Raw genomic sequence first — 55,561 nt, 5'->3', positions numbered from 1 at the left:
GTCGCGGTGCCGCAGGGCTCGGAGGGGGGCGTTGCTGCCTGTGGCTGTTGGGTGCGTCCTATTCGGGACGTAATCGCGCTACCTGGGGCTGTTCCGGGGCACTATGACGGGGTGGCAGCCGCGAGGATGCCCCAGAAGACCGCCGGGGCCGGTGGGTCGAAGGGGTTCAAGGGGAGCAGCCAGGGCAGTGGTTCGGGCCGGTTCGGCGGGTCCGTCCGCGCGGTCGGCCGTGCGCTGCGCCTGCCCCTCACCGCGGCGGTGCGCGGCATCCGGAAGGCGACGCACGCGCACGGCGCCGGTGAGTCCGGACTCGGCAAGCTGATCGAACTGCACGCGGTGAACGGCGCCGGCGACGTCATGATCACCGTCGCGCTCGCCTCCACCGTGTTCTTCTCGGTGCCCACGGACGAGGCCCGCGGCCGGGTCGCGCTCTACCTCGCGATCACCATGGCCCCCTTCACCCTCCTCGCGCCCGTGATCGGCCCCCTCCTCGACCGGCTGCCCCACGGGCGCCGTGCCGCGATGGCCGGCGCGATGCTCGCCCGGGCCCTGCTGGCGCTGGTGATCGCCGGAGCGGCGGCCGGCGGGGGCCTGGAGCTGTATCCGGCGGCGCTCGGCGTGCTGGTCGCCTCCAAGGCTTACGGGGTGGTCAGGAGCGCCGTCGTACCCCGGCTGCTGCCGCCCGCGTTCTCGCTGGTCAAGGCGAACTCTCGGGTGACGCTCGGCGGTCTGCTGGCCACCGGGATCGCCGCGCCGATCGGTGCGGGGCTCCAGGCGGTCGGCCCCCGCTGGCCGCTCCTCGGCGCTTTTGTGATCTTCGTGGCGGGAACGTTCCTGTCCTTCTCCCTGCCCCCGAAGGTCGACTCGGCCAAGGGCGAGGACCGCGCGCTGCTCGCCGCCGACGAACAGCATCTGCACGGCCCGCGCCGCAAGCCGCCCAAGCGGCCCGGCCTGCGCACGGTCGGCACGGCCGTCACCCATGCCCTGGCCGCCAACGCCGCCCTGCGCTGTCTGTCCGGCTTCCTGATCTTCTTCCTCGCCTTCCTGCTGCGCGAGCACCCGCTGACCGGCTCCAGCGCCGCGGTGTCCCTGGGGATAGTGGGCGTCGCGGCGGGCACGGGCAACGCGCTGGGCACGGCGGTCGGGGCGTGGCTCAGGTCCCGGGCGCCGGAGATCATCATCGTCACGGTGGTGGCGATCGTGCTGGGCACCGCCATCACGGCGGCGGTCTTCTTCGGGGCGTTCCTGGTGGCGTGTCTGGCCGCGGTGGCCGGTTTCGGGCAGGCGCTGGCCAAGCTGTCGCTGGACGCGCTGATCCAGCGCGACGTGCCCGAACAGGTGCGGACATCGGCGTTCGCCCGGTCGGAGACGCTGTTGCAGGTGGCCTGGGTGCTGGGCGGCGCGATCGGCATCGTGCTGCCGCTCAACGGCGTACTGGGGCTGTCGGTGGGCGCCGGCATCGTGGCCGCCGGCTGGGCGCCCACCGTCCGCGGCCTGGTCGCCTCGGCCCGGCAGGGGGGCGCCACCCGGCCGCGGGTGGCATGACCGGAGCGCCCGGGTGGCATGACCGGCGCGTCCGGGTGGCGTGATCCGCGAGGACGCGAGCGGGGCGGTGGAGAACCGGCCTGGCGGCACGTGGCCGGGCCGCCGGAGAACCGGCCGGACGGCACGCCGCACCCCCACGTGGGCGGACGGCCGGAGGTGCCCGATAGCCTTCGGCCATGACCTCGATGCATTCCGCCGTGCGACGCCGCCGCGCCGTCGCCGCTGCCGGCGCCGTTTCCGCAGGACTGCTCGTTCTCTCGGCCTGCTCCAAGCCCACCCCGCTGTCCACGGTCACCGTGGGCCGTGACTCGGTGAGCTCGGAAGCCACCTGCTACAACGACGGCAACGCGATCAAGACCGCCGACCTGGCGAAGTGCCTGAAGGACACGGACATCAAGTCGATCAAGGTCGACCCGGACGAGACCGTGCGCTTCGGCGTCGACCCGAAGATCGCGGACCAGGGCTGGACCATTCTGATGAACGGTCAGCCGCTCACCGACTCCAGCAAGAAGACGTACCGGACCATCCCGGGCAGCGTCTTCTTCAACGCCCAGTACGGCGCCAGCGGCAACTCCACGCTCGTCTCCGTCAAGGAGGGCGAGAAGGACGTGAAGGGCCTGTGGTCCTTCAAGCTCCAGAAGGAATCCTGACCACGTCCTCCCCGCGTGTGCTCGTCGCCACCGCGGTCCCGGTCGAACGGGACGCGGTGGCGCGGGCGTTCCCCGACCCGGCCACCGAGCCCCCCGCACGGGCCACCGAGCCTTCCGCAGGGGCCACCGAGCCCCCCGTGCCGGGCGGCCCGAACGCCGTACCGCCCGTCCACCGGATCGCCGGGCTTCACGTCCACCGGGTCGCCGGGCCGCCCCGGCTCGATCTGATCGCCGCCGGTGTCGGTCCCGCCCTGGCCGCCGCGTCCACCGCCACCGCCCTGACCGCGGCCGCGCTCGCCGGCACCCCGTACGACCTCGTCGTCTCGGCCGGTGTCGCGGGCGGTTTCGCGCCCGGCGCGCCCGTCGGCTCGCTCGTCGTCGCCGACGAGATCACCGCCGCCGACCTGGGCGCCGACACCGCCGAGGGCTTCGTGCCGGTGACGGAACTCGGCTTCGGCACCGTCACCCACCGTCCGCCCGAAACACTCGTACGGGCGATCGCCGCCGCCACCGGGGCGGTCGCCGGCACCGTGCTCACCGGCTCGACCGTGACCGGTACCGCCGCCCGCGCCGAGGTGCTGCGCGCCCGTCATCCGCGTGCGCTGGCCGAGGCCATGGAGGGGTTCGGGGTCGCCGAGGCGGCCGCCGCGCACGGCGTGCCGGTACTGGAGATCCGCGCGGTCTCCAATCCGGTGGGCCCGCGCGACCGCGCCGCCTGGCGCATCCACGACGCCCTCGCCGCCCTGACCGAGGGCTTCGGGAAGCTCGCGCCCGTCCTGAGGAGTTGGAACCCACATGAGCCCTGACAGCAGCAGCCGACTGCGGATCGCCTACTCCCCCTGCCCCAACGACACCTTCGTCTTCGACGCCCTCGCCCACGGCCGCGTGCCCGGCGCGCCCGCGTTCGACGTCACCTTCGCCGACATCGACATCACCAACGGCATGGCCGAGCGCGGCGAGTTCGACGTGCTCAAGGTGTCGTACGCCGTACTGCCGTACGTCCTCGGCGAGTACGCGCTGCTGCCGTGCGGCGGCGCGCTGGGGCGGGGCTGCGGGCCGCTGGTGCTCACCCGGGAGCCGGGCGTGGACCTGGAGGGCCGTACGGTCGCCGTGCCGAGCGAGAAGTCGACGGCGTACCTGCTGTTCCGGCTGTGGGCCGCGGACACGGTGCCCGGCGGGGTCGGCGAGATCGTGGTCATGCCGTTCAACGAGATCATGCCCGCCGTGCGGGACGGGAAGGTCGACGCGGGCCTGGTGATCCACGAGGCCCGCTTCACGTACCAGGACTACGGCCTGCACAAGCTCGCCGACATGGGCGAGCACTGGGAGGACACCACCGGGCTGCCCATCCCGCTGGGCGCGATCATCGCCAAGCGGTCGCTGGGCGCCGAGGCGCTGACCGGACTGGCCGAGGCGGTGCGCACCTCCGTGCGCATGGCCTGGGACGACCCCGAGGTCTCCCGGCCCTACGTCATGGAACACGCCCAGGAGATGGACCCGGCCGTCGCCGACCAGCACATCGGGCTGTACGTCAACGAGTTCACCGCGGACCTCGGCCCGGACGGCTACGCGGCCGTGCGCGGGTTGCTCACCCGCGCCGCGGCCGAGGGACTGCTGCCGCCCCTCGGCCCGGACGCGCTGGACTTTCCGTAGGCCGGCCAGGTTCTGGGCCGGTCAGGTTCTCCGGGCCGCTTGGCCGCGTGTTCGGTGCGTTCGGTGTGCCGGGCGTCCCGTATTCCGTGCCCGTATTCCGTGTTCCGTGCCGGTCGCCGGTCAGATGTCCAGCTGGTCGGCGACCGCGCGCAGCAGGCCGGCGATCTTCTTGCCGGCCGTCTTCTCGGGGTAACGGCCCCCCTCCAGCGCGGGCAGGATGTTCTCGAGCAGCGTGGTGAGGTCCTGGACGATCCCGGCCAGTTCGTCCGGCTTCTTACGCTGGGCCGCCGCGACCGACGGCGTCGGCTCCAGGAGCGTCACGGACAGCGCCTGGTCGCCGCGCTGGCCGGCGACCACTCCGAACTCCACTCGCTGTCCCGGCTTGAGCGTGTCCACTCCGGCGGGCAGGACCGAGGAATGGACGAAGACGTCACCGCCGTCGTCGCGGGAGAGAAAGCCGAAGCCCTTCTCACTGTTGAACCACTTGACCTTGCCGGTGGGCACGTCTGTCCTCGTCCTCGTACTCGTCGGAAAACTGCTTCGGAAACGGCTCTTGATAGCACTGGGGCGGGTCGCGCCGGACCCGCCGGTACCCAGGCTAATGGTCTTGGGGCGGGTGACAAGACGTCGCCCGGTTGTTCCCTCGCGCTGGGAACTACCCTGGTCCGGTGCGTGACAAAACCCAAACGAATTCCGCCGCGGCCGGTGACCGGCTGATCCGTGCCGGTGCCATCGTCTTCTTCATCGGCGCGGTGGCCACTCTGGTCACGGTGGCGCCGCTGTTCCTCGGCACCAAGCCTTTTCCGACCTACATGTTCGGACTGAGCATGCTGATGGCCGTCGGCTTCCTCATCGCGGGCGCGGGCCTGCTCCAGTCGATCGCGGCGGGGCGGCGTCAGGCGCGCGGCGACTAGCCGGCGTCAGCGGTGTAGTCCGAAAACCAATTCGGGAAATCGGTCAGATCGGCGAGTACGACGTCCGCGCCCGCCGCGCGCAGTTCCTCCGGGCCGCAGGGTCCGGTGGCCACCGCGACCGACAGCGCGCCGGCCGTGCGGGCGCCGCGCACGTCACCGACGTGGTCGCCGACGTACACGCTCGCGCCGTACTCGCGCAGCGCCTCGGCCTTCCGCTCGGCCCACAGGTCGCCCACGACCGCGTCCGGCTCGATGCCCAGGTGCTCCAGGTGCAGCTTGGCGTTCGGCTCGTACTTGGCGGTGACGACCAGGGCACGGCCGCCGTGCTCGCGTACGGCCGCGATCGCTTCGCGGGCGCCGGTCAGCGCGGTGGTGGCGGTGACGGCTGTCGCCGGGTACATCTCGCGGTACAGCTCACTCATCGCCTCGACCCGCTCGGCCGGGAACCAGTTGATCAGCTCCTCGGCGAGCGGCGGGCCGAGCCGGGTGACGGCCAGGTCGGCGTCGATGTACGTCCCGGTGCGTTCGGACAGCGCCAGGTAGCAGGCGCGGATGCCGGGGCGGGAGTCGATCAGCGTCATGTCGAGGTCGAAGCCGACGGTGAGCGGGGTGGCCCGCGGGGTCGTCGGCGGGGTGGTCGGCGGGCGCGAGGTCATATGGGCCATTGTGCCCAGGGGATCTGGCGGGCAGGCGCCCGGCCGGTGTGACGTACGACGGCCGTTGCCCGGGCCGGGCCCGCTACTACCGCTGCCGTTGCGAGCGCCAGACCAGGAACAGCGCGGAGAGCACGGCCGCCGCGCGCACCACCCAGGGCCAGGTCTGGGCGACCGCGTCGTTCATGTGGCCCTGGGCGATGGGGGTGCCCCAGCGGGCGTCCGTACGGCCCCAGAGCCAGACGACACCCGCGGCGAGCGCCAGGCCGGGCATGCCCATGACCGCCCACTTGGACTCGGTGGGGGTCAGCCGGCGGGAGGCGTACGCGATCACCCAGCCGAGCAGCAGCGCGAACCAGTTGCCGAGCACCGCGCCGACGACCAGCAGAGCGGCGGCGAGCAGCAGCAGGGGGTTGCTCCAGCGCCCGGGGCGCAGGGCCGCCGCCAGGCCCGGGCGGCGGCGCGGGGCGGCCACGTCGTCCACCGCCTCGGGCTCCGCCTCGGCGGCCGGGGCGAGCACGGTGTCGGGCTGCCGGGGCGGCTCCTTGGACGGGGGCTTGAGCAGGTCGGGGATCTCGACACCGCCGACGAAGCCGGGCACGTCGTCGCCGATGCCGAAGGGGCTGCCGTCGGTGCGCCACCAGTCGGCGCCCGGGCCGGCGGCGGCGCCGAGCTGGTCGGCGGTCGCCAGGTGCGGCGGTACGGAGGTGCCGGCGGCCGGCGGTGGCGCAGCGGGCCGGGCCGGGCGGGGGCGCGGCACGGCCCGGCGCAGGCCCTTGGGCCGCTCCTCGGCCTCCGGCTCGCGCTGCACGGGCACGACGGACGTCGGGGCCTCGCCCGGCTGGCGCGGACCGCCGTCACCGGCGGCGGCGACGACCTCGTCGGGGGTGCCGAGCCGGTCCAGGATGCGGCGGACGGCGGCGGGGCTGTCGACGGCGGACTTGGCCCGGCGCCGGTCGATCTCGTTGCGCAGCTCGGAGACCAGGCGCATGCGGGTGGCCGAGGACAGCTGCCGCTGGTGGGCCACGTCGCCGACGCGGCTCAAGTACTCGTAGACGACCTGGTCGCTCTCGATCCCCACGAAACCCCTCCGGGGCGCCCGTCCCTCACCACCACGCACACGAAGGTACCGCGCGCACCCACCCAACCCCACCGAACACCCACCCCGACCCCGACCCGAACCACCGCCCCCGTCCCACCGACAGGGCGGGAACGCAGGCAGGACGGGCACGCGCCCCCCGCCCGCCCCACCACGCCCCCGCGGCGACAGCCCCCGCCACCCCGCCCACGGCCCCGCCCTCCGCCACACGCCCCGCATGGCGCGCGCTTTCGCGACCGCCCGCTCGGGGGCGTGTCCCTGGCCCTTGCCGGGGTGCGGCTCGTCCCCGGGGCCGGTTCAGCACGTGGACGCGTGTTCCGGGGGCGGGGGCAGACGCTACCGTGGGGCGGATGAGCGATGAGAAGACGGTGGCCGCGCCCCGCTCGCTCGCGGAGGCGCTTCGTGGGCGTGACGACGCCTCCCTGGCCGCGCTGCTGCGCAGCCGGCCCGATCTCATCACCCCGGTGCCCACCGACCTCACCCAGCTCGCCACCCGGGCCGGGACCCGCGCCTCCGTGGTGCGGGCCCTGGAGCGGCTGGACCGGTTCGCCCTCCAGACGGCCGAGGCGCTCGCGGTGGCGGGCGACCCGGCGACGTACGGCGAACTGCTCGGGCTGACCGCCGGGGACGCGCGGGACCCCGTGGTCGCCGCCGCGCTGCCCCGCGCCCTGGCGACCCTGCGCGAGCAGGCCCTGGTCTGGGGCGGCGACGACCGGCTGCGTCTGGTCCGCACCGCCCGTGAGCTGCTCGCCCCCTCGCCGCAGCACCCGTCGCCCACCGGGCTCGGCCCGACCGTGCGGGAGGCGACCTCGGGCATGTCGCCGGGGCGCATCCAGGAGATCGTGACCACCGCCGGGCTGCCCTCGACCCACGACCCGGTCTCCGCCGTCGACGCGCTCACCGCCCTGTTCACCGACCGCGCGCGCATGGCCGAGCTGCTCGCGGGCGCCCCCGCGGACTCCCTCGACGTGCTCGGCCGGCTGGTGTGGGGTCCGCCGTACGGCCAGGTCGCCCCCGACCCGGCGCCCCGGCTGCGCTGGCTGCTCGACCGGGGCCTGCTGCTGCCGACCGCTCCCGGCACCGTCGTACTCCCGCGCGAGGTGGCCCTGCACCTGCGCGAGGGCCGCGCCCACCGCGCGCCCGAACCGGTGCCGCCGGCGGTCGAGCCGGCCGCCACGCACCGTCCACAGGTTGTGGACGCCACCGCCGCCGGCCAGGCGTACACCGCGCTGGCCACCGTCGAGGAACTGCTGAAGGACTGGGACGAGGGCGGCCCGAGCGTCCTGCGCGCCGGCGGTCTCAGCGTGCGCGACCTCAAGCGCACCGCGGTCGCCCTCGACGTGTCCGAACCGGTGGCCGCCTTCTGGGTGGAGCTCGCCTACGCCGCCGGTCTGCTCGCCTCCGACGGCGAGGCCGACGAGCGGTACGCGGCGACCCCGGCCTACGACGAGTGGCTGGAGCGGCCCCCCGCCGAACGCTGGGCACGCCTGGCCGAGGCCTGGCTGACGGCGACCCGTACGCCCGGCCTGGTCGGCGGCCGGGACGCCAAGGACCGCGCCCTGTCCGCGCTCGGCCCCGGCCTCGACCGCTCGGCCGCGCCCGAGGTACGGCACCGGGTGCTGACCCTGCTGGCCGGGCTGCCCGAGGGCGGCGCGCCGTCCGCCGGGTCGGTGCTCGCCCGGCTGCGCTGGGAGCGTCCGCTGCGCGGGCCCCAGCGGACGCCGGACGAGGAGGACCCGCGCGGCCGGCTGGCCCGGTGGACCCTCTCGGAGGCGGAACTGCTCGGCGTCACCGGCCGCGGCGCGCTCTCCGCGCACGGGCGCGCGCTGCTGGGGCCGCGGCCATCCGCGACGGCCGCCGCCGCACCGGGAGCCGGGGCCAAGGCCCGCTCCAGGACCTCCGCCGCCCTCACCGGGCCCGAGGGCGCGGGCGACAAGCTGCCCGTCCACAAGCACCACCGGCCGGCGGAGGCGCCCCTTCCCGAAACCGGGCCCCGGTCCCAGCCTCAGTCCCAGCTCCAGCCCGACGTCCAGCCGGCCCCCCTCTCCCCCTCCGAACAAGCCGTCGCCTCCGCCGCCGCGGCCCGGCTGCTGGCCCCGCTGCTGCCCGAGCCCCTGGACCACGTCCTGCTCCAGGCCGACCTGACGGCGGTGGCCCCCGGCCCGCTGCGGCGCCCGCTGGCGGACACCCTCGGCGTGCTCGCGGACGTGGAGTCCAAGGGCGGCGCGACCGTCTACCGGTTCACACCCGGCTCCGTGCGGCGCGCCCTCGACGCCGGCCACACCGCCTCCGACCTGCACGCCTTCCTGGCCGCGCACTCCCGTACGCCCGTCCCGCAGCCGCTCGCCTATCTGATCGACGACGTGGCCCGCCGGCACGGGCACCTCCGCGTCGGCGCCGCCTCGGCGTACGTCCGCTGCGACGACGACGCGCTGCTGAACGAGATCCTCGCCGACAAGCGCTCCGCCGGCCTGCGCCTGCGCCGCCTCGCGCCGACCGTGCTGGCCACCCAGGCCGACCCGGCCACGCTCCTGGAGGGCCTGCGCGCGATGGGCTACGCCCCGGCCGCCGAGTCGGCGGAGGGCGACGTCCTCATCGCGCGCGCCGACTCCCACCGCACCCCGCCGCGCACCGCGCCCGAGCCCGTCCCGGAGGGCCCGCCCGTCCCCGACGCCACCCTGCTGGCGGCGGCGATCCGCGCGATCCGCGCCGGCGACCTCGCCTCCACGGCCCCGCGCAAGCCGGCCGCCGCCCAGTCGGCGGCCGGCGAGCTGCCCCGCACCGGCCCGGCCGAGACGCTGGCCACCATGCAGGCCGCCGTGCTGACCGGCGAGGCCCTGTGGATCGGCTACGTCAACGCCGAGGGCGCCGCCAGCCAGCGCGTCATCGCGCCGATCCGGGTCGAGGGCGGCTTCGTGACGGCGTACGACCACACCGCCGACGAGGTGCGCACCTATCCGCTGCACCGAGTCACCGGGGTCGCCGAGCTCGCGGACGACCAGGGCTGAAGCCCGGGCGGCGGCCGTCCCGCGGCCGGAACCGGACGTGATCGCGCGCCGGTGAGGCACACTGGACGTTTGGTCACACCGGAAAGGGCGCTGCGCGTGAATGGTCCCCTGATCGTCCAGTCGGACAAGACCCTGCTCCTCGAAGTCGATCACGAGCAGGCCGACGACTGCCGTCGTGTCATCGCGCCGTTCGCCGAGCTGGAGCGGGCGCCCGAGCACATCCACACCTACCGCGTCACCCCGCTCGGCCTGTGGAACGCGCGCGCCGCCGGCCACGACGCCGAGCAGGTCGTGGACGCGCTCGTGCAGTACAGCCGCTACCCCGTGCCGCACGCGCTGCTCGTGGACATCGCCGAGACGATGGACCGCTACGGGCGGCTGACCCTGACCAAGCACCCCGCGCACGGACTGGTCCTGACCACCACCGACCGGCCGGTCCTGGAGGAGGTGCTGAAGTCCAAGCGGATCATCCCGCTGGTGGGCGCCCGCATCGACCCGGACACCGTGGCCGTGCACCCCTCGGAGCGGGGGCAGATCAAGCAGACGCTGCTGAAGCTGGGCTGGCCGGCCGAGGACCTGGCGGGCTACGTCGACGGCGAGGCGCACCCCATCGAGCTGGCCGAGGACGGCTGGGCGCTGCGCCCCTACCAGAAGCAGGCGGTGGAGAACTTCTGGCACGGCGGCAGCGGTGTCGTCGTCCTGCCCTGCGGGGCCGGCAAGACGCTGGTCGGCGCCGGGTCGATGGCGCAGGCGAAGTCCACGACCCTGATTCTGGTCACCAACACCGTCTCCGCCCGGCAGTGGAAGCACGAGCTGGTGAAGCGGACCTCGCTGACCGAGGACGAGATCGGCGAGTACAGCGGGACCCGCAAGGAGATCCGGCCCGTCACCATCGCCACCTACCAGGTGCTGACGACCAGACGGAAGGGCGTCTACCCGCACCTGGAGCTGTTCGACTCCCGGGACTGGGGCCTGATCGTCTACGACGAGGTGCACCTGCTGCCCGCGCCGGTCTTCAAGTTCACCGCCGACCTCCAGGCGCGGCGGCGGCTCGGGCTGACCGCGACGCTCGTACGGGAGGACGGCCGCGAGTCCGACGTGTTCTCCCTGATCGGGCCCAAGCGGTTCGACGCGCCGTGGAAGGAGATCGAGGCGCAGGGCTACATCGCGCCCGCCGACTGCGTCGAGGTCCGGGTCAACCTCACCGACTCCGAACGGCTCGCGTACGCGACCGCGGAGACGGAGGAGAAGTACCGCTTCTGCGCGACGACCGAGACCAAGCGGAAGGTCACGGAGGCGATCGTGCGCCGCTTCGCCGGTCAGCAGATCCTGGTGATCGGCCAGTACATCGACCAACTCGACGAGCTGGGCGAGCACTTGAACGCGCCAGTGATCAAGGGGGAGACCTCCAACGCCCAGCGCGAGAAGCTGTTCGACGCCTTCCGCGAGGGCGAGATCAACGTGCTGGTGGTGTCGAAGGTCGCGAACTTCTCCATCGACCTGCCGGAGGCGACCGTCGCCATCCAGGTCTCGGGCACCTTCGGCTCCCGCCAGGAGGAGGCGCAGCGCCTCGGCCGGGTGCTGCGCCCCAAGGCCGACGGGCACCAGGCGCACTTCTACTCGGTGGTCGCCCGCGACACCATCGACCAGGACTTCGCCGCCCACCGCCAGCGCTTCCTGGCCGAACAGGGCTACGCCTACCGGATCATGGACGCCGACGAGCTCCTGGCGGAGGACGCCTGACCGCCGCCGTGGCGGGCGCCGGGCGGCGCCGCGGCCGCGAGCAGGGCCAGGCCCAGCAGCGCGTAGGGCGAGGCGAGGGCCTGTTGCCACCAGGACAGGTGGAGGTCCATGTCGCCGTCGCGGGGGACCAGCCACATGGTGCGGGCGGTGAAGACGACCGCGACGGCCGCCGCCCACGCACGGCGGCCGTCCGCCAGCAGCACGGCGATCACCGGCACGCACCACACCCAGTGGTGGGACCAGCTGATCGGCGACACCAGCAGGGCGGTCAGGCCGGTCAGCAGGACGCCCCACCGCTCGTCGGGGACCCCGCGCGCCAGCCACAGGCCGAGCGCGGCCACCACCGCGGAGACCAGCACCCACGCGGGGAAGGGTGACGGGTCCCGCAGGGCGCGGGCGACCAGGCCCTGGAGGGACTGGTTGGCGATGATCCAGGGCTTGCCGACCCGGTTGGTCTCGAAGATGCGGCGGGTCCAGTAGTCGACGCTGGCGGCGGGCAGCAGGAGGGCGCCCAGGGCGACGGTCCCGGCGAACGCGGCCGCCGCCGTGACCGCCTCGCGCCGGTGCCCGCGTCCGCGCAGCAGCAGGTGGACGACGAACAGGGCCGGGGTGAGCTTGATGCCGGTCGCCACGCCGATCGCCACGCCCTTGCCGCGCGCGCCCGGCGGCCGGGTCAGGTCCCACAGGACCAGGCAGGCGATCGCGAGGTTGATCTGCCCGAACACGAAGGTCTGGAAGACCGGTTCGAGCCAGAGCGCGAGGGCCGTACCGGCGCACAGCAGGGGAAGCGGGGCCCGGCGGCCCGCGAGCCGCGCGGAGAGGTGGACGAGCCAGGCGAGCAGGAGCGCGTTGCCCGCGAGGAACGCCGCTTTCAGGGCCGGCACGGAGAGCCACGCCATGGGTGCGAACAGCACCGCCGCGAACGGCGGGTAGGTGGCCGGCAGCCGCCCCTCGGTGACCGTGAACCCGTACAGGTCCCGGCCGTGGACGACGGCCGCGCCCTCGGCCCGGTAGACCAGCGCGTCGGGCATCGGGACGCGCAGGAAGGCGAAGAGGACCGCGAGGGCCGCGAAGGAGACGGCGAGGAGGGCGAGGGAGGCCGGCAGGGAGGTGGCCAGGGCGGACGCCAGGGAGGTGGCCAGATGTGACCGGCGGGCCACCGTCCGCTTCGTCCGGGTCTTCTCCGTCCGTTTCGTCACGGACCGACCCTAGTTGGTCACTTGCGGCGTACGCCTGCCTCCTCGCCGTACTCCCCGAGGATGACGACGTCGAACGTGGCGCCCGCGAACACCTTGACGGCGTGCAGGGCGTCGCCCAGCCGGTGAGGGTGGTGCCGGCCTGCCTCGACGGCCGTGGCACCGGCCGGACGGGCGGTGGGTGCTGGGTGGATGGTCGCTGCGCTCATGACTCCATGGTGGCTCCGCGGACATAAGACCCGCATCGGTCTCCGGAGCCAATCTCCCGGCCCCGCGCGTACCCCTCCGGAGGGACGCGGCCCCCCGCTCCGCGCTCCACCGGGCGGACGCCTTCCCCTAGGGGAAGCGGCATTCGGCCCGCGACGGAAAAACCCGTTGGCCTCCGCACGCCCCGCCGTCCTAGAATCTCCGCTCTTGCCCGCCTCCCTCACGGAGCGCCGCCGACCGGACGGAAACCGGCCGGCACACCGCGGCCACCTGGCACCGCGCGCACCGCCCGCGCGGCCACTTGGCGCACCGCCCGTCCCGCAGGTCACTCCGGAGGCACTCCTTGTCACCCGCGCCCACGCCCGCCGGCTCCCCGGCGCGCTCCGCCGCCACCCCCCTCGCCCAGGGGCGCGACCCCCTCACCCGCGAGCGCGACCACCTCTCCGCCTCGCGCGCCGCCCTGCGCGCCATGCGCGAGGAGGTCGAGTCGCTGGACATCACCGACGTCGCCGCGAACTGGGTCAACGCCAGGGTCCTGGCCCGCCAGATCGACGAGCGCATCAAGGCGCTGGCCGACCTCAGCGACACCCCGCTGTTCTTCGGCCGCCTCGACTACCTGCACGCGCCCGGCGCGGACCGGGCCGAGGGCGCGGAAGGGGAGCGGTTCTACATCGGGCGCCGCCATGTGCACGACGCGGACGGCGACCCCATGGTCATCGACTGGCGCGCCCCGGTCTCGCAGCCCTTCTACCGGGCGTCCAGGAAGGACCCGATGGACGTCGGGCTGCGCCGCCGCTTCGGCTACACCGGCGGCGACCTCACGGCGTACGAGGACGAGCACCTGTCGGACCCGGCGGAGGCGGCCACCGCCAGCAAGCTGCTCCAGCGGGAGATCGAGCGCCCGCGCGTGGGCCCGATGCGCGACATCGTGGCGACCATCCAGCCCGAGCAGGACGAGATCGTGCGTTCGGGGCTGTCCGGCACGGTCTGCGTCCAGGGCGGCCCCGGCACCGGGAAGACCGCCGTCGGCCTGCACCGGGTGGCCTACCTCCTCTACGCCCACCGCGACCGCCTGGCCCGCACCGGCACCCTCGTCATCGGCCCGAACCGCTCGTTCCTGCACTACATCGAGCAAGTCCTGCCCGCGCTCGGCGAGCTGACGGTGCGCCAGGCGACGGTCGACGACCTCGTGGCGCACGTCGAGGTCCGGGGCGCGGACGACGCGGCCGCCGCGATCGTCAAGGGCGACGCGCGGATGGCCGAGGTGCTGCGCCGCGCGGTGTACTCCCACGTGACGATGCCCACCGAGCCGGTCGTCGTGGTGCGCGGCTCACGCCGCTGGCGCGTCCCGGCGTACGAACTGGAGGAGATCGTCCGCGAGTTGCTGGACCGGGGCATCCGCTACGGCGCGGCCCGCGAGGCCCTGCCGCAGCGCATCGCGCACGCCGTGCTGGTGCAGATGGAGCGGGCGGGCGAGGCCCCCGACGACAGGGTGCAGGACGCGGTCGCGCGCAACGCGGCGGTCAAGGCGGCCGTGAAGGCCGTCTGGCCGCCGGTCGACCCGGCGAAACTGGTGCTGCGGCTGCTGGGCGACGCCGGCTTCCTGGCCGAGCACGCCGACGGCGTCCTCACCGAGGAGGAGCAGAAGACGATCCTGTGGGACCGGCCCGTGCGGTCGGTGAAGTCCGCGAAGTGGTCGACGGCGGACGCGGTGCTGATCGACGAGGCGGCCGACCTCGTCGAGCGGACGCACTCCCTCGGGCACGTGGTCCTGGACGAAGCGCAGGACCTCTCCCCCATGCAGTACCGGGCGGTCGGCCGGCGCTGCACCACCGGTTCCGCCACCGTCCTCGGCGACCTCGCCCAGGGCACCACGCCGTGGGCCACCCGGACCTGGGAGGAGGCGCTGGCCCACCTCGGCAAGTCCGAGGGCGTGATCGAGGAGCTGACGGCGGGTTTCCGCGTGCCGAACGACGTGATCACGTACGCCTCCCGGCTGCTCCCGCACATCGCCCCCGGCCTGACACCGGTCGCCTCGGTCCGTGAGAACCCCGGCTTCTTCGAGATCCGCCGCACCTCAGGTGACGCGGAAGTGGTCGAAGCCTGCCGGGAGTTGCTGGCCAACGAGGGCTCGACGGGCCTGATCGCCGCCGACGCCCGCGTCCCGGCCCTCACCGAGGCGCTCGCGGCGGCCGGCCTGCCCTTCCTCTCCCCCGGCGAGGAGACGACCGCCGAGACCCGCCTCACCCTGGTCCCGGCCTCGCTCGCCAAGGGCCTGGAGTACGACTACGTGGTCCTGGACGAACCGCAGGCCGTGGTCGACGGCGAACCCGACGAGCGCACCGGCCTGCGCCGCCTCTACGTCTCCCTCACCCGTGCCGTCTCGGGCCTGATCGTCACCCACACGGGACCACTGCCGCCCCAGCTCTCCTGAGCCGGCCGTCCGGGCCGGGCCGGCACCGGGCCGGGCCAACGGAACGCCCGGCCGCTCGGCCACCCACGGCCCTCGGCCGCTCGGCCGCCCTCGGCCCCTCGGCCCCTCGGCCGCCCTCGGCCGCTCAGACGACAGGACTGGGCAGCACCTCGCTGTCCAGCACCGACCGCCACTCGGCGACCGCCGCGGCCGACACCGGCCCGTCCCAGCCGCCGGACCGGGCCGCCCCGCCGATGTGGAAGGCGTCGATCCCGGCGTCCCGCAGCCGCGGCACGTGGTCCAGTCGCAGACCGCCGCCCACCATGATCCGCTGCTCGTAACCGGGCTCCCCGCCCCGCGCCGCCTCGGCGACCAGGACGGGCAGCCCGTCGTCCACGCCCCCGGCCGCGCCCGCCGTCAGGTAGGTGTCCAGGCCGGGCAGGCCGGCCAGCCGGCGGCGCAGCGTGTGCCGGTCGGCGGCGCGGTCGATGGCGCGGTGGAAGGTCCACGGGCAGCCGTCCAGCTCGGCGACCACGCGCTCCACGGCCGCGAGGTCCACCCCGCCGGCCGGGTCGAGGAAGCCGAGCACGAACTCCCCGGCCCCGGCGGCCCGCAGCTCGCCGACGGCGCGGACCAGCCGCTCCACGCCTCCCGCGCCGCCCGCCGCGAAGCCGTCCGCGAACCGCAGCATCACGCGCAGCGGGATGTCGACGGCGGCGCGGATCGCGGCGACGGTGCCGGCGGGCGGGGTGAGCCCGTCGGCCGCCATGTCGGTGACCAGCTCGAGGCGGTCCGCGCCTCCGGCCTGGGCGGCGACCGCGTCCTCGGCGTCGAGGGCGATCACCTCCAGGACTGCTGCACGCATGCTCATGGGACCTCTTTCCTCGGTTTCCCCTGGGGCTGACAGGTCTAGTCCAATCTCAGGGTACGCCGAGGGGGCCCGGGCACGGTGAACCGCCCACCGGAAGAGTCATCCGAGATGTCACCCGAAGATGTTCAGCTCCCCCTCCCGGGCGCCCGCCAGCTCGTACCCGGACGCGGGCAGCGGGCGCCCCGCGTAGAGCCGTACGAGGGTGGCCGCGTCGCCGATGTAACGCGCCGGCGTGCGCTCCCCGCTGATGTCGCCGAGCCTGAGCGGCTCGTCCATGTCGTCGAGGTCGGCGTGGAGCGGCAGGTGCCCCTTCTCGCGCGTCACCCGTGTCAGCAGGGCGAGCGCGTACGGCAGCCCGTCACCGGCGTACGCCCCCTGCGCGCCGAAGGTCTCGCGTACGTCGCCGGCGTGCACCCACTCGCCGAGGGCGAGCACGTCGAGCACCCCGCCCGCCTTCGCGATGGCCGGGCCGGCCTCGGTCATCCCGCGCTCCAGTTCGTCCACGACGCGGGCGTTGGACCAGTCGGCCCGCTCGGCGATGTCCCGGTCGTTGGACTCCGGTGAGAACACCCCCTTCTCGAACCGGCTCTCCACCACCCGTGTCAGCGCGGCGGAGCAGTGGGCCAGCACGTCCCGTACCGTCCAGCCCGGACACGCGGCGGTCGCCAGCGCGAAGTCCGCGTCCGGCCGCGACCGCAGCAGCGGGATGAGCGCGTCCCGCTCGCTGATGAGCAGCCGCCCGGGGAGCTCGGGGTCCCTTGCCTCTTGCAGGTCAGCAGAAGTCATGGATCCACGCTAGGGGTTGTCCGTTGTCCACAGGGCGGGGCGGTGCCCGCAGGGGAAAGGGACAATGGATCCATGGCCGATCACGTCGATGCCGACGCCCTGCGCTCCCGTTTCACCCGGTGCCTCCTGGGCGCCCGGGGTTCCGCCGAGGGCCCCGACCCGGTGCCGTACGCCGACAATCTGCTCGCCCGCTGGCGGGAGCCGCAGCGGCACTACCACACGCTCACGCACCTGACCGCGGTGCTCGACCACGTGGACGTGCTGGAGAAGTACGCCGACGACGTGGACGTGGTGCGGCTGGCCGCGTGGTTCCACGACGCGGTGTACCTGCCCGAGCGCTCCGAGAACGAGGAGCGCTCGGCCCGGCTCGCCGAGCGGGCGCTGTCCGAGGCGGGAGTGCCGGAGGCGAAGACGGCTCAGGTGGCGCGGCTGGTGCGGCTCACGGTCGGGCACGACCCGGCCGAGGACGACCGGGACGGCCAGGTGCTGTGCGACGCGGACCTCGCGATCCTGGGCGCGCCGCCGTCGGCGTACGCCGCGTACACGGCCGCCGTGCGCGAGGAGTACCACTTCGTGCCGAACGACGCCTTCCGTGAGGGCCGCGCCGCCGTCCTCCGCCAACTCCTCGCCCTCCCCCACCTGTTCCACACCCCCCACGCCCAGCAGCACTGGGAGCCCACGGCCAGGTACAACGTGCGGGCGGAACTGGAAATGCTGACGTCGTGACGCGCCCGGACCAGCGTCGACGGCAGTACCTGCCGGGAAGGATCACGCTCCGCGAGGGAACAGCCCGTCGAACCCCATGTCCGCCTTCCCCAGCCGGCGTCTCGGACCTGTGTCATCGTGTCGGTCGTACCGGACGACACGGGGGCGAAGATGACGTTGAAGCCTGACGGGCACGAGAGCACCCTGCGCATAGGCACCGAACGGCTCACCCTGCAAGGGGTCGGCCCTGCTTCCGCGCGGGATCTGCATCTTGGCGGGGACGGCGGTTTCGAGTGGGTGGACGGCGGGCCCTTCGAGGGGACGCGCAGGGCCTCGGGGATGGTGCTGAAGGCGTACGAGGCCGGCGCGCACCGGCCCGAGTGGGGCGTGTACGTGCTCGTACGACGGGAGGACGGGCGCGCGGTCGGCGCGATGGGCTTCCACGGCCCGCCCGACGAGCACGGCCGGGCCGAGGTCGGCTACGACCTCGCCGAGACGGCCCGCGGCAACGGCTACGCCACCGAGGCGCTGCGCGCGCTGTCGGCGTGGGCACTGGCCCGCGACGACGTGCGGCAGCTGATCGCGACGATCGCGCGGGACAACCTCCCGTCCCAGCGGGTGGTCACCCGGGCCGGGTTCGTACCGATGGGTGAGGACGCGGAGACGGCCGTCGCCCGGGGCAGGGAGCGCGGCGAGGACCTCGTCGTCTACGAGCTGCGCGGCACCCAGGACCACGACGGGTCCGTCTGAGCGCGGCCCTTGGGCCGGCGCAGCCCGGAGACGTGCAGCAGCCGCACCACCTCGCGGCTGCTGACCTCCACCGCACCGGCCGTGACCGCGTCGGCGTAACGGTGGGAGGGCAGGTCGTAGTGGTCGCGCTCGAAGGCGCGCGGCGGCACGCCGAGTGCGGCGGCGAACCGGTGCAGTTCTTCGTACGACACGTCGCTGACCAGGTGGGACCACATGCGGCCGTGACCCGGCCAGGTGGGCGGGTCGATGTAGACCGTCACGAGGACGGCTTCCCGCCCGCCGCGCGGGCCAGCGCGCCCACCGGGGCGACCTTCACCCCGGCCTTGGAGCACACCCAGTGCGGGTCGGGTCCGAGCTCGGGCTCCACGTCCAGCGCGTGCGGGTCGCCGTAGCCGCAGACCGGGCACAGCGGCCAGCGGCCGTACCGCTCCAGGAGCGCGTCCTGTACGTCCTGGGCGACCAGCCCCGCCACGAAGCACGCGCCGTCCGGCCACTGCTCGACCCACCAGCGGCGCTGGGCGACGGATTCCTCCACCAGCGAGACCACGTCGGCCTCGGCGACCTCGCCGGCCATCAGGTCGGCGAGGACCAGGGCGCGGGCGGCGTGCAGGGCCTGCTCCAGGGGGCTGATGGGGTCCATGCCTCCATTGTGCGCACTCTTGACCACACCTCCGCACGGAAAATATCTTTCATGGTGTGACCCAGAACGTGAAGGAAATTTTCGCCGGCTCGGGCACCCAGCCGGTCGGCCACACGCCGCCGACCACCCCAGCCGCCCCGGGCGCCCCGGCCAACCCGGGTGTTCCGGCGGGCGGTGCCGCGGCGCCGGCCGCGCCGGCGGCCCCGCCACGCCCCGTGGCCGCCTCGGGATACCGGGCGCCCGTGGCGCACGCGGCCGCGGCGTCCCAGCGAGCGGGAGGCTCCCGCGTCCCGGGGACGGGGACCCCCTCCGTCTCCCGCCCCCAGTCGGCATCCGGCGCACCCGGCGCCCCGGCGGCCACCCCCGGAGCCGTACCGGCCGGGTCGTCGGCATCACCCGGCGTTTCGGGCGCCGTCGGCGGCGCCGGGGCGCCCGCGCCCGCCGCGCTCGCGGCCAAGGTCCGTACGCTCGCGCCCTCCATGACGCGCTCCATGCAGCGCGTCGCCGAGGCGGTCGCGGGCGACCCGGCCGGCTGCGCTGCCCTGACGGTCACCGGTCTCGCCGAGCTCACCGGCACCAGCGAGGCGACCGTCGTACGCACCGCCCGCCTGCTCGGCTACCCCGGCTACCGCGACCTGCGCCTCGCCCTCGCGGGCCTGGCCGCCCAGCAGCAGTCGGGCCGCGCGCCCGCCATCACCACCGACATCGCGGTGGACGACCCCATCGCCGACGTCGTGGCCAAGCTCGCCTACGACGAGCAGCAGACCCTCGCCGACACCGCCGCCGGACTCGACACCGTGCAGCTCGGCGCGGCCGTCGCCGCGCTGGCCACCGCCCGCCGCACGGACGTGTACGGCATCGGCGCCTCCGGCCTGGTCGCCCAGGACCTCACGCAGAAGCTGCTGCGCATAGGGCTGATAGCCCACGCGCACAGCGACCCGCACCTCGCCGTCACCAACGCGGTCCAGCTCCGCGCCGGTGACGTGGCGATCGCGATCACGCATTCGGGTTCCACCGGGGACGTGATCGAGCCGCTGCGGGTGGCCTTCGAGCGCGGTGCGACCACCGTCGCGATCACCGGCAGGCCCGACGCGCCCGTCACGCAGTACGCCGATCACGTCCTGACCACGTCCACGGCCCGCGAGAGCGAGCTGCGCCCGGCGGCCATGTCCTCGCGGACCAGCCAACTGCTGGTGGTGGACTGCCTGTTCGTTGGGGTGGCGCAGCGGACGTACGAGACGACGGCACCCGCCCTCGCGGCGTCGTACGAGGCGCTGGCCCACCGGCACAGCCCGCGCGGCGGAACGCGGCGCTGACCCGGCCCGTCCTCCAGACCGATCAGCCACCTCGCCCCGCCGGCACCGTCCGGCCCCACGGACACCGCAGGCACCGCACCGCCCCACACCTCCGCAGGCACCGTCCCGCCCCAAATCTCCGCAGGCACCGCATCGCACCGCCCCGCACGAAGAGAGTCGCCCGCCCATGACCTCCACGTCCCCTTACCACCAGCTGCGCGCCGAGCTGGAGTCGCTGACGACCGAGGCGTTCCGGCCGGAGCTGTCGGAGATCGACCGGCTGCCCACGCTGGAGATCGCGCGGCTGATGAACGCCGAGGACACCACCGTGCCCGCCGCCGTGGCCGAGCGGCTGCCGCAGATCGCCGCCGCGATCGACGCGGTGGCCGAGCGGATGGCGCGCGGCGGCCGCCTGCTCTACGCGGGCGCGGGCACGGCGGGCCGGCTCGGTGTGCTGGACGCCTCGGAGTGCCCGCCGACCTTCAACACCGAGCCCTCCCAGGTGATCGGCCTGATCGCGGGCGGCCCGGAGGCGATGGTGACGTCGGTGGAGGGCGCGGAGGACTCGCGGGAGCTGGCGGTCGAGGCACTGGACGCGCTGGGGCTCACGGCCCGGGACACGGTGGTCGGCGTCTCGGCCTCGGGCCGCACCCCGTACGCCGTCGGCGCGGTGGAGCACGCCCGTGCGCGCGGCGCCCTGACGGTCGGCCTGGCCTGCAACACCGGCAGCGCGCTCGCGGCCGCCGCCGAGCACGGCATCGAGGTGGTCGTCGGCCCGGAACTGCTGACCGGCTCCACCCGCCTGAAGGCGGGCACGGCCCAGAAGCTGGTCCTGAACATGATCTCGACGATCACGATGATCCGCCTGGGCAAGACCTACGGGAACCTGATGGTCGACGTGCGCGCCTCCAACGACAAGCTGCGCGCCCGCTCCCGCCGTATCGTCGCCCTGGCCACGGGCGCCCCCGAGGAGGACATCGAGAAGGCCCTGGCCGCCACCGACGGCGAGGTCAAGATCGCCATCCTCACCCTCCTGGCGGACATCGACGCCCCCACGGCCGCCCACCTCCTCACCCACACGGACGGCCACCTGCGGGCAGCCCTGGACCAGGCGAGGGGCTGACGCGCCTCGATGCGCGACGAGGAACGGACGGCCGAGGGACGAAAGGCTCTGCTCGATCTCAGATCTCCGGGCGTCAGGCCAGGTCGGGATCGAGTCCCAGCGCGGCAGCGCACACGGCCGCCTGCACGTCGGTGTAGGCCAGCAAGTAGACGGTTCGCACCCGGGAGGCAGGGTGTGATCTGAAGTACCCGGTCACGGCAGCCGCCAGGGTGTCCGCGGTCTTCCGCAGGTCATTGTTGCCTCCCCCGGTGCCAAGCAGGGGCAGGACAATGGAGCGGAGGCTTTCGCCCTCATCGTTGAGGCGGTCCGTCTCGGCCAGGACGTTGCGGACACAACGCTCCAAGTCGAGCACGGGACGGAAGCCCGAGGCCGGCTCCCCCTCAACGGAAGCCACATGAATGACGCGCTTGACCTGGTGGGTTCTCGCCAGCTCCCCCGGGCCGGTGACCAGGACCTGACCCGGTGCCACCTGAGCCTGCCCTCCCATGCGCTCTGCCAACTCCAGGGCAATGGTGTCGTGGGTGAGGTGTCCCCCGGCGTCCCTCCGGCCGCCGTGGTAACGGATGGCCGCCGAAATGGTCGGGTCATTGATGCGCGACATCTCCATGCGCGTGTTCTCCGTGTTGACCCAGACGTCCACTCCGGAGACATTGACGAGGTTCCCCGTGATCAGCCCCAACCGGTGCCCCCGCGCACCACGCACGGACACCTCGTGTCGCGTGCCGGCCATCAGCTGCCGCGGCGCCGCCGCTCGAGGACGTTCACCGGCCAGCTCCCTGCGCAATTCCGCGTTCTGTCTCTTCAGCCTTTTGATCTCCGCCGCCAGCTCGTCCCGGTCCCGGGTCTTCGACAGCCAGGTGAAGGACGCCAGCAGGAAGAACGCCGCGAACGCCGCGGCCCCGCCGAGGCTGAACCCCAGGGCTCGCCCCTCGGCGGTCGAGTCGGGGAACGCCGAGAACAGGAACAAGGCTCCCGCCAGGGCGTACAGCAGCGCCGAGGGAAGCTGCAGAGCGTACTGGCGGCCCATCCGAGCGGATCCCGACACCCATATCTGAAGCCCGACCCCGACGAGAATGAGCAGGGCGGTCGCACCTATCAGCAGCGGGCTCACCGGCGCTGTCTCTCCTTCCCCGGCTTTGCCGCAGTTGCCTTGTCGGCTTCCCGCCGGCCAGGGGGCGACAGCCGTCCGTGACCTCTCCAGAGAATAGTTGACGAAACGTCACCTAGCCGCGCACTCATGGTGCTTACATCTTCACATGAACCCCATCGACTTCGGTGACCTCTTCGACCTGAGAATCCGCCTGGACGTGCTCGCACAGGAGGCGGACCGCCGCCTGGTCACCGTTTTCGGTTCGGGCATCAGCAACGCGGTGCTCCCGGGAGTCCCGGAACTGACAGAGCTGTTCCGTGAGCACGTACCGCGCGCCGGCCGAGCACGGTTCGACGCCACCCTCGACGGGCTGCCCGACCCGGGGCTCAAGTATCAGAACGCGGCGGCCATTCTGACCAAGCAGGCTGGTGAGCCGAGGGTGATGCGCGCCATCCGGACCGCCGTACTCCGCGCGTGCGTCAAAGTCCCGGCCGAGGATGTGGCCAAGGTCGCCCAGGACGAAGACCAGTGCCGGGCACTCGTCCGCGACCTCGATGCCTGGACGATTCCGAGAGGTTACGAACAGTTCGCCCAGTTCTTCGCCTCATTGCCCGGCCGGATGCGTGGTCCGGTCATCACCACCAACTTCGACCCTCTGATCGAGATAGCGCTGACCAAAGCCGGGGTGAGTGCCGTGCCGATCCCGGTTCCGACCGACTCCGCGCCCACACCCGACCAACTGCGGGAGGCAACGACTCACCCCGTCCTCCATATCCATGGCTACTGGACCGGCCCCGCGACAAGCAACGTTCCCTCCCGCATCACCGCGGACCGGCCTCAGCTCGACAGTGTGCTGCAGCAGTTGCTCACCAACTCCGTCGTGCTCGTCGTCGGTTACAGCGGATGGCTGGACGGGTTCATGAAGAGCCTGCGCACCCGTGTGCTCAATGAAGCGGACCTGCTGCAGGCAGAGGTTCTCTGGGCCGCCTACGAATCGAACGCGACGGACGCGATCGGCGACGGCGTCCTCGGCCAACTGGTGGGAGCGCCGGGTTTCACCCTTTATCTCGGAGTCGACGGGCACGAGCTCTTCGGCGGCGACCTCGCTGCCGACGACACGGCGGCGCAGGAGGAAGCCTCCCCGTTCGGCTATTCGAGAGTCTCCGGCCGGGTCGCCGACACCACGTACCAGGCCGCCCCCTTCGCGGACGGGCGTCGGCCGGACTGGGCGGACGCGGAGCCGGGCCGATGGCCGGTGCTGTCCTCCACACGCACTTTGGAGGAGGAGCTGGTCAAGTGTCTGGACAGTGGTGGTGGCAGTGGCGTCGTCGCGATCGGTCCGCTCGGCGAGGGCAAGTCGCTGGCCATACGTCAGGTGGCCGTGGCCCTGGCTTCCTCCCGGCCGGAGTGGTCGGTGCTGTGGCGCGAGCCCGGCGCGCCACCCCTCACTCAAGCCTGGCTCGAGGAGGTGCGCAGCACATCGGAACGCACCCTGATCTGCGTCGACGAAGCTGATCTGATCATGGACGAGCTGGTAGCCACCCAACCGCACTGGGGGAAGCCCGGCTCAGGATTCGCGCTCCTGCTCGCCAGCCACGACCGTCTGTGGTGGCAAGGCTCAGGAAACTACCTCCAGCAGTGCGTCACCCCGGTGATCTTCCACGGCATCACGGCCGAGGACGCCGTGGGCATAGCGACCGCCTGGCAGTCCATGGGTCTGCTGCCCGCTGCCCTGAGCAGTGCCGAACAAGCAGCCGAGCGTCTTGCCGCGTCAGCCGGTGCCATGGCGACTCGTACCAACACACTGTTCGGGGCGGTGCTCGATGTGCGGTATGGAGCCGATCTCGGTCACCGCGTCGAGGATCTGCTGCGTAAGCTCCGGGACATCGATCTGACCGACACCGTGACTCTGGGAGACGTCTTCGCCGGCATCTGTGTCATGCAGGACACCCTCGACCGGGACGGGAACAAGGGCATGGGTGCCAGCCGCTCCGTGATCGCCGAAATGGTCGGCAAGGGCGAGGTGTTCGCGGACGGCAAGATCCTGCGGATCCTCGGCAGGGAGGCCGCGGTCACCTTCGCGGGTGACCGCGTCTACTCCCGCCATCCGTCCATCGCGCATGCCGTCGTGGAGTTGCTCCACCGCGACGGCTCCGCCCAGAAGGTCTACACACTGGTGGGCAGGGCCGGTGGTGCCCTCAGGGCGCAGAACGCCAGCGAGATCGACGGGTTCCGCGAGGCCTACCTGCTCTCGCGCCACCTTCCGGTTCCCCATGCCGTATGGGCGGCCACGGGGGCCGTCGAGGGTACGGGTGCACTGCTCGAATCACGGGTCAGTCTGCTGCGTGCCCTACGGACGGAGGGGGGCGAGCGGGCCGTGAAGTACGCCCGTGACCTGGCCAAGCATGTACACGACTACCGCGACTCCCGCGCCGCCCTCAGAGGCTTCCTCGTGGAGTTCTCCAACTGCATGCGCGACGAGGGGCACGCCCAGACTGCCGCCGGGCTCGCCGCTCTCGCGCTGGACGACAGGGTCGGCTTCCGGCTCGATGGGAGCCGGGCGGGGTACGCGCTGGTGAGCCTGGCGAAGTCGGCCCTGAAACTGAATGCCCAGACCAATATGACAGGGACGGGTGACGCGGCGGGGATTTCGTATGTCCTGCTGGAACGCATCCGTGGTGAGGACGAGGCGGATCGGTTCCTGGGTTCGGTTCGCACCCGCACTTCCTTGGACGAGTTCCGGAGCCAGAGCGCTGTCAAGCTCTGCGGTGGGCTCGCCTCCACGATGGGTGCAGCCGCAAGATCGGCCGAGCGGGAGACAGAGGTGCGCCTCGCCTTGGAGGACCGCCTGTCGTTCGAGACGCTGCGGCGGATGGCCGAAGGTCCCGGCCGACGGGCGGGCGCCGCCCACTGAGCGACGATGGAGGGTACCCGCGGCGTCGGCTGAAGGCGATGTGGTCTCCTGAACGGAGGACCGCTCCCCAGCACCCGCTGATTCGTAGCAACGACCGACCGCTTGGACCCACGTCATGAACCACGCCCAGCTGACCGCCCTCGGCCGGGCTCTCCGTCTGCTCGGGGAGCACGGGGAGAACCTGGCCGCCGACACGCCCGACGCCAAGTTGCACGAGGTCAAGGCGGATCTGAAGCGTGCGCTCGATCTGCTGGACGAGACCGTGACCACGGCCGCGCCCGCGACGCGCTGCCGGGAGCACCCGCAGGGGCCCGTGGACGAGAGCGCGCCTGATCTGTGCCTGCTCTGCGAGACCCGGCGGCGGAGCGCTCGGCGCTCGGAGGTCGACGGGGCGTACGCCGCGTACGCCCCGCCCGCCGCCGAGCCCGCCGACCGCGCGCCCTCGCGCTACGGCGTGCGCGGGGACCGGCCGCAGCCCCAGCAGCGCTGGCTGCCGGAGCTGTGGAACGGGCGGGAGTGGCAGCTGTGCGGGACCCCGCGCCGGGACCGGCGCGAGGCCGAGCTCTACATCAGCGCCCAGCGCCGGGCGCCCCGCGCCGCGATGGCCTACCGGCTCGTGCACGAGTTCACGGACTACGAGGTCGTACGGGTCTGGGGCAACCCGGTGCGGGTGGACATCGAGCCGATGGGCGGCCTGTAGGGCGCGGGCCGCGCCTCCCCGAGCCGCCTCCCCGGGCCGCCGCCTAAGCCTGCTTCTCCTCGGCACCGAGTACGGCAGGCTCCTCCGCACCCGCACCCGCACCCATACCCGAACCCGCACCCATACCCGCCTCCGCCGTCACCGGCTCGCCCAGCGCCGCCGCCCCCCGCTGCCGCGGGACGAAGGCCGCGACCAGGAAGCCGAGCAGCGCGGCGCCCGCGCCGACCGCGAGGACCGTGCGGAAGCCGTCCTCGGAGGGCAGGATGTAGGAGCCGAACCCGGTGGTCATGTGGGCGAGCACCACACCGGCCACCGGGACTCTCGAGGGACTCAGGTCAGCCGGGTCATGGACGCAGCGTCGTACGGCTCCAGCTCACCGAAGCGGCCGCCGAGCACCTTCGCCGCCCACTCGGGGTCCTGGAGCAGCGCGCGCCCGACCGCCACCAGGTCGAACTCGTCGCGCTCCATGCGGTCCAGCAGGTTGTCCAGGTTGCCGAGCGCCGCGCCCTCGCCCTGGAACGCCTTGATGAAGTCGCCGTTCAGCCCCACCGAGCCGACGGTGATGACCGGCTTGCCGGTGAGCTTCTTCGTCCAGCCCGCGAGGTTGAGGTCCGAGCCCTCGAACTCCGGGAGCCAGTAGCGGCGCGTGGAGGCGTGGAAGACGTCGACGCCGGCCGCCGCGAGCGGGGTCAGGATCGCCTCCAGCTCCTCCGGGGTCTCGGCGAGCCGAGCGTCGTACGCCTCCTGCTTCCACTGCGAGTAGCGGAAGATCACCGGGAACTCGGGCGAGACGGCCGCGCGCACCGCCGCCACGATCTCGGCGGCGAACTTCGTACGGGCCACCGGGTCGCCGCCGTAGCCGTCGGTACGGCGGTTGGTGCCCGCCCACAGGAACTGGTCGAGCAGGTAGCCGTGGGCGCCGTGCAGCTCGACGCCGTCGAAGCCGATGCGCTCGGCCGCCGCGGCCGCCTCCGCGAAGGCGGCGACGACGTCGTCGACGTCCTGCTGCGTCATCGCCTTGCCGGTGACCTCGGACTCGCCGATGCGCAGCCCGGAGGGGCCGACGGGCGGCGCCTCGTGGAAGGGCGGCCGGCCCGGCTTGCGGACCATGCCGATGTGCCACAGCTGCGGGACGATCGTGCCGCCCGCCGCGTGCACCGCCTCGGCGACCTTCGCCCAGCCCGCGAGCTGCTCCTCGCCGTGGAACCGCGGCACCCGGCTGCTCTCACCGGCCGAGTCGTGCCCCACGTACGTGCCCTCGGTGACGATCAGGCCCACGCCCGCGGCGGCCCGGCGGGCGTAGTACGACAGCACGTCCTCGCCCGGAACGCCGCCCGGCGAGAACATGCGGGTCATCGGCGCCATGACGATCCGGTTGGGAACGGTCAGGCCGTTGAGGGCGACGGGACGCGACAGGACTTGCGCCGCGCGGGAGGCGGCTGACTCGGAGGCGGTGACGGTCACGGTGGGGGTCTCCTCGGCGAAGCGGTTGGATACCAAATGGTATGTGCACGCGCATGCACTGCGCATCGGCATCAACTGTGCGGTGCGCCACGCCATTCCCGAGCCGCCGGCCCGTCTTCACGGCAGCCGCGCCTCGCGGTTGAGCCGCCGCACCCGTTCCCGCAGCACCTCGCCCGGCGCCGCCTCCGCCAGCTCCCCCGGCGGACAGTCCCACTCCCGCCCGCCGCCCACCGGCCGCAACTGCACGTGTCCTCCCTCGCGGCCCATCACCTCACCGATGCGTCCGTCCCTCACGTCGACGGCGTACGCGCCGATCGCGGGCGTCTCACCGCTCATACGTCACCGCCGCCGCGCGCCTCGAGGGCGGCGGCAAGCCGCGAGGCCACGCCGAGGTTGCACCGCCCGAGGTCGACCAGGGCGTACGGGTCGCCGTGCGCGCCCGTCACCGGGTCCACCCGCAGCGACGGCAGGACGATCCCCGCCTCGTGCAGTGCGGCCCGCAGCCGCTCCACCGCCTCCGGCGCCGTCCGAGCGGGCGGCCGGTCACTCTTCGTCGTCTCCGTCAACGTCGTTCCCTCCACGCTGAGTGTTCGCGTTCACCACACAGCGTATCCGACGTGCCCCTAACCTGGCCAGTAGCGGCGTACCAACAACCACTCCTGTGTGACAGGGAGTTGCCATGCCAGGTCCGAAGGACCTCGATCCGTCCTCCTCACCGCGCGCCCTGCTCGGCGCCGAACTCCGCCACGCCCGCGAGAGAAAGGGCCTCAGCCAGGCCGACCTCGGCGAACCCCTCTTCGTCAGCGGCTCGTTCATCGGCCAGCTGGAGGCGGGCACGCGGCGCATGCACGTGGAACTCGCCGTCCAACTGGACGAGATCCTCGGCACCAACGGCTTCTTCACCCGCAACTGCACGGCCCTGGCGAGGTCGCGCTACCCCGACCACTTCGCGGAAGCGGCGGAGGCGGAGGCGGTCGCCACGGCGATCAGGGAGTACGCCCAGCTTCTGATCCCGGGCCTGTTGCAGACCAGCGCCTACGCGGAGGCGGTGTTCCGCGCCTACAAACCGACCGCGCCGGACACCGAGATCGCGGAACTGGTGACGGCCCGGCTCCAACGGGCGTGCCTGCTCGACGATCCAACAACCCCGCTGTTGTGGGCGATCCTCGACGAGGCGGTACTGCGCCGACCGGTCGGCGGCGGCCCCGTGATGTCCGAGGCCCTGGACCACGTGGCCGAACTGGCCCGCGGACACCGGGTCATCGTGCAGGTCCTTCCCTTCGCCGCCGGGGCGCACGCGGCGCTGACAGGCCCCCTCAAGCTCATGGACTTCGAGGACGCGCCCTCCCTGTCCTTCGTCGAGGGCCCGGACATGGGAAAGCTGCTGGACGACCCGGCGACGGTCAAGCGTCACACCCTGACGTTCAACCTCCTTCAAGCCTCGGCACATTCGCCTCAAGACTCCCTGGCCCTGATCGAGTCGGTGGCGCAGGATTACGGGCATGGAGAAGAGCACCCGTGAGTACGACCTGACGTGGGCCGGCTGGCACAAGTCCAGCTACAGCGGCGGCGAGGGCGGCAACTGCCTGGAAATGGCCCACATCCAGGGCATCCTCATCCCCGTGATCCGCGACTCCAAGACCCCCCTCGGCCCGAAGCTCACGTTCCGAACGGAGGCGTGGTCGGCGTTCGTCGGCGGCGTACGGCGTACACGGCTGCGGTGACCGTCAGGAGGCATACGCCTCCGCCGACTGCGGCTCGGTTGATCACCTTCGCTGGTCGGCGTTGCCCCGAGGCTCAAGCGGCGAGCTTCGAGCTCTCTTTTCAAGGAATGGGGGGTGGGTTCAACCCGCCCTCCCTCCCCGCGTGTTGACTTGACGCGACCGATTTGCCACGCACAGTCACGAGGGGCTAGCGTGCCCGCATAACGAACAGCCCCCGCCCGGTGCGCCAACACCTGCGGGGGCTTGACCTACGAGATCGAAGAGGAAGTTCGATCCCATGGCTGACGCCCAGTTTAGTGCCGCCCTCCCGTCCGCGCACGCCGCTCCGCACCCGATGGCCAATCCGGGTTACGGCAAGCGTTCCGCGCCGGGACAACTTCCCCGCGCCAACCACGACTTCGTGCACCTGCCGCCCCGTGAGGCGGCCATCGCCGCGTACGTCGACCGGCTTCCCGAGGGCGCCGACATCTCCGTGAAAACACTGGCCAGGACGCTCCCGTACGGGCAGTGCGCGCTGCGTACCGCGCTCAACAACCTGCACCGGGCAGGGCACTTGCGCCGGGGGCGCGAGCAGGTGGCGGTGAACGGCCCGGGCGGGGGCGGTTCTCGCTGGATCACCCGATCGTGGTGGTCCCGTACGGCGCGCGACGACGAGTGGTGGGCGGCGTTCACGCGCGGCTGCGTACCGGAGGAGGCGCCGCCGGAACGCGCCCGGCCCACCCGGTCCCGCGCTCACATCCTGCTCGCCGCGCTCGGCCGTACGGCCCCGGCGCTGTCGCTCTCCGAGGCCGACTGCGCGCACCTCGCGCCGCTGGTGGCGGAGTGGTTCGCGCGCGGGGCCACCGAGGAGGCCGTGGTCGCCGCGCTGACCGCCGGCCTGCCCACGCCGGTGCACCATCCCGCGGCCCTGCTGCGCCGCCGCCTGACCGGCAAACTCCCCCCGGCTCCCCCACCACGCCGCCGTGTACTGGAGTGCGCCGAGTGCGGTGTGCCCGGCAGCCCCGGGGCCCTGCCGGGCGGCCTCTGCACCGCGTGCGGAGGCCTACGCCTGTCGGCTCACGCCGGCGCACCCTTGCCCCCGGCCACCGTCCACGCCTACGCCGCCCAGGTCCGGGGAGCCATGACCACCCACAGACAGAAGCCCTGACATGAACCAACCGTCCACACTCGCAGGTGTGTACAGTTTTGACATGGAGACGTATCCACTTGTGGAAGCCCGCAACCAACTCGGCCAGCTGGTGGGGCGGGTCCGGCACGGCCAGGAGCACATCCTGATCACGGAGTACGGGAAGCCCGCGGCCGCGCTCATCCCCATAAGCGAGCTGGAGGAGCTTCAGCGGCTGCGCGACGAGGCGGACATCGCCGAAGCAAGGGCTCGCGAGTCCGCGCCCACCGGGCCCGCGGTGTCGCACGACGAATTCATGGCTCAGCTCGAGGAAGAAGATCGCAGGGGGTCACTTCGTGACCTACGCGGTGGTGTGGGAGCACCACGCCATGAATGAATTCAGGTGGCTGCGCGCGATCGACCCCGTGGGCGCCAAGGCCTGCGCCGCCGCTGTACGCGAGCTCGCCGAGGAGCCCCGCCCGGAGGCAGCGCACGCCTTGGGCAGCTCCGGGTATTACCGGTTGCCTGTGGGGGCTTGGAGGGTGCTCTACCGGCCGGACGGGGGCACTGTCACCGTTCATGTGCTCAAGGTCGGCCGGACGGCCTGAGCCGGGTGCGGGCGGGAACGGCCGAGGGCGGCACCCCCTGCCTGAGCAGGGGGTGCCGCCCTCGGTACGTGACGGACGGGTCCGATCCTGGGGTTGTCCCGGGATCAGAAGTCCATGTCGCCGCCCGGCATGCCGCCGCCGGCCGGGGCCGCGGACTTCTCCGGCTTGTCGGCGATGACGGCCTCGGTGGTGAGGAACAGCGCGGCGATGGAGGCGGCGTTCTGCAGCGCGGAACGGGTCACCTTCGCCGGGTCGATGATGCCCTCGGCGATCATGTCGACGTACTCGCCGGTGGCGGCGTTCAGACCGTGGCCGACGGCCAGGTTGCGCACCTTCTCCACGACGACGCCGCCCTCGAGACCACCGTTGACGGCGATCTGCTTCAGCGGGGCCTCCAGGGCGAGCTTCACGGCGTTGGCACCGGTCGCCTCGTCACCCTCGAGCTCCAGCTTCTCGAAGACCTGGGAGGCCTGGAGCAGGGCCACGCCACCACCGGCGACGATGCCCTCCTCGACGGCCGCCTTGGCGTTGCGCACGGCGTCCTCGATGCGGTGCTTGCGCTCCTTGAGCTCCACCTCGGTGGCGGCGCCGGCCTTGATGACCGCGACACCGCCGGCGAGCTTCGCCAGGCGCTCCTGCAGCTTCTCGCGGTCGTAGTCGGAGTCGCTGTTCTCGATCTCGGCGCGGATCTGGTTCACGCGGCCCGCGACCTGGTCGGCCGAGCCGGCGCCGTCGACGATGGTGGTCTCGTCCTTGGTGATGACGACCTTGCGGGCGCGGCCCAGGAGGTCCAGGGTCGCGTTCTCCAGCTTGAGGCCGACCTCCTCGGAGATGACCTCGCCGCCCGTGAGGATGGCGATGTCGCCGAGCATGGCCTTGCGGCGGTCGCCGAAGCCCGGGGCCTTGACGGCGACGGACTTGAAGGTGCCGCGGATCTTGTTGACGACCAGGGTCGACAGGGCCTCGCCCTCGACGTCCTCGGCGATGATCAGCAGCGGCTTGCCCGACTGCATGACCTTCTCCAGCAGCGGGAGCAGGTCCTTGACGGAGGAGATCTTGGAGTTCGCGATGAGGATGTACGGGTCCTCGAGCGACGCCTCCATGCGCTCCATGTCGGTGGCGAAGTACGCGGAGATGTAACCCTTGTCGAAGCGCATGCCCTCGGTGAGCTCGAGCTCCAGACCGAAGGTCTGCGACTCCTCGACGGTGATGACGCCTTCCTTGCCGACCTTGTCCATGGCCTCGGCGATGAGCTCGCCGATCTGGGTGTCGGCGGCGGAGATGGAGGCGGTGGAGGCGATCTGCTCCTTGGTCTCGACCTCCTTGGCCTGGTCGAGCAGGGCGGCGGAGACGGCCTCGACGGCCTTCTCGATACCGCGCTTGAGAGCCATCGGGTTGGCGCCGGCCGCCACGTTGCGCAGGCCCTCGCGGACCAGGGCCTGGGCGAGCACGGTCGCGGTGGTCGTACCGTCACCGGCGACGTCGTCCGTCTTCTTGGCGACTTCCTTGACCAGCTCGGCGCCGATCTTCTCGTACGGGTCCTCGAGCTCGATCTCCTTGGCGATGGAGACACCGTCGTTGGTGATCGTGGGGGCGCCCCACTTCTTCTCGAGGACGACGTTGCGGCCCTTGGGGCCGAGGGTCACCTTGACGGCGTCCGCGAGCTGGTTCATGCCGCGCTCGAGGCCTCGCCGCGCCTCCTCGTCGAACGCGATGATCTTGGCCATGTGAAGTGGTCCCTCCAGGACTGGGGGTGATTCCTTCGGACCGCGCCCGCGCCCGCGACGGACGGCTCGCCGGCCTCGTGGTTCCTTGCCCCACCTGGCCCGCGGGCCTCACCGACCCGGTCCTTCGTTGTCACTCTCACCTTCAGAGTGCTAACGCCAATGATTAGCACTCGACCCCCGAGAGTGCAAGCGCCCACGGAGCGGACCGCGCGCGCTGGGAGCGCACGCCGAGGGGCCCGCACCCCGGTTGGAGTGCGGGCCCCTCGAAGAAGAAGATCGCTTGCGGTGGTCGCGCGGATCAGGCCGTGACGCGGACCATGTCGGCCTGCGGGCCCTTCTGGCCCTGCGAGATCTCGAACTCGACCCGCTGGCCCTCTTCCAGCGTGCGGTAGCCGTCCATCTGGATCGCGCTGTAGTGGACGAAGACGTCCGCACCACCGTCGACCGCGATGAAGCCGTACCCCTTCTCCGCGTTGAACCACTTGACGGTGCCCTGAGCCATGCCTAACTCCCCTATTACTGGCCCTTGCACAGATCCACACTTCGCGGACCCGGGTCAGACCTCACCCCCCGTGGAATGGGGGCGTGCGCCGGAACGCGTCGACCGCGGCTGAATGTATCTGTCCAACTGCCGTCTGCAACAGGTCAATCGGACGAGAATTCTGGACGCGTCCGGTCCGGAATGTGGTGAGAATTCGCCCGAATTCAGGGCAAGTCGGGCCCCATAAACAAGACAAATGCCGCAGAAAAGGCACGCACTTTGGCTACTTCTTGTCGGGCCTGCGGCACGAATCCGGGGTCCGCGCCCTGTAGATCAGGGCCGCGTTCCCCAACTGTACCGCGCTCAATCACGCAGAATTGCCCCCTCCGCTTCTCTCACGGAGGGGGCAATTCGGTGAACTCTGCGTGGTGGGCGTTACCGAAGGTAATGGTGAGGGGTGACGGCCCACGCGCGCGGGCGGCCCGCCGGCCCCGCTCAGCCGCCGGCGACCGCCGGGATGATCGAGACGCCCGCGCCGTCCGGGGTGGCGGTCTCCAGGCCCTGCTCGAAGCGGACGTCGTCGTCGTTGACGTAGACGTTGACGAAGCGGCGCAGCTTGCCCTGGTCGTCCAGGACGCGGGCGGCGATGCCGGTGTGGTTCTTCTCCAGGTCGGAGATGACCTCGGAGAGCGTCGCGCCCTCGGCGCTCACCTCAGCCTGCCCGCCGGTGTAGGTGCGCAGGATGGTCGGGATGCGAACGGTCACGCTCATGCGGTGAAACCTCCGGTCGGGTGCTCTGGGACGGCGGGGCGGACTGCGGGCCGGGCGGCGAGGCGGACGGCGGGCCGGACTGCGGAACGGGCGGCGGCGGGCCGGTCGGCGGGGCGGCTCGTCATGCGAGGCCGGCCTCTCGGAAGGAGTCCAGGGTGGGGCGGATCGTCGCGGTCAGGCCGGTGCCGGCCACCGCGTCCAGCGTCTTGAGGCCGTCGCCGGTGTTGAGGACGACCGTGGTGAGCGACGGGTCCAGGACGCCGTCCTCGATCAGCTTCCTCGTCACGCCGACCGTCACGCCGCCCGCCGTCTCCGCGAAGATGCCCTCGGTGCGGGCCAGCAGCTTGATCGCCTCGACGACCTGCTCGTCGGTAACGTCCTCCACGGCGCCGCCGGTGCGGCGGGCGATGTCGAGGACGTAGGGGCCGTCGGCCGGGTTGCCGATGGCGAGGGACTTGGCGATGGTGTCCGGCTTCTGCGGGCGGACCACGTCGTGGCCGGCCTTGAAGGCGGTGGACACCGGCGAGCAGCCCTTGGCCTGGGCGCCGAAGATCCTGTACGGCCGGTCCTCGACCAGGCCGAGCCTGATGAGCTCCTGAAGTCCCTTGTCGACCTTGGTCAGTTGGGAGCCGGAAGCGATCGGCACGACGATCTGGTCGGGCAGCCGCCAGCCGAGTTGCTCGCAGATCTCGTACGCCAGCGTCTTGGAGCCCTCGGCGTAGTACGGCCGCAGGTTGACGTTGACGAAGCCCCAGCCCTCGCCGGCCGGGTCGCCGATCAGCTCGGAGCAGAAACGGTTCACGTCGTCGTAGTTGCCCTCGATGCCGACGAGTTCGCCGCCGTAGATCGCGGCCATGACGACCTTGCCCTGCTCCAGGTCGTGCGGGATGAACACGCACGAGCGCAGGCCCGCGCGGGCGGCCGCGGCGCCCACCGCGCCAGCCAGGTTGCCGGTGGAGGAGCAGGACAGGGTGGTGAAGCCGAACGCGCGCGCCGCCTCGAGCGCCTGCGCGACCACGCGGTCCTTGAAGGAGTGCGTCGGGTTCCCGGAGTCGTCCTTGACGAAGAGCTTGCCGGGCTCGACGCCGAGCTCGCCGGCGAGGTGGTCGGCCTGGACGAGCTTGGTCCAGCCCGGGTTGAGGTTCGGCTTCTCCGCCACGTCGGCGGGGACGGGGAGCAGCGGGGCGTACCGCCAGATGTTCGCGGGGCCGGCCTCGATCCGCTTGCGCAGCTCCTCGGTGTCGTAGGCCGAGAAGTCGTAGGCGATCTCCAGCGGGCCGAAACACTCCTCGCAGGCGAAGACCGGGCCGAGCGGGACGCGGTGGCCGCACTCGCGACAGCTCAGCGCGGCGGCGGGTCCGAGGTCGACGGCGGAAGAGTCGGTGCTGGTGACAACTGTCTGCACAGCCATGGAGGCGAGGCCCTTTCTCCTCATCTTCCTCACGACGCATCTCGCCGTGAGACGGATTTGGCACCTTCCCTAGCCGGGAGCCTCGCGGGCGATCGTTGATCTACGAGAACCGGCTGGAGGGTTGCCGGGGCTTCATCGGGCCGTGTCCCTCTGCCCCTCTGGATGAGCGGTATGTAGTTGTGAGCGCGCCGCCGACCCCGACATGCGATGGTCACCGGCGTTGTTCAAGACTGTAACCGAAGGCCAGGACAGTTGAGATAGTCGTCCGAACCGCGAGACACCGCCGGGCAACCGCCGGACAACAGTGAGGAGCGCTGACCGTGCTGGAAGAAGTCGAGCGCTGGCTGGCCACCCGCTCCTGGTCCGTGACCGACCGTCCGCTGCACAAGATCCTCGCCGCCAAGCAGCGCACGGGCCAGTCCGTCTCCGTCGTGCTGCCCGCGCTCAACGAGGAGGAGACGGTCGGCGACATCGTCGCGAAGATCCGCCACGACCTCGTGGAGCGGGCGCCGCTCGTCGACGAGATCGTGGTCGTCGACTCCGGCTCCACCGACCGCACCTCCGCGGTCGCCGCCGCCGCGGGCGCGCGGGTCGTTCACCGGGACGAGATCCTGCCCCGCCTCCCCGCCGTCCCCGGAAAGGGCGAGGTGCTGTGGCGCTCGCTGCTCGTCACGCGCGGGGACGTGATCTGTTTCGTCGACGCCGATCTCAGGGACTTCTCCTCCGACTTCGTCACCGGCATCGTGGGGCCGCTGCTCACCGAGCCCGACGTGCAGCTGGTCAAGGCGATGTACGACCGTCCGCTCGGCGGGGCGGCCGGGCAGGGCGGGCGGGTCACCGAGCTGATGGCGCGGCCGCTGCTCAACATGCACTGGCCGCGGCTGGCCGGCTTCGTGCAGCCGCTCGGCGGCGAGTACGCGGCCCGGCGCTCGCTGCTGGAGCAGCTGCCGTTCCCGGTCGGCTACGGCGTGGAGCTGGGCATGCTCGTGGACGCGCTGCACCTGGTGGGGCTGGACGCCCTCGCGCAGGTCGACGTCGGCGTGCGCAGGCACCGGCACCAGGACGGGCAGGCGCTCGGCCGGATGGCCGCCGCCATCTACCGCACCGCGCAGCTGCGCCTGGCCCGCGGCCATCTGATCCGCCCGCTGCTGACCCAGTTCGAGCGGGGGGAGGACGGCTTCGAGCCGCGCACCCACTCGGTGGACACCGAGGAGCGGCCGCCGATGACGGAGATCGCGGAGTACGCGGCCCGCAGGGTGGCGTGACCCGAGAGGCGGCGTGAGCCCGCGAGGCGGCGTGAGCCCGCGAGGCGGCGTGAGCCCGCGAGGCGGCGCGAAGTGGCGTGAATGCCCGGGGCGGTCGTATACGGCCGTCTACGAAGCGGAACCGTACGTTTGAGCGTTTGAGGGCCGGGCTAGGTTGAGGACCATGGTCTCAACGCACGGTGCCGAGGTGCTGGTCGCGTCCAATCGCGGCCCGGTTTCGTACGAAGTGCGCGAGGACGGCTCGCTGCACGCGAAACGCGGGGGCGGAGGGCTGGTCTCCGGGCTGTCCGCGATCGGCCCGGACGCGGGCGCCGTCTGGGTGTGCGCCGCTCTGGGCGACGCCGACCGGGAGGCGGTGCGCCGCTTCGAGGGCGGGCGTCGGCTGCCGTCGGAGGCGACCGGCGGGCAGCAGGTGCGGATGCTGGACATCGACGCGGAGGTGTTCGCCGACGCGTACAACGGCATCGCGAACTCGGTGCTGTGGTTCGTCCACCACATGCTGTACCAGACGCCGCTGGAGCCCGTCTTCGACGCGGAGTTCCGCCGCCAGTGGCGGTCCTACGAGGCGTACAACCGGGCGTTCGCGCAGGCGCTGGCGGAGGAGGCGGCCGAGGGCGCGGCGGTGCTGGTGCAGGACTACCACCTGACGCTGGTGCCCGGCATGCTGCGCGACTTCCGGCCGGATCTGCGGATCGGGCACTTCTCGCACACGCCGTGGGCGCCGGCGGACTACTTCCGGATGCTGCCCGACGACATCGCCGGACAGGTGCTGCGCGGCATGCTGGGCGCGGACCGGCTGGGTTTCCTCACCCAGCGGTGGGCGGACGCCTTCGCCGGATGCTGCGAGGCGCTGGTGGGCGGGCTCGGCGGCACGCGGGTGGGGGTGCACGGGCTGGGCGCGGACGCGGACTTCCTGCGGGAGCGGTCGCACCGGTCGGACGTCTTCGAGCGGATGGCGGCGCTGCGCGAGGAGATCGGCGCGGGGCCGGACGGCGGGCCGCGCCGGACGATCGTGCGGGTGGACCGCACGGAGCTGTCCAAGAACATCGTGCGGGGGCTGCTCGCCTACCGGCGGCTGCTCGAGGACTTCCCGCAGTGGCGGGAGCGGGTGGTGCACGTCGCGTTCGCCTACCCCTCGCGGCAGGACCTCGCGGTGTACCGGGAGTACACCGCCGAGGTGCGCAGGCTGGCCGAGGAGATCAACGAGCGGTACGGGACGCCCGGGTGGACGCCGGTCGTGCTCCACGTCAAGGACGACTTCGCGCGCTCGCTGGCGGCGTACCGGATCGCTGACGTCGCCCTGGTCAACCCCATCCGGGACGGGATGAACCTGGTCGCCAAGGAGGTCCCGGTCGTCTCCGACGCGGGCTGCGCGCTGGTGCTGTCGCGGGAGGCGGGGGCGTACGAGGAGCTGGGCGACGACTCGATCGTGATCAACCCCTACGACGTGGTCGCCACGGCCCGGGCCCTCCACGAGGCCCTCAGCATGCCGGGCCCCGAACGAGCGGAACGGGCCAAGCGCCTGGCCGACGCGGCGACCGCCCTCCCGCCGACCCAGTGGTTCCTGGACCAACTCTCGGCCCTGCGCCCGGACGTGACCGACTGACCCACCGGACTCCGACCGGGCCGGCTGACCCACCGGGCTCCGACCGGACCGGCTGACCCGCCGGACTCCGACCGGACCTGCGCACCCGCCGAGCTCCGACCGGACCGGCTGACCCGCCGGACTCCGACTGGACCCGCGCACCCGCCGAGGTCCGACCGGGCCTCCTGAGCCGACGGCAGTCGGCCGGGCGCCGGGCGGACCGCCGGGCGCGCCGATCAGGCCCGGCCAGCCCGCCGGCGCCCCCTCCGGATCCGCCCGGCCGGCCCCCCGGCCCTCCCCGGCCACTCGGCTGCCGTGGGCAGCGCGGACCGTCCCCCGGTCCCGGCTGCGGCCCCCTGAGCCGACGGCAGTCGGCCGGACCTGCTTACCCGCCGGACTCCGACCGGACCCACCCGCCGAGGTCCGACCGGGCCTGGGCGCACCCGCCTGGCTCCGACCGGGCCTGCCGAGCCGGCGGCAGTCCGGCCGGGCGCCGGGCGGACCGCGGACCGCCGGGCGCGCCGATCAGGCCCGGCAGCCGCGCCGACGCCCCCTCCGGATCCGCCCGGCCGGCCCCCCGGCCCCTCCCCGGCCACTCGGCTGCCGTGGGCAGCGCGGACCGTCCCCCGGTCCCGGCTGCGGCCCCCGTTCGCCCTCCAGCCGGGGCAGGCGGCCTTCCGGCGGCGGTCCGGGGCGGCTTACGGGAGCCGGGCGGCCAGGGCGGACAGCAGGCGGACCACTCCGGACGGGCCGTTCACCACCAGGTCGGCGCGTTCCGAGAGTTCCGTGACCTCCGTGCTGCCGCTGCAGACGAGGACGCCCGGTACTCCGTCCGAGCGGAGTTTCTCGACGGCTGTGAAGGCGGGGAGGTCGCCGAGGTCGTCGCCCGCGTAGAGGACCGAGGCGGCGCCGCGGTCGCGGACGTAGTCGGAGAGGGCGACGCCCTTGTCCATGCCCGGAGGGCGCAGTTCGAGGACCATGCGGCCGGGTTCGACGATCAGGCCGTGGCGGCGGGCCAGGTCGGCGAGGGGCTCGCGCAGGAGGTCGAAGGCGGCCTGCGGGTCCTCGGCGCGGCGGGTGTGGACGGCCAGGGAACGGCCCTTCTCCTCGATCCAGGTGCCCTGCCAGGCCCCGGCCCGGTCCAGGACGCCCGGCAGTTCGGCCCGCACGGCGGCGACGCCGGGGTGCGGGGCCGGGGCGGTGACGGTGCCGGTGGCCGCGTCCCACCGCTCGGCGCCGTAGTGGCCGAGGACGACGAGGTGCTCCAGGCCGGGCACGCCCGCGAAGCCGCCGTTGCGCACCGCGACACCGGCCGGGCGCCCGGTGACCACGGCGACGGAGGCCACCTTCGGCGCGAGCGCGGCCAGGGCCGGCACGGCGTCCGGGTGGGCGCGGGCCTGGTCGGGGTCGGCGACGATCGGCGCGAGCGTCCCGTCGAAGTCGAGCGCGATCACCGCACGCTCCGGCCGTGCCAGTATCGCGGCCAGCCCGTCCCGCCCGGCCTGGGTGGCGGGCACCGGCAGGGGGGCGTCGGGGTGGTCCGTCGAGTTCAAGTGATGGCTGCCCATACGCCGAACCTATCCACCCCGGGCCCTGCGCACTCCTCGACCCGGCCGCCCGCCGGGGCTCAGCGCTCCGACCGGCGCGAGTCCCTCACCCGGCGCAGGCGGTTGACGGTCACCGGGTCGTGGGCGAGGGCGCGGGTGTCGTCCAGGAGGGCGTTCAGGAGCTGGTAGTAGCGGACGGGGGACAGGCCGAGCTCCTCGCGTATCGCGCGCTCCTTGGCGCCAGGGCCGGGGAAGCCGCGGCGCTCCAGGGCGAGGATGTCCCGCTCGCGTCGGTCCAGCCCCGCCGCCGGGCTCCCGCCGGCCGGGGTGCCGGTGGCGCCCGCCTCGTCCGCGTCCATGTCCATACCGGCACCGTAACCCCCGCCGCCGACACCGGCCGGGGCGGCTACTTCGCGTTCTCCGCGCTGTCCGCCGCGGTCGCCGTGGCCTGGAGCTGTCCGAGGACCGCGGCGGGGCTGCCGTCGGGGGCGACGGCCCGGCCGATCTGCTTCTTCACGTCCGCGCTGACCTGCGCCCACGAGGTCTTGCCGACCGGGTAGAGCTGGGCGAGCGGCAGCTCGGAGAGGAAGGGCCGCAGGGCCTTGTCCTGCTCGGCGGCGTCCATCGCCTCGGAGGCGGAGCCGGTCACGGGCAGCAGGTCGTACTCGCGGGAGAAGGCGAGGACGTTCTTCTCGCTGTAGACGAAGTCGAGGAAGTCGCCGATCTGCTCCCGGTGGCCGCTCTTCTTGAACGCCATCATCCAGTCGGCCACGCCCATGGTCGACTTCGGCGTACCGTTTCTGCCCGGCATCGGCACCATGCCGAACTTCACGCCCTTCTTGTCGGCCTGCTGCATCAGCGTGGGATGGCCGTTGAGCATGCCCACCTCACCGTTGGCGAAGGCGTCGAAGGCGTCCGCCCGGTTGAGCCTGCCCGGCGCGACCGGCCCGGTCAGCCCCTTGCCCACCAGCTCGTCGCGCAGCCAGGTGAAGGTCTCGACGTTCTGCGGGGAGTCGATCGTGTACGTGCCGATGTCGTCGGTGTAGCCGGACCCGCCGCCGAGCAGCCACTGCATGGTCTCGGCCTGCGCCTCCTCCGGGCCGAGCGGCAGCGCGTACGGGTACTTCACGCCCCGGGCCTTCAGCGCGGCCGCGTCGGCGGCGAGCTCGGCCCAGGTCGTGGGCGGGGTGAGGTTCGCCTTGGCGAAGAGGGTCTTGTTGTAGAAGAGCACGCGCGTGGAGGCGGCGAACGGGATGCCGTACTGCACGTGCCGCAGCTGCCCGGCCTCGGAGAGCTGGCCGAGGAAGTCGGCCTGGACCGGGATGGAGAGCACGTCGTCGGCCTTGTAGAGCAGTCCCTTGGCGGCGTAGTCGGCGTAGGCGCCGATCTGCGCCATGTCCGGCGGGTCGCCGGCGTCGGCCATCTGCTTGACCTTGCGGTCGACGTCGTTCCAGGAGTAGACGCTGACCTGCACCTTCACACCCGGGTGGGCGCTCTCGTACTCCTGGGCCAGCCGGTCCCAGTACTTCTTGGAGCTGTTGGCGGCCGAGTCGCCGTAGTCGGCGGCGACGAGTCTGAGGGTGACACCGGAGGAGCCGGTGCTCCCGCAGCCGCCGAGGATTGCTGTCATGCCCATGGCAATCGTTAGAGCGATCATTCCTGTCCTGCGCCGCTGCACTGCCTGTACGCCCCAACCCGTCGTCGGCTCGCCGAACGGACCCGCACGGGAGCGAAGCCCTGTGCTGCCGCAAGGCGAAGACTTCCAAAACGTCAGCCATAAGGTCTACACCACGCGAGTGGACTAGACCTCTTGTGGGTGTAAGCGTCACACTGTCCCCCGTGGAACACGTCATCGCCCTCGATGTGGGCGGCACCGGGATGAAGGCCGCGCTGGTCGCGGCCGACGGCACGCTGCTGCACCAGGCACGCCGGGCCACCGGCCGCGAGCGCGGGCCCGACGCCGTCGTCGAGGACATCCTCGGCTTCGCCGCCGAACTCGCCGCCCACGGCGCGGACCGCTTCGGCACCCCGGCCGCGGCGGCCGGCGTCGCCGTCCCCGGCATCGTCGACGAGGAGCGGGGCGTGGCCGCCTACGCCGCCAACCTGGGCTGGCGCGACGTACCGCTGCGCGACCTGCTGGGCGAGCGGCTCGGCATCCCCGTCGCCCTCGGCCACGACGTGCGCACCGGCGGGCTCGCCGAGGGCCGCATCGGGGCCGGCCGGGGCGCCGACCGGTTCTTCTTCGTGCCGCTGGGCACCGGCATCGCGGGCGCCATCGGCATCGACGGCCGCGTGGAGGCGGGCGCGCACGGCTTCGCGGGCGAGATCGGCCACATCGTCGTACGCCCCGGGGGCACCCCGTGCCCGTGCGGGCAGCGCGGCTGCCTGGAGCGGTTCGCCTCCGCGGCGGCGGTCAGCCAGGCCTGGGCCGCGGCCTGCGGGGACCCGGACGCGGACGCGGCGGACTGCGCCAAGGCCGTCGAGTCCGGGGACGCACGGGCCGTGAAGGTGTGGCAGGAGGCCGTGGACGCCCTCGCCGACGGCCTGGTCACCGCGCTCACCCTGCTCGACCCGCGCATGCTGATCATCGGCGGCGGGCTCGCCGAGGCCGGGCAGACCCTGTTCGCCCCGCTGCGCGAGGCAGTCGAGCGGCGCGTGACCTTCCAGAAGCTGCCCGCCGTCGTCCCCGCCGCCCTCGGGGACACCGCCGGGTGCCTGGGCGCGGGACTCCTCGCCTGGGACCTGATCGACTCCCCTACGACTCCCCGGAGGTAACCACCTGATGGCCACTAGCAAGGTTCTCGCCGGTGCCCGGGTGGTGCTGCCCACCGGGATCGTGGACGGCGGCCGCGTGAGCGTCGAGGGCACGCGGATCGCCAGGAGCGCTCCCGAGGGCGCCGACATCCTCGACGTGAGCGGGCACTGGCTCGTCCCCGGCTTCGTCGACATGCACAACCACGGCGGCGGCGGGGCCTCCTTCTCCGGCTCGGCCGACGACGTGCTCACCGCCGTACGAGCCCACCGGGCGCACGGCACCACCACCGTCGTCGCCTCCACCGTCACCGACGACATGGGCGTCCTCGCCAAGCAGGCCGGGCTGCTGTCCGAGCTGGCCGAGCAGGGCGACATCGCGGGGATCCACTTCGAGGGGCCGTTCATCTCCCCGTGCCGCAAGGGCGCGCACTCCGAGTCGCTGCTGCGCGACCCGGACCCGGCCGAGGTCCGCAAGCTGATCGAGGCGGCGCGCGGCCGGGCGAAGATGATGACCCTGGCCGCCGAACTGCCCGGCGGCATCGACTCCGTACGGCTGCTGGCGGACCACGGCGTGATCGCGGCGATCGGGCACACCGACGCCACGTACGAGCAGACGGTCCGGGCGATCGACGCGGGGGCCACCGTCGCCACCCACCTGTTCAACGCGATGCCCGTCCTCGGCCACCGCTCCCCCGGCCCGATCGCGGCGCTGCTGGAGGACGAGCGGATCACCGTGGAGCTGATCAACGACGGCGTGCACCTGCACCAGGCCGCCCTCGAGCTGGCCTTCCACCACGCGGGCGCGGCCCGGGTGGCCTTCATCACCGACGCGATGGACGCGGCCGGCTCCGGCGACGGCCGCTACATGCTCGGCCCGCTGGAGGTCGAGGTCGCCGACGGGGTGGCGCGGCTGGTCGAGGGCGGCTCGATCGCGGGCTCCACGCTCACGCTGGACCGCGCGTTCCAGCGGGCGGTCACGGTCGACGGGCTGCGCGTGGAGGACGCGGTGGCCGCGCTGTCCGCCAACCCGGCCCGGCTGCTCGGCCTGGACGACCGGGTGGGCTCACTCGAGCCCGGCAAGGACGCCGACCTGGTGCTGCTCGACGAGGACTTCGGCCTCCGGGGCGTGATGCGGCACGGCGAGTGGGTGGTTGAGCCGCAACTGGGCTGATCCGTCCCGCCGAAGGGACCCGGCGGACCGTCCCAGGGCTGGGCGGTCCGCCGGGTCTTTGGCATGATCGAACCTCCGGAACACCGCGAACAGGCGCGCTTACTCGGGGGAGGTCGGACCTGGTGATCCTCACGGTCACGTTGAACACCGCTCTCGACGTCACCTACCGGGTGCCGGCGCTCAGGCCGCACACCTCGCACCGGGTGACCGAGGTGGGCGAACGGCCCGGCGGCAAGGGCGTCAACGTGGCCCGGGTGCTGGCGGCCCTCGGCCACGAGGTGACCGTCACGGGTTTCGCGGGCGGCAGCACCGGGCGCGAGCTGCGCGAGGGGCTGGCCGGGGTGCGGGGCGTGACGGACGCCCTGGCCCCCTGCGCCGGCCGTACGCGGCGCACGGTCGCCGTGGTCGACGAGCGCACCGGCGACACCACCCAGTTCAACGAGCCGGGCCCGGTCGTCTCCCCTGCCGAGTGGTCCGCCTTCCAGGACGTCTACGAGGGGCTGCTGGGCTCGGTGTCGGCGGTGGCGCTGTGCGGCAGCCTGCCGCCCGGACTGCCGGTGGGCGCCTACGCCGGTCTGGTGCGCACCGCGCGGGCCGCGAACGTGCCCGTGCTGCTGGACACCGGCGGGGAGGCGCTGCGGCGCGGGGTGGCGGCCCGCCCCGACCTCATCAAGCCCAACGCCGACGAACTGGCCGAGCTCACCGGCTCCCACGAGCCGCGCCGCGCCACCCAGGACGCCCGCCGGCGCGGGGCCCGCGCGGTGGTCGCCTCCCTGGGCGCCGAGGGCCTGCTCGCCCACACCCCGGAGGGCACCTGGCGGGCCGTCCCGCCCGCCCGTGTCCGGGGCAACCCGACCGGCGCCGGCGACTCGGTGGTCGCGGGCCTGCTCTCGGGCCTGGTCGAGCACCTCCCCTGGCCCGACCGCCTGACCCGAGCGGTCGCCCTCTCCGCAGCAACGGTCCTGTCCCCCACAGCGGGCGACTTCGACCGCCCCGACTACGAGGAACTGCTGAGCCGGGTGTCGGTGACCGGGGAGGCCAGCGCGGCGTGACGGGGCCGGCCGCGTGACGGGGCCGGCCCCGTGACGGGGGTCAGCCGCCGACCCAGCCCTTCACCAGCCACAACTGGTCGATGTCGGCATCGCACTGGTTGCCCTGCTCGCACGAGATCTTGATGGTGTTCGTGCCCTTGTTGAGCTGGACGTAGTTGTAGGTCTTCGTCCAGCCCTTCTCGTAGTCGCCCTCGGGTGCCCCCGCCCAGTTCTTCAGCTTGACGGGCTGCTCGGACACCGAGCCGTTGACCGTGAGGGTCGCGGTGCCGTCCTTGCCGGGGACGGTGTAGCCGACGTAGACGGTGTACTTGCCGTCGGCCGGGATGCCGTTGACGTTCCAGGTGACCGAGGCGCCGACGTTGTTGAAGTTCGTCACGTAGACGCCGCCGTCCGACCTGGCGCCCTTGACGTCGGAGGCGGTGCTCGCGCCGCCGCCGAGTTGGAGGGCCTTCGCGTCGCTCTTCGGGAGTTCCCCGGCGGGGGCCGCGGTGTCGGTCGTGGAGGGGCTGGGCCCGGAGCTCCGGGTGGCGGTCGGGGCGGTGCCGCCGGCCTTGTCGCCGCCGCTGTCGCCCTTGTCGCCGAGCATGGCCACGCTGATGCCGATGACGACCGCCGCGACCACGGCGATCGCGCCGATCAGCAGACCCTTGGTGTTCGGGCCCCGGCCGCGGCCGCCCCCGCCCTGCGCCTGCTGGCGGCCGGTGGGGGCGCCGCCGGGAAGCGTCTCCGGGGCGGCGTAGTGGGCGCTCGGCTGCCCGTAGGCGCCCTGCTGCTGCGGGACCTGCCCGTAGGCCGCCGTGGGGGCCTGCTGGGCCGCCTGCTGGCCGTACTGCCGCTGTCCGACCGCGCGGACCCGGTTGACCGAGCCCGGGTAGCCGTAGCCGCCGGAGGGCGGCTGGGCTCCGTTGGCCTGACCATCGGCGTACAGGTAGCCGAACGGGTCGTCGTCCTCGGGCGTGCTCGCGCCGTTGTTGCCGGGCGTCATCCCTTGGTACTCCTCAACAGTGCGGGGCGGATGCGGTACGTCGTGAGGATGGCGAGCCTACCCGCTCCGCGGGGCCCAAACGGGTGACTCGCGCCGCATCACCGCACTGACCTGCGGATCATCCTGCCCGGCGGTGCTGTTTGGGACGAGATCGTTTCTCGACGTACATCCGCTCGTCGGCCGACTTCAGGACTTCGTCGGCCGTCATGCCGCAGTGGGCCCAGCCGATGCCGAAGCTGGCGCCGACGCGGACGGCCCGGCCCTCGGCGCGGATGGGCTGGATGATCTCGTTGCGCAGCCGCACGGCGAGGTCCTCCGCGTCGGCGCGGCCGAGGCCGTTGGCGAGGATCACGAACTCGTCGCCGCCCAGCCGGGCCACGGTGTCGCCGTCCCGCACGCCGTTGCTCAGGCGCCGGGCGACCTCGATGAGGACGGCGTCGCCCGCGTTGTGCCCGAACCGGTCGTTGATCGACTTGAAGCCGTCGAGGTCGCAGAAGAGGACCGCGAGCCCCTTGGTGCCGTCGTCCCGGTCGCCCTCGGGGGCGACGGTGTGCACGTGGTGGTCGTAGGCGTCGTACGACTCCGTGCCGGGGCGGAAGTCGAAGCCGTGGCCGGCGACGTCGTAGCCCGGGTGGCCGTAGGCCGCGTCCAGGGTCTCCAGCTCGCCCGCGTGCGCCGGGCGGCGGCACAGGCGGGCCGACAGGCGGGCGCGCAGCTCGGCGGAGTTGGGCAGGCCGGTCAGCGAGTCGTGGGAGGCGCGGTGGGCGAGGTGCAGCTCGCGGCGCTTGCGCTCCTCGATGTCCTCGACGTGGGTGAGCAGGAAGCGGGGGCCGTCGGCGGCGTCGGCGACGACGGAGTTGCGCAGGGACACCCACACGTAGGTGCCGTCGCGGCGGGCCAGCCTGAGCTCGGCCCGGCCGCCCTCGGCGGAGGTGCGCAGCAGGGTGCCTATGTCCTCGGGGTGGACCAGGTCGGAGAAGGAGTAGCGGCGCATCGCGGCGGCGGGCCGGCCGAGCAGGCGGCACAGGGCGTCGTTGGTGCGCAGGATGCGGCCGTGCTGGTCGCCGCCCATCTCGGCGATGGCCATGCCGGAGGGGGCGTACTCGAAGGCCTGGCGGAAGCTCTCCTCGCTGGCCCGCAGGGCCTGCTGCTCGCGCTCCAGGCGGACCAGGGCGCGCTGCATGTTGGCCCGCAGGCGCGCGTTGCTGATCGCGATGGCGGCCTGGAAGGCGTACATCTGGAGGGCCTCGCGGCCCCAGGCGCCGGGGCGGCGGCCGTTGCGCGGGCGGTCAACGGAGAGCACGCCGAGCAGTTCGCCGCGCTGGCCGTCGGGGGCGCCCGGGGTGTACATGGGCGCGAAGAGCCGGTCGGAGGGGTGCCACTCGTCCTCGAAACGGGGGGCAGGGCCGTCCGTGTACCACTGCGGGACGTCGTCGTCGTCGAGGACCCAGCCCTCGGTGTGGGGTATGAACACCAGGCCGCCCCAGTGCTCGCCCATCTGCAGCCGCCGCTCCCAGGAGTCGCGCGAGCCGGTCCGGCCGGTGATCAGGGCCTCGGCGGCGGGGTTGCCGGCGAAGGCGGCGACGACGAGGTCGCCGTCGGGGCGCACGAGGTTGACGCAGGCCAGCTCGTAGCCGAGGCCGTTCACCACGCCGTCCGCGACGGTCTGCAGGGTGTCCGCCAGGCTGCGGGCGGTGTTCATGTCCGCCATGACCTGGTGCAGTTGCCGCAGGGTCGCAAGACGGACGTACGGCTCCGACTCGGTCTCCATGCTCGCCCTCCCCCCGAGACCTCGCAGCGAATCAAGGGTGCTCTTCGGCGTATCGTCTGTGCAGTCTCCGCCACTGAATCACAGCGTGAAGCCCACTCGGTACACAGGGTCAACAATTAGTGGCTCTTGTGACTCAAGTCACAGCGGAACGTGAACAATTGAGTGGAGTTTCTGCGGTTTCCCTGTGCGTTCACCGAACGCAAACTTTGTGGGCGTGTGGACATGATGCACGAGAGGTCCGCGGCAAGCGGGGCTTCGGTCCTAGGTCCGGCGTCCCCCGGGGCCTCGGTCCCGGCTCGGGCGGAGGCCCGATGCGAGCGCCGCGAGCGGGTGACTAGCGTTGATGTGTGCTGAACACATCCTTCGCGCCGTCCTCCGCCACCACCACCGCCACGCCCGCCTCCGGGCATGCTGAGGGGGTGACCGACGAGGAGTTCCGCGCCGCGATGTCCCGGCTGGCGGCCGGCGTGGTCCTGGTGACCGCGCAGGAGCCGCCGCTCGACCCGGACGACCCGCTGGCGCCGGGCGGCGAGGACGTGGGCATGACCGCCACGGCCTTCGTCTCGGTGTCCCTGGACCCGCCGCTCGCCCTGGTCAGCCTGCGCGAGGGCTCCCGCATGGACGACCTGCTCGCCGAGCAGCCGCTGTGGGCGGTGTCGATCCTCTCCGAGAGCCAGCGCCACATCGCCGGCCGGTTCGCCATGAAGGGCCGCATCAGCGACCGCCTCCTCTTCGAGGACATCCCCTACGTACGCGGCGAGGTGTCCGGCGCCCCCCTGGTCGGCGGCGCCCTCGCCACCCTGGAACTGCGCACCGAACAACGCGTGCCCGCCGGCGACCACACCCTGGTGGTGGGCCGGGTCCTGACGGCCCGGCTCCCCAGCGCCGACGGCGGCCCCCTCACATACTTCAAGGGCCGCTACCGCCAACTGGGCTGAGCCGTATTCCGGTGGCCCGGCGGTGATCACGCCGCCTAGGGTGCGCGCATGACGACCGCGCCCCGCCTCGAGGTGATCACCCCGCAGAACCTGGACGCCGCTCTCGGCATCGCCGTCCGCCCGGACCAGGAGCACGCGGTGTCACCGGTGGTGAACTCCCTCGCGGAGGCGTACGTCCACCCGGGCACCGCCTGGCCGCGGCTGATCCTCGACGGCGACCGTCCGGTCGGCTTCCTCATGGCCTTCCTGGACATCGACTGGCACGGCGACGGCAGCGTGATCCGCTCGGGCCTGTGGCGGCTGAACATCGCGGCCCGGGAGCAGGGGCGCGGGTACGGCCGCTTCGCGGTGGGGGCCGTACCCGCCGAGCTGCGCCGCCGGGGCGCCGGCCGGATGTACGTGACCTGGCATCCCGGCCCCACCGGCCCGGAGCGCTTCTATCTCGGGCTCGGCTTCCGAGCGAACGGCGAGACGAGCGGCGGCCAGACGGTGGGCGCGCTGGACCTCGCGGACAGGGGCTAGGTCCAGTCCCGTCCCGAGCGGCCGCGTTTGGTGTCGGAGCGCTGCTTCTTCTCGCGCAGGCGGCGCTCGTTGATGCCGCGCGGCACGCGGGTCGGTCTGCGGGGCCTGGGCGGGGGCGCGGTCGCCTCGGCGAGGAGGGCCGCCAGGCGTACGGCGGCGGCCTCGCGGTTGCGCCACTGGGAGCGGTGCTCGGAGGCGCGTACGAGGATCACGCCGTCGATCAGGCGGGGCGCCAGCCGTTCCAGGGCGCGCCGCTTCCACACCTCGGGCAGGGCCTCGGTGTTCGCCAGGTCGAAGCGGAGCTCGACCTGTGAGTCGCTGGTGTTCACGTGCTGTCCGCCGGGCCCCGAGGACCGCGAGAAGCGCCAGGCCAGCTCGGCCTCGGGGAGCGCGACGGAGCCGCGGATGAGATGGGGACCGGACATGTCACCCATGTTCCCGTTCCCGACCGGGCCACGTCACCCGGTTTTCGCGGCCGCCCCCGCTCGCCCTCCCGGCCGCGGCCGGGCCCTGACGGGGTGTTCGACGCGGGTTTGGTAAAAAAGGTAAAGAGATCCGGAACCGTGCGGACCCCCCTCGGCGTTCATAGAGGTGGCGGTAGCTTCGTCCGCACAACGCAACGAGGGAAGGGACTCCCACACCATGGCTGTAAGCCTCTCCAAGGGCGGCAACGTCTCGCTCACCAAGGAAGCTCCGGGCCTGACCGCCGTCACCGTGGGCCTGGGCTGGGACGTCCGCACCACCACCGGCACGGACTTCGACCTGGACGCCTCCGCGATCGCGGTCAACGCGCAGGGCAAGGTGTACTCCGACGGCCACTTCGTCTTCTTCAACAACAAGCAGACCCCGGACAACACCATCGTCCACACCGGCGACAACCGCACCGGCCAGGGCGAAGGCGACGACGAGGCGATCAACGTCAACCTCGCCGGTCTCCCGGCCGACATCGACAAGGTCGTCTTCCCGGTCTCCATCTACGACGCCGAGAACCGCGGCCAGAACTTCGGCCAGGTCCGCAACGCCTACATCCGCATCGTCAACCAGGCCGGCGGCGCCGAGATCGCCCGCTACGACCTGTCGGAGGACGCCGCCACCGAGACGGCCATGGTCTTCGGCGAGCTGTACCGCAACGGCGCGGAGTGGAAGTTCCGCGCCGTCGGCCAGGGTTACGCCTCGGGCCTGGTCGGCATCGCCAAGGACTTCGGCGTCAACGTCTGACGGACCCCGCGTCAGCGCACCGGCGCAGCGGAGTCCCGGCCCGTCCCGGGCCGGGGCTCCGGCCGTTCGGCGGCCCCCGTGAATGGCGCGGCGGCGCGGGGCACCCCGCGATACCTTGCCCCGGTGATCCTCGAACCCCTCTCCCCCGGCCCCGAGCGGGAACTGCCGGGCGAGCTGCTGACCGAACTCACCGCGCTGTACGCCTCCAACCGCGACTTCCACGCGCTCAGCGGCGAGTTCCCCGACCCGGACGACATCCGCCCCGAGCAGGTCGCCGCCGCGCTCGCCGAGGACTCCGCGGACCCGTCCGCGGAGGTGCTGCTCGCCCGCAGCGAGGGGCGGCTGGTCGGACTGGCCATCACGCTCGGCCACCACCCCGATCCCGCCGACCCGGACCCGTGGATCGGCCTGCTGATGGTCGACGCGTCGGCCCACCGCCAGGGCCACGGTCGCCGGCTCGCCGCGCTCGTGGAGGACCGCTTCCGCGCCTCGGGCCGCGCCGCCGTACGCCTCGCCGTCCTGGAGAACAACCCCGGCGCCCTCGCGTTCTGGACCGCCCTCGGCTACGAGGTGATCGACCACCGAAAGGACCGCCAACTGGGCCGTCCCTGCGCGGTGCTGCGCAAGGAGCTGTGAGACCTCACGGACGGGCGGGCTTGCCGTCCCCGTACAGCCAGGTCTTCCAGATCGGGCCGAAGTCCTTGCCGGGCGCCTGCTTCTCGACGTAGGCGGTGAACTCGGCGGTGTCCGCGTTGCCGTGCCGGTGGGCGGCGGCCCAGCCCTTGAGGATGCCGAAGAAGGCGTCGTCGCCGACCAGTTGGCGGATCTTGTGCAGGACCATCGCGCCGCGCTCGTAGACCGGCCGGTCCGAGATGTGCGCGGCGTCGCTCGGCCGGGCGGGCGGGTAGGACCACAGGGCCTTGTTGTCGGCGTCGTCCCCGAAGTAGTCGCCGCGGTAGAGGGAGTCGAAGGTCTGCTGGCAGGTGTCGCCGCCGTGGTCCTCGTCCCACAGCCACGACGTGTACGTGGCGAACCCCTCGTTGAGCCACATGTCCCGCCAGCTCCTCGGGGTGACGGAGTCGCCGTACCACTGGTGGGCGAGTTCGTGGACCACGGTGTTCAGCTCGGGGGCGCCCGCGAAGACGGGCCGGTTCTGGGTCTCCAGGGCGTAGCCCGCGTCCCCGGGCCGGTCGACGATCACGCCGGTGGAGGAGAAGGGGTACGGGCCGAAGGTGTGCTCCTCCCACTCCACGATCTCGGGAATCCTCGCCAGGACGGCGCGGCTCGCCTGCGACTGGGTCGGGTCGACGGCGACGTACAGCGGCAGGCCGTCCTTGAGGGTGCCGCGGGTGATGTCGAAGTGGCCGATCGCGACGGTGGCGAGGTAGGTGGCCATCGGTTCGGCGGTGTGCCAGCGGTACGTCCTGCGGCCGCCGTCGGCCGTGTCGCTCTTCAACTCGCCGTTGGAGACGGCCTGGAGGTCCTTCGGCACGGTGACCGAGATGTCGTAGGCGGCCTTGTCGGAGGGGTGGTCGTTGCCGGGGAACCACGCCATCGAGCCGGTCGGCTCGCCGAGGGCGAGGGCGCCGTCGGCGGTGGGCAGCCAGCCCTCCTCGGAGCCGTCGGGGTCGGTGATGGTCTGCGGGGTGCCGGAGTAGCGGACCGTCACGGCGAACGTCGCGCCCTGGGCGAGCTCGTCGTGCGGGCGGACGGTGAGCTCCTGGCCGGCGCGGCTGAAGCGGGCCGGTGTGCCCTCGACGGTGACGCTGTGCACGTCCAGGCCCTTGAGGTCGAGGTCGAAGGCGGACAGGTCCTGGCCGGCCCGGGCGGTGATCACGGCCGTGCCGGTGAGGTGGCGGCGGGCGGGGTCGTAGTCGAGGGTCAGGCCGTAGTGGCTGACGTCGTAGCCGCCGTTGCCCGCCTTGGGGAAGTACGGATCGCGCAGGCCGGCACCGCCGGGGGTGCCGTGCACTCCGCCCTCGCAGGCGGTCAGGGTGAGGGCGAGGACCGCTGTGGCGGCAGTGGCGGTTCGGACACCCGGTGCGGATCGGTACACGAGTGCGATCCTATGCGGGGGCCGTGGGACGATCACCTACGTGCTCGACATCGGCTACGCCCTCTCCAACCGCTTCCCTGACCCTCCGCAGACCGACTACCGGCGTGCGGACGTGCGGGCGCTGCGGCACGACCTGTTCTGCGGTGATGTGTACCTGGCGGACACGGAGGCGGACCGCGAGCTGGCCACGGCCTGGGGATGGGTGCCGGTGCTCGACTTCGCGTGGGCGCTGTGCGACATCGTGGAGCGGCTGGACCGCGACCCGGCCGGGTCGCGCGCCTCGCGCCCGCAGCGGGCGGAGCTGGACTTCACCGAGTCCACCGACCGGATGCTCTTCGAGCGCCGCTTCGGCTGGGTCGACATCGAGGCCGACTGGATGCCGGCCGACGAGGCACCGCTCACCTTCTCCCACCGCGACCTGCGCAAGGAGGCGCGAGACTTCCTGCACGACCTGATCGCCGACCTGGTGGACATGCACGAGGACCTGGGCGAGAACCCGGCCGTCTGGACCCTCCAGGCCCGCTTCCCCCGCCTTCCCTGACCGCGACCGCGTTCAGTCCTCCACCCGCACCCCCAGGGCCGCCGCCAGCACCGGGGCCAGGTCCAGCAGCTGGCCGGTGCTGATCACCGCGCCCGCGAGCCGGTCCACCCCGCGGGCGATCTCCAGGGGCGCGGCCGCGCGCAGGTCGACGTCGACGAGGGTGGCCGCGGTGAGGTCGGCGCCCTTGAGCACGCAGTCCACGAACTCCACCCGCTCGAGACTCGCGCCCCCGAAGTCCGGCTCGACCAGTACGCAGCCCTCGAAGACGACGTCCCGGAGCCTGGCCTTGCGCAGGTTCAGATAGTCGATCTTGCCGCCCCGGACGCGCACCCGCTCCAGGACCGAGCCGTGCAGCTGCACCCCGCCGAGGCGGGCGTCGGCCAGCTCCACGTCCCGCAGGGTCGACTCCGCGAGGTCGGTGCCCACACCCCGTATGCCGGTGAGGACCGAGTCGAACAGGCGGGCGTGGTGCAGCGAGGTGCCGTCCAGCACGCAGCCGGTGAGCGCGCAGTCCATGAAGCGGGCGCCCGCGCCGTCCTGCCCGGTGAGGTCCGCCTGGCCGAACTCCAGCCCGTCGTAGTCCCCGTCCGGGGCCAGCCCTGCCCCGTCGTACGCCTCGAGCGCGGGCAGCCGCACCTCGGGCCGGCGCGCGGCCTTCACCCGGGCCCGGCCGTCACCGCCCGCACCGCCCCCGCCGTTCGTCGCTCTTCTCGCCATGGCCCCATGCTGCACCACGCCACTGACAATGCCCGGGGGATGCGTTACGGACCGATTCATGATGTTCTGTCCAGATGAGTATCACCCGAAAAGGTGAATCCTCCCTCGCCGACCGACCGATAGCCCACCACGCCGGCGCCTCCCACCACGGGAACCCGCTGCGCTCCCCGCACCCCGGTTACCGCCCGCGGCACGCCCGCGCCGCCGACGCGCACCGCTGGTGGGCCCTGGTGGTGATCGCCCTCGCCCAGTTGATGGTCGTGCTCGACGCGACGATCGTGAACATCGCGCTCCCCTCCGCGCAGCACGCCCTGAACATGTCCGACGCCAACCGGCAGTGGGTCATCACCGCCTACACCCTCGCCTTCGGCGGGCTGCTCCTGCTCGGCGGGCGGATCGCCGACCTGGCCGGCCGCAAGCGGACGTTCGTGATCGGGCTGATCGGCTTCGCCGGCGCCTCCGCGCTCGGCGGGGCGGCCACCTCCTCCGGCATGCTCTTCGGCGCCCGCGCCCTCCAGGGCGCCTTCGCCGCCGTGCTCGCCCCCTCCGCGCTGAGCCTGCTGACCACGACGTTCACCGATCCACGCGAGCGCGGCAAGGCGTTCGGCATCTACGGCGCGCTGGCGGGCAGCGGCTCGGCGATCGGGTTCATCGTCGGCGGCCTGCTGACCGAGTACCTGAACTGGCGCTGGTGCCTGTACGTCAACGTGCCGATCGCGATCGTCGCGGTACTCGGCGCGTTCGCCCTGCTGCACGACCGGCCCGGCCGCACCGGCGTCCGGCTGGACGTGCCCGGTGCGGTGCTGGGCTGCGGCGGCCTGGTCGCGGTCGTCTACGGCTTCAGCGAGGCCCAGCCGCGCGGCTGGACCGACCCGCTGGTGCTGAGCCTGTTCGCGGTGGGCGTGGCGCTGCTCGGCGCGTTCGTCTGGTGGCAGCGCAGGGCGCCGGTGCCGCTGCTGCCGCTGCACATCGTGCGGGAGCGCAACCGGGCCGGCTGCTTCCTGACCATGCTGCTGGCGGTCATCGGCATGTTCGGGCTGTTCCTGTTCATGACGTACTACCTCCAGGAGATCCTCGCCTACTCGCCGCTCAGGACCGGCCTGGCGTTCCTGCCGCTGACCGTGGCGATCGTCATCGGGGCCACCCAGATCTCCGCCCGGCTGCTCCAGCGCGTCGCCCCGCGCGCGCTCATGGTCCCCGGCATGGTCCTGGCGGCGGGCGGGCTGCTGCTGCTCACCCGGCTGACGGTGGAGTCGGAGTACACGAGCGAGGTGCTGCCGGCGCTGGTGCTGATGGGTCTCGGCATGGGCCTGACCTTCATGCCGGTGTTCGCCACCGCCACCGCGGGCGTCGCCCCGCAGGACTCGGGCGTGACCTCCGCGACGGTGAACACCTCGCAGCAGGTCGGCGGTTCGATCGGCACCGCGCTGCTCAACACGATCGCCACCACGAGCAGCACCGCCTACATCGCGGCCCGTCTGCACGGGCCCGCCGACCGGGCCCGGGTGGTGCCGGAAGGGATCGTGCACGGCTACACGGTCGCCATCTGGGTGGCCGCGGCCGTCATGCTGCTCGCCGCGCTGACCGCGGGGCTGATGGTGACGGCACGTGCGCCGGGCCACGGGGCGCCGGCCCAGCGGGAGGCCGTACCGGAGCCGGTGGCCTGAGGGACGGGCGCCGGGCCCGCACGGGACGGGCGCCGGGCCCGCGCGGGGGCTGGAGAGCCCGCGAGGGGTGGGGAGGGGTCCCTGCCGGGGCCCCTCCCCGTGAGCGTTCGGTCAGCGCAGGTGGCGCGGGTCGATCGCCCATATGCCGCGGCCGTGGGTGGCCGCGTAGAGCAGGCCGTCAGGGCCAGTGCGCAACTGCATGACCGCGGTGGTGGGCAGGTTGCCGCCCGCCACCTCCCAGCCGTGCGACCAGGGGGTGCGCACGAGCACGCCGAGGTCGGTGCCGAGCACGACCGTGCCGCCCTTGAGCAGCGCGACCGAGTTGGCCGGGATGTCCGGGAGGTTGCCGGAGACGTCCTTCCAGGTCACTCCGCCGTCCTGGGTCTCGAACAGGTGACCGACGCCCGCTCCGGGGCCCTCGGTCCACTTGCGGGAGAAGCCGTTCACGGCGAGCAGCACGTGGTCGCTGTCGGCCGGGTCTACGGCCAGCCCGGACAGGTAGCGGTTGGGCACCGTGCCGTCGACC

Annotated in this window: 56 protein-coding genes, 1 pseudogene and 1 riboswitch (1 of these 58 only partly in view); of the genes and pseudogenes, 30 read left to right on the top strand and 27 right to left on the bottom strand. The window is 72.8% G+C overall.

Going from position 1 to position 55,561, the window contains the following annotated elements; translation table 11 throughout:
- Positions 1–111 precede the first annotated feature (111 nt).
- The 4 genes from IE217_RS19800 to IE217_RS19785 all read left to right on the top strand — a co-directional run bounded on the left by IE217_RS19800 (position 112) and on the right by IE217_RS19785 (position 3,848).
- A complete protein-coding gene (locus IE217_RS19800; RefSeq protein WP_190179230.1) occupies positions 112–1,545 on the top strand; it encodes an MFS transporter in 1,434 nt (477 codons plus the stop codon).
- Positions 1,546–1,721: 176 nt separating this feature from the next.
- Positions 1,722–2,195: a DUF2771 domain-containing protein gene (locus tag IE217_RS19795; protein WP_373298077.1), complete on the top strand. Its 474-nt coding sequence runs from the start codon at positions 1,722–1,724 to the stop codon at positions 2,193–2,195.
- A 17-nt stretch (positions 2,196–2,212) separates the two neighbouring features.
- Positions 2,213–3,001 carry a futalosine hydrolase gene (locus IE217_RS19790; RefSeq protein ID WP_229865418.1) on the top strand — a complete coding sequence of 263 codons (789 nt, stop codon included), beginning with the start codon at positions 2,213–2,215 and terminating at the stop codon, positions 2,999–3,001.
- Positions 2,991–3,848: a 1,4-dihydroxy-6-naphtoate synthase gene (locus IE217_RS19785; RefSeq protein WP_190179228.1), complete on the top strand. Its 858-nt coding sequence runs from the start codon at positions 2,991–2,993 to the stop codon at positions 3,846–3,848. Before IE217_RS19790 ends, IE217_RS19785 begins: the two co-directional genes overlap by 11 nt.
- Before the next feature lie 120 nt (positions 3,849–3,968).
- On the opposite strand, the gene IE217_RS35260 is transcribed toward IE217_RS19785, so the two are convergent.
- A complete protein-coding gene (locus IE217_RS35260; protein WP_190179227.1) occupies positions 3,969–4,352 on the bottom strand; it encodes a cold-shock protein in 384 nt (127 codons plus the stop codon).
- 164 nt (positions 4,353–4,516) lie between these two features.
- Here IE217_RS35260 and IE217_RS19775 point away from each other — a divergent pair, with 164 nt between their 5' ends.
- The gene (locus IE217_RS19775; protein ID WP_190179226.1) at positions 4,517–4,762 is read left to right on the top strand and encodes a hypothetical protein; all 246 of its coding nucleotides are present in this window, start codon (positions 4,517–4,519) and stop codon (positions 4,760–4,762) included.
- On the opposite strand, the gene IE217_RS19770 is transcribed toward IE217_RS19775, so the two are convergent.
- Both IE217_RS19770 and IE217_RS19765 read right to left on the bottom strand, forming a co-directional pair.
- The gene (locus tag IE217_RS19770; RefSeq protein WP_373298076.1) at positions 4,759–5,427 is read right to left on the bottom strand and encodes an HAD family hydrolase; all 669 of its coding nucleotides are present in this window, start codon (positions 5,425–5,427) and stop codon (positions 4,759–4,761) included. The two genes, IE217_RS19775 and IE217_RS19770, sit on opposite strands and share 4 nt — an antisense overlap.
- A gap of 76 nt (positions 5,428–5,503) precedes the next feature.
- Positions 5,504–6,496: a hypothetical protein gene (locus IE217_RS19765; RefSeq protein WP_190179224.1), complete on the bottom strand. Its 993-nt coding sequence runs from the start codon at positions 6,494–6,496 to the stop codon at positions 5,504–5,506.
- A gap of 368 nt (positions 6,497–6,864) precedes the next feature.
- Between IE217_RS19765 and IE217_RS19760 the strand changes: the two genes are divergently transcribed.
- Together IE217_RS19760 and IE217_RS19755 are read left to right on the top strand one after the other, a co-directional pair.
- On the top strand, positions 6,865–9,522 hold the full coding sequence (locus IE217_RS19760) for a helicase C-terminal domain-containing protein (protein WP_190179223.1): 2,658 nt from the start codon (positions 6,865–6,867) through the stop codon (positions 9,520–9,522).
- A 96-nt stretch (positions 9,523–9,618) separates the two neighbouring features.
- Complete coding sequence (locus IE217_RS19755) at positions 9,619–11,265, top strand: DNA repair helicase XPB (RefSeq protein WP_190179374.1); 1,647 nt, start codon at positions 9,619–9,621, stop codon at positions 11,263–11,265.
- Here the strand turns inward: IE217_RS19755 and IE217_RS19750 are convergent.
- Entirely contained in the window at positions 11,220–12,296 is a 1,077-nt protein-coding gene (locus IE217_RS19750; RefSeq protein WP_190179375.1) for a glycosyltransferase 87 family protein, read from the bottom strand. The genes IE217_RS19755 and IE217_RS19750 overlap by 46 nt on opposite strands.
- Positions 12,297–12,481: 185 nt before the next feature.
- The gene (locus tag IE217_RS19745) at positions 12,482–12,670 is read right to left on the bottom strand and encodes a hypothetical protein (protein ID WP_190179222.1); all 189 of its coding nucleotides are present in this window, start codon (positions 12,668–12,670) and stop codon (positions 12,482–12,484) included.
- 341 nt (positions 12,671–13,011) lie between these two features.
- Between IE217_RS19745 and IE217_RS19740 the strand changes: the two genes are divergently transcribed.
- Positions 13,012–15,102, top strand: coding sequence for a HelD family protein (locus IE217_RS19740; protein ID WP_190179221.1), 2,091 nt, complete (start codon positions 13,012–13,014; stop codon positions 15,100–15,102).
- Between the two features lie 124 nt (positions 15,103–15,226).
- Here IE217_RS19740 and IE217_RS19735 read toward each other — a convergent pair whose 3' ends face one another.
- Together IE217_RS19735 and IE217_RS19730 are read right to left on the bottom strand one after the other, a co-directional pair.
- Positions 15,227–15,952: a copper homeostasis protein CutC gene (locus tag IE217_RS19735; RefSeq protein ID WP_190179220.1), complete on the bottom strand. Its 726-nt coding sequence runs from the start codon at positions 15,950–15,952 to the stop codon at positions 15,227–15,229.
- 111 nt (positions 15,953–16,063) lie between these two features.
- Entirely contained in the window at positions 16,064–16,738 is a 675-nt protein-coding gene (locus IE217_RS19730; RefSeq protein WP_190179219.1) for a maleylpyruvate isomerase family mycothiol-dependent enzyme, read from the bottom strand.
- Between the two features lie 72 nt (positions 16,739–16,810).
- Here IE217_RS19730 and IE217_RS19725 point away from each other — a divergent pair, with 72 nt between their 5' ends.
- Positions 16,811–17,464: an HD domain-containing protein gene (locus tag IE217_RS19725; RefSeq protein ID WP_190179218.1), complete on the top strand. Its 654-nt coding sequence runs from the start codon at positions 16,811–16,813 to the stop codon at positions 17,462–17,464.
- Positions 17,465–17,653: 189 nt separating this feature from the next.
- Positions 17,654–18,193 (top strand): annotated as a pseudogene (locus IE217_RS19720) (GNAT family N-acetyltransferase); the annotation flags it as partial.
- On the opposite strand, the gene IE217_RS19715 reads toward IE217_RS19720, so the two are convergent.
- On the bottom strand, positions 18,151–18,453 hold the full coding sequence (locus IE217_RS19715) for a DUF4031 domain-containing protein (RefSeq protein ID WP_190179216.1): 303 nt from the start codon (positions 18,451–18,453) through the stop codon (positions 18,151–18,153). The pseudogene IE217_RS19720 and the gene IE217_RS19715 overlap by 43 nt on opposite strands.
- A complete protein-coding gene (locus IE217_RS19710) occupies positions 18,450–18,833 on the bottom strand; it encodes a DUF8819 family protein (protein WP_190179215.1) in 384 nt (127 codons plus the stop codon). The genes IE217_RS19715 and IE217_RS19710 overlap by 4 nt, the downstream gene beginning before the upstream one ends.
- 215 nt (positions 18,834–19,048) lie before the next feature.
- Here IE217_RS19710 and IE217_RS19705 point away from each other — a divergent pair, with 215 nt between their 5' ends.
- Both IE217_RS19705 and murQ read left to right on the top strand, forming a co-directional pair.
- Positions 19,049–20,149 (top strand): MurR/RpiR family transcriptional regulator, encoded by a 1,101-nt coding sequence (locus IE217_RS19705; protein WP_373298081.1) that lies wholly within the window; start codon positions 19,049–19,051, stop codon positions 20,147–20,149.
- Positions 20,150–20,315: 166 nt separating this feature from the next.
- Complete coding sequence (gene murQ, locus IE217_RS19700; protein ID WP_190179214.1) at positions 20,316–21,251, top strand: N-acetylmuramic acid 6-phosphate etherase; 936 nt, start codon at positions 20,316–20,318, stop codon at positions 21,249–21,251.
- A 73-nt stretch (positions 21,252–21,324) separates the two neighbouring features.
- Here murQ and IE217_RS19695 read toward each other — a convergent pair whose 3' ends face one another.
- Positions 21,325–22,362, bottom strand: coding sequence for a macro domain-containing protein (locus IE217_RS19695; RefSeq protein ID WP_190179213.1), 1,038 nt, complete (start codon positions 22,360–22,362; stop codon positions 21,325–21,327).
- A gap of 145 nt (positions 22,363–22,507) precedes the next feature.
- On the opposite strand from IE217_RS19695, the gene IE217_RS19690 reads away from it, so the two are divergent.
- Together IE217_RS19690 and IE217_RS19685 are read left to right on the top strand one after the other, a co-directional pair.
- On the top strand, positions 22,508–25,255 hold the full coding sequence (locus IE217_RS19690) for a P-loop NTPase (RefSeq protein ID WP_190179212.1): 2,748 nt from the start codon (positions 22,508–22,510) through the stop codon (positions 25,253–25,255).
- Positions 25,256–25,370: 115 nt separating this feature from the next.
- The gene (locus IE217_RS19685; RefSeq protein ID WP_190179211.1) at positions 25,371–25,955 is read left to right on the top strand and encodes a hypothetical protein; all 585 of its coding nucleotides are present in this window, start codon (positions 25,371–25,373) and stop codon (positions 25,953–25,955) included.
- Positions 25,956–25,998: 43 nt separating this feature from the next.
- Here IE217_RS19685 and IE217_RS34750 read toward each other — a convergent pair whose 3' ends face one another.
- The 4 genes from IE217_RS34750 to IE217_RS19665 form a co-directional block, all read right to left on the bottom strand.
- On the bottom strand, positions 25,999–26,244 hold the full coding sequence (locus tag IE217_RS34750) for a hypothetical protein (RefSeq protein ID WP_373298074.1): 246 nt from the start codon (positions 26,242–26,244) through the stop codon (positions 25,999–26,001).
- Between the two features lie 41 nt (positions 26,245–26,285).
- Positions 26,286–27,419 (bottom strand): NADH:flavin oxidoreductase, encoded by a 1,134-nt coding sequence (locus tag IE217_RS19675; protein WP_229865415.1) that lies wholly within the window; start codon positions 27,417–27,419, stop codon positions 26,286–26,288.
- Positions 27,420–27,536: 117 nt separating this feature from the next.
- Entirely contained in the window at positions 27,537–27,755 is a 219-nt protein-coding gene (locus IE217_RS19670) for a hypothetical protein (RefSeq protein WP_190179209.1), read from the bottom strand.
- Positions 27,752–27,985 (bottom strand): hypothetical protein, encoded by a 234-nt coding sequence (locus tag IE217_RS19665; RefSeq protein WP_190179208.1) that lies wholly within the window; start codon positions 27,983–27,985, stop codon positions 27,752–27,754. Before IE217_RS19665 ends, IE217_RS19670 begins: the two co-directional genes overlap by 4 nt.
- A 113-nt stretch (positions 27,986–28,098) precedes the next feature.
- Here IE217_RS19665 and IE217_RS19660 point away from each other — a divergent pair, with 113 nt between their 5' ends.
- The 5 genes from IE217_RS19660 (at position 28,099) to IE217_RS19640 (ending at position 30,856) form a co-directional block, all read left to right on the top strand.
- Positions 28,099–28,941 (top strand): helix-turn-helix domain-containing protein, encoded by an 843-nt coding sequence (locus IE217_RS19660; RefSeq protein WP_190179207.1) that lies wholly within the window; start codon positions 28,099–28,101, stop codon positions 28,939–28,941.
- Positions 28,922–29,143, top strand: coding sequence for a DUF397 domain-containing protein (locus IE217_RS19655; RefSeq protein WP_190179206.1), 222 nt, complete (start codon positions 28,922–28,924; stop codon positions 29,141–29,143). Before IE217_RS19660 ends, IE217_RS19655 begins: the two co-directional genes overlap by 20 nt.
- Positions 29,144–29,477: 334 nt before the next feature.
- A complete protein-coding gene (locus tag IE217_RS19650; RefSeq protein ID WP_190179205.1) occupies positions 29,478–30,290 on the top strand; it encodes a hypothetical protein in 813 nt (270 codons plus the stop codon).
- Positions 30,291–30,333: 43 nt separating this feature from the next.
- Positions 30,334–30,645 carry a type II toxin-antitoxin system Phd/YefM family antitoxin gene (locus tag IE217_RS19645; RefSeq protein ID WP_190179204.1) on the top strand — a complete coding sequence of 104 codons (312 nt, stop codon included), beginning with the start codon at positions 30,334–30,336 and terminating at the stop codon, positions 30,643–30,645.
- Positions 30,638–30,856 (top strand): type II toxin-antitoxin system RelE family toxin, encoded by a 219-nt coding sequence (locus IE217_RS19640; protein WP_190179203.1) that lies wholly within the window; start codon positions 30,638–30,640, stop codon positions 30,854–30,856. The genes IE217_RS19645 and IE217_RS19640 overlap by 8 nt, the downstream gene beginning before the upstream one ends.
- Before the next feature lie 104 nt (positions 30,857–30,960).
- Here the strand turns inward: IE217_RS19640 and groL are convergent, their stop codons facing one another.
- The 4 genes from groL to thrC all read right to left on the bottom strand — a co-directional run bounded on the left by groL (position 30,961) and on the right by thrC (position 35,246).
- Positions 30,961–32,583 carry a chaperonin GroEL gene (gene groL, locus IE217_RS19635; RefSeq protein ID WP_190179202.1) on the bottom strand — a complete coding sequence of 541 codons (1,623 nt, stop codon included), beginning with the start codon at positions 32,581–32,583 and terminating at the stop codon, positions 30,961–30,963.
- A 298-nt stretch (positions 32,584–32,881) separates the two neighbouring features.
- The gene (locus IE217_RS19630) at positions 32,882–33,085 is read right to left on the bottom strand and encodes a cold-shock protein (RefSeq protein WP_004986573.1); all 204 of its coding nucleotides are present in this window, start codon (positions 33,083–33,085) and stop codon (positions 32,882–32,884) included.
- A gap of 474 nt (positions 33,086–33,559) precedes the next feature.
- On the bottom strand, positions 33,560–33,835 hold the full coding sequence (locus IE217_RS19625; protein WP_190179201.1) for a MoaD/ThiS family protein: 276 nt from the start codon (positions 33,833–33,835) through the stop codon (positions 33,560–33,562).
- A gap of 121 nt (positions 33,836–33,956) precedes the next feature.
- Positions 33,957–35,246, bottom strand: a complete 1,290-nt coding sequence (gene thrC, locus IE217_RS19620) for a threonine synthase (protein WP_190179200.1) — start codon at positions 35,244–35,246, stop codon at positions 33,957–33,959.
- 17 nt (positions 35,247–35,263) lie between these two features.
- Positions 35,264–35,415, bottom strand: a riboswitch (SAM riboswitch).
- A gap of 151 nt (positions 35,416–35,566) precedes the next feature.
- Here thrC and IE217_RS19615 point away from each other — a divergent pair.
- Together IE217_RS19615 and IE217_RS19610 are read left to right on the top strand one after the other, a co-directional pair.
- Complete coding sequence (locus IE217_RS19615; RefSeq protein WP_190179199.1) at positions 35,567–36,511, top strand: glucosyl-3-phosphoglycerate synthase; 945 nt, start codon at positions 35,567–35,569, stop codon at positions 36,509–36,511.
- Positions 36,512–36,674: 163 nt separating this feature from the next.
- Positions 36,675–38,117: an alpha,alpha-trehalose-phosphate synthase (UDP-forming) gene (locus tag IE217_RS19610; RefSeq protein WP_190179198.1), complete on the top strand. Its 1,443-nt coding sequence runs from the start codon at positions 36,675–36,677 to the stop codon at positions 38,115–38,117.
- A gap of 677 nt (positions 38,118–38,794) precedes the next feature.
- Here IE217_RS19610 and otsB read toward each other — a convergent pair.
- The 3 genes from otsB to IE217_RS19595 are packed head-to-tail and all read right to left on the bottom strand — an operon-like array spanning position 38,795 to position 41,321.
- On the bottom strand, positions 38,795–39,664 hold the full coding sequence (gene otsB, locus IE217_RS19605) for a trehalose-phosphatase (protein WP_190179197.1): 870 nt from the start codon (positions 39,662–39,664) through the stop codon (positions 38,795–38,797).
- A gap of 59 nt (positions 39,665–39,723) precedes the next feature.
- Complete coding sequence (locus IE217_RS19600; protein ID WP_229865435.1) at positions 39,724–40,002, bottom strand: DUF3263 domain-containing protein; 279 nt, start codon at positions 40,000–40,002, stop codon at positions 39,724–39,726.
- A 47-nt stretch (positions 40,003–40,049) separates the two neighbouring features.
- A complete protein-coding gene (locus IE217_RS19595) occupies positions 40,050–41,321 on the bottom strand; it encodes an ABC transporter substrate-binding protein (protein WP_444545570.1) in 1,272 nt (423 codons plus the stop codon).
- A gap of 161 nt (positions 41,322–41,482) precedes the next feature.
- On the opposite strand from IE217_RS19595, the gene IE217_RS19590 reads away from it, so the two are divergent.
- The 3 genes from IE217_RS19590 (at position 41,483) to IE217_RS19580 (ending at position 44,620) form a co-directional block, all read left to right on the top strand.
- A complete protein-coding gene (locus IE217_RS19590; RefSeq protein ID WP_190179195.1) occupies positions 41,483–42,418 on the top strand; it encodes an ROK family protein in 936 nt (311 codons plus the stop codon).
- A 7-nt stretch (positions 42,419–42,425) separates the two neighbouring features.
- A complete protein-coding gene (nagA, locus tag IE217_RS19585; RefSeq protein ID WP_190179194.1) occupies positions 42,426–43,568 on the top strand; it encodes an N-acetylglucosamine-6-phosphate deacetylase in 1,143 nt (380 codons plus the stop codon).
- A gap of 122 nt (positions 43,569–43,690) precedes the next feature.
- Entirely contained in the window at positions 43,691–44,620 is a 930-nt protein-coding gene (locus IE217_RS19580) for a 1-phosphofructokinase family hexose kinase (protein WP_190179193.1), read from the top strand.
- Between the two features lie 40 nt (positions 44,621–44,660).
- On the opposite strand, the gene IE217_RS19575 is transcribed toward IE217_RS19580, so the two are convergent.
- Both IE217_RS19575 and cdgB read right to left on the bottom strand, forming a co-directional pair.
- A complete protein-coding gene (locus IE217_RS19575; protein ID WP_190179192.1) occupies positions 44,661–45,605 on the bottom strand; it encodes a CBM35 domain-containing protein in 945 nt (314 codons plus the stop codon).
- Positions 45,606–45,723: 118 nt separating this feature from the next.
- Entirely contained in the window at positions 45,724–47,376 is a 1,653-nt protein-coding gene (cdgB, locus tag IE217_RS19570; RefSeq protein WP_190179191.1) for a diguanylate cyclase CdgB, read from the bottom strand.
- Positions 47,377–47,723: 347 nt separating this feature from the next.
- On the opposite strand from cdgB, the gene IE217_RS19565 reads away from it, so the two are divergent.
- Both IE217_RS19565 and IE217_RS19560 read left to right on the top strand, forming a co-directional pair.
- Complete coding sequence (locus IE217_RS19565; RefSeq protein ID WP_190179190.1) at positions 47,724–48,314, top strand: flavin reductase family protein; 591 nt, start codon at positions 47,724–47,726, stop codon at positions 48,312–48,314.
- Between the two features lie 48 nt (positions 48,315–48,362).
- Positions 48,363–48,836 (top strand): GNAT family N-acetyltransferase, encoded by a 474-nt coding sequence (locus tag IE217_RS19560; RefSeq protein WP_190179189.1) that lies wholly within the window; start codon positions 48,363–48,365, stop codon positions 48,834–48,836.
- Here the strand turns inward: IE217_RS19560 and arfB are convergent.
- The gene (gene arfB / locus IE217_RS19555; protein WP_190179188.1) at positions 48,833–49,270 is read right to left on the bottom strand and encodes an alternative ribosome rescue aminoacyl-tRNA hydrolase ArfB; all 438 of its coding nucleotides are present in this window, start codon (positions 49,268–49,270) and stop codon (positions 48,833–48,835) included. The genes IE217_RS19560 and arfB overlap by 4 nt on opposite strands.
- Positions 49,271–49,478: 208 nt before the next feature.
- On the opposite strand from arfB, the gene IE217_RS19550 reads away from it, so the two are divergent.
- A complete protein-coding gene (locus IE217_RS19550) occupies positions 49,479–50,054 on the top strand; it encodes a TerD family protein (RefSeq protein WP_190179187.1) in 576 nt (191 codons plus the stop codon).
- A gap of 123 nt (positions 50,055–50,177) precedes the next feature.
- On the top strand, positions 50,178–50,690 hold the full coding sequence (locus tag IE217_RS19545; RefSeq protein ID WP_190179186.1) for a GNAT family N-acetyltransferase: 513 nt from the start codon (positions 50,178–50,180) through the stop codon (positions 50,688–50,690).
- Positions 50,691–50,694: 4 nt separating this feature from the next.
- Here the strand turns inward: IE217_RS19545 and IE217_RS19540 are convergent, their stop codons facing one another.
- The gene (locus IE217_RS19540) at positions 50,695–52,110 is read right to left on the bottom strand and encodes a M1 family metallopeptidase (RefSeq protein WP_190179185.1); all 1,416 of its coding nucleotides are present in this window, start codon (positions 52,108–52,110) and stop codon (positions 50,695–50,697) included.
- A gap of 40 nt (positions 52,111–52,150) precedes the next feature.
- Between IE217_RS19540 and IE217_RS19535 the strand changes: the two genes are divergently transcribed.
- Positions 52,151–52,651, top strand: a complete 501-nt coding sequence (locus IE217_RS19535; RefSeq protein WP_190179184.1) for a hypothetical protein — start codon at positions 52,151–52,153, stop codon at positions 52,649–52,651.
- A 12-nt stretch (positions 52,652–52,663) separates the two neighbouring features.
- On the opposite strand, the gene IE217_RS19530 is transcribed toward IE217_RS19535, so the two are convergent.
- A complete protein-coding gene (locus IE217_RS19530; protein WP_190179183.1) occupies positions 52,664–53,368 on the bottom strand; it encodes a pentapeptide repeat-containing protein in 705 nt (234 codons plus the stop codon).
- Between the two features lie 74 nt (positions 53,369–53,442).
- Here IE217_RS19530 and IE217_RS19525 point away from each other — a divergent pair, with 74 nt between their 5' ends.
- Positions 53,443–55,035 carry an MFS transporter gene (locus IE217_RS19525; protein ID WP_190179182.1) on the top strand — a complete coding sequence of 531 codons (1,593 nt, stop codon included), beginning with the start codon at positions 53,443–53,445 and terminating at the stop codon, positions 55,033–55,035.
- Between the two features lie 111 nt (positions 55,036–55,146).
- Here the strand turns inward: IE217_RS19525 and IE217_RS19520 are convergent, their stop codons facing one another.
- Positions 55,147–55,561: the 3' end of a glycosyl hydrolase gene (locus IE217_RS19520; protein WP_190179181.1), read on the bottom strand. Its footprint extends 2,231 nt past the window's final position; the window shows 415 of its 2,646 coding nt (coding positions 2,232–2,646); its start codon lies beyond the right edge, outside the window; the stop codon is at positions 55,147–55,149.

This window comes from Streptomyces naganishii JCM 4654 (genome assembly GCF_014650575.1).
GTDB classification, from domain to species: domain Bacteria; phylum Actinomycetota; class Actinomycetes; order Streptomycetales; family Streptomycetaceae; genus Streptomyces; species Streptomyces naganishii.
The sequence above is the reverse complement of the archived record's forward strand: the minus strand, read 5'-3'. Positions and strand labels throughout refer to the sequence as shown.

Bases quoted from the DNA above. Each gene is read 5' to 3' on its own strand.
- IE217_RS19795 (WP_373298077.1), top strand. From the start codon at position 1,722: ATGACCTCGATGCATTCCGCCGTGCGACGCCGCCGCGCCGTCGCCGCT.
- IE217_RS19785 (WP_190179228.1), top strand. From the start codon at position 2,991: ATGAGCCCTGACAGCAGCAGCCGACTGCGGATCGCCTACTCCCCCTGC.
- IE217_RS19770 (WP_373298076.1), bottom strand. From the start codon at position 5,427: ATGGCCCATATGACCTCGCGCCCGCCGACCACCCCGCCGACGACCCCG.
- IE217_RS19760 (WP_190179223.1), top strand. From the start codon at position 6,865: ATGAGCGATGAGAAGACGGTGGCCGCGCCCCGCTCGCTCGCGGAGGCG.
- IE217_RS19750 (WP_190179375.1), bottom strand. From the start codon at position 12,296: ATGCCCGACGCGCTGGTCTACCGGGCCGAGGGCGCGGCCGTCGTCCAC.
- IE217_RS19745 (WP_190179222.1), bottom strand. From the start codon at position 12,670: ATGAGCGCAGCGACCATCCACCCAGCACCCACCGCCCGTCCGGCCGGT.
- IE217_RS19735 (WP_190179220.1), bottom strand. From the start codon at position 15,952: ATGAGCATGCGTGCAGCAGTCCTGGAGGTGATCGCCCTCGACGCCGAG.
- IE217_RS19730 (WP_190179219.1), bottom strand. From the start codon at position 16,738: ATGACTTCTGCTGACCTGCAAGAGGCAAGGGACCCCGAGCTCCCCGGG.
- IE217_RS19725 (WP_190179218.1), top strand. From the start codon at position 16,811: ATGGCCGATCACGTCGATGCCGACGCCCTGCGCTCCCGTTTCACCCGG.
- IE217_RS19710 (WP_190179215.1), bottom strand. From the start codon at position 18,833: ATGGACCCCATCAGCCCCCTGGAGCAGGCCCTGCACGCCGCCCGCGCC.
- murQ (WP_190179214.1), top strand. From the start codon at position 20,316: ATGACCTCCACGTCCCCTTACCACCAGCTGCGCGCCGAGCTGGAGTCG.
- IE217_RS19690 (WP_190179212.1), top strand. From the start codon at position 22,508: ATGAACCCCATCGACTTCGGTGACCTCTTCGACCTGAGAATCCGCCTG.
- IE217_RS19685 (WP_190179211.1), top strand. From the start codon at position 25,371: ATGAACCACGCCCAGCTGACCGCCCTCGGCCGGGCTCTCCGTCTGCTC.
- IE217_RS34750 (WP_373298074.1), bottom strand. From the start codon at position 26,244: ATGACCACCGGGTTCGGCTCCTACATCCTGCCCTCCGAGGACGGCTTC.
- IE217_RS19670 (WP_190179209.1), bottom strand. From the start codon at position 27,755: ATGAGCGGTGAGACGCCCGCGATCGGCGCGTACGCCGTCGACGTGAGG.
- IE217_RS19660 (WP_190179207.1), top strand. From the start codon at position 28,099: ATGCCAGGTCCGAAGGACCTCGATCCGTCCTCCTCACCGCGCGCCCTG.
- IE217_RS19655 (WP_190179206.1), top strand. From the start codon at position 28,922: ATGGAGAAGAGCACCCGTGAGTACGACCTGACGTGGGCCGGCTGGCAC.
- IE217_RS19650 (WP_190179205.1), top strand. From the start codon at position 29,478: ATGGCCAATCCGGGTTACGGCAAGCGTTCCGCGCCGGGACAACTTCCC.
- IE217_RS19645 (WP_190179204.1), top strand. From the start codon at position 30,334: ATGGAGACGTATCCACTTGTGGAAGCCCGCAACCAACTCGGCCAGCTG.
- IE217_RS19640 (WP_190179203.1), top strand. From the start codon at position 30,638: ATGAATGAATTCAGGTGGCTGCGCGCGATCGACCCCGTGGGCGCCAAG.
- groL (WP_190179202.1), bottom strand. From the start codon at position 32,583: ATGGCCAAGATCATCGCGTTCGACGAGGAGGCGCGGCGAGGCCTCGAG.
- IE217_RS19630 (WP_004986573.1), bottom strand. From the start codon at position 33,085: ATGGCTCAGGGCACCGTCAAGTGGTTCAACGCGGAGAAGGGGTACGGC.
- IE217_RS19625 (WP_190179201.1), bottom strand. From the start codon at position 33,835: ATGAGCGTGACCGTTCGCATCCCGACCATCCTGCGCACCTACACCGGC.
- thrC (WP_190179200.1), bottom strand. From the start codon at position 35,246: ATGGCTGTGCAGACAGTTGTCACCAGCACCGACTCTTCCGCCGTCGAC.
- IE217_RS19610 (WP_190179198.1), top strand. From the start codon at position 36,675: ATGGTCTCAACGCACGGTGCCGAGGTGCTGGTCGCGTCCAATCGCGGC.
- otsB (WP_190179197.1), bottom strand. From the start codon at position 39,664: ATGGGCAGCCATCACTTGAACTCGACGGACCACCCCGACGCCCCCCTG.
- IE217_RS19600 (WP_229865435.1), bottom strand. From the start codon at position 40,002: ATGGACGCGGACGAGGCGGGCGCCACCGGCACCCCGGCCGGCGGGAGC.
- nagA (WP_190179194.1), top strand. From the start codon at position 42,426: ATGGCCACTAGCAAGGTTCTCGCCGGTGCCCGGGTGGTGCTGCCCACC.
- IE217_RS19575 (WP_190179192.1), bottom strand. From the start codon at position 45,605: ATGACGCCCGGCAACAACGGCGCGAGCACGCCCGAGGACGACGACCCG.
- cdgB (WP_190179191.1), bottom strand. From the start codon at position 47,376: ATGGAGACCGAGTCGGAGCCGTACGTCCGTCTTGCGACCCTGCGGCAA.
- IE217_RS19560 (WP_190179189.1), top strand. From the start codon at position 48,363: ATGACGACCGCGCCCCGCCTCGAGGTGATCACCCCGCAGAACCTGGAC.
- arfB (WP_190179188.1), bottom strand. From the start codon at position 49,270: ATGGGTGACATGTCCGGTCCCCATCTCATCCGCGGCTCCGTCGCGCTC.
- IE217_RS19550 (WP_190179187.1), top strand. From the start codon at position 49,479: ATGGCTGTAAGCCTCTCCAAGGGCGGCAACGTCTCGCTCACCAAGGAA.
- IE217_RS19530 (WP_190179183.1), bottom strand. From the start codon at position 53,368: ATGGCGAGAAGAGCGACGAACGGCGGGGGCGGTGCGGGCGGTGACGGC.
- IE217_RS19525 (WP_190179182.1), top strand. From the start codon at position 53,443: ATGAGTATCACCCGAAAAGGTGAATCCTCCCTCGCCGACCGACCGATA.